The 57,377-nt window shown below is 60.3% G+C and carries 53 protein-coding genes (1 of these 53 running past the window's edge); 30 read left to right on the top strand and 23 right to left on the bottom strand.

Annotated features, from left to right (window positions below; genetic code table 11):
• The 3 genes in view from QZ534_RS11690 to QZ534_RS11680 are tightly spaced (each overlapping or abutting the next) and all read left to right on the top strand, a layout consistent with a single transcriptional unit that may run on beyond the window.
• A protein-coding gene (locus QZ534_RS11690; RefSeq protein WP_296934658.1) for a phosphotransferase crosses the window boundary here: on the top strand, nt 1–974 show its 3' portion. 73 nt of this gene lie to the left of the window's left edge; only the last 974 of its 1,047 coding nucleotides appear in the window; its start codon lies beyond the left edge, outside the window; its stop codon occupies nt 972–974.
• On the top strand, nt 971–1,669 hold the full coding sequence (murU, locus tag QZ534_RS11685; protein ID WP_296934657.1) for an N-acetylmuramate alpha-1-phosphate uridylyltransferase MurU: 699 nt from the start codon (nt 971–973) through the stop codon (nt 1,667–1,669). Before QZ534_RS11690 ends, murU begins: the two co-directional genes overlap by 4 nt.
• Nucleotides 1,656–2,414, top strand: a complete 759-nt coding sequence (locus QZ534_RS11680) for a DnaJ domain-containing protein (RefSeq protein WP_296934656.1) — start codon at nt 1,656–1,658, stop codon at nt 2,412–2,414. Before murU ends, QZ534_RS11680 begins: the two co-directional genes overlap by 14 nt.
• Here the strand turns inward: QZ534_RS11680 and QZ534_RS11675 are convergent.
• On the bottom strand, nt 2,411–3,376 hold the full coding sequence (locus QZ534_RS11675) for a DUF3530 family protein (protein WP_296934655.1): 966 nt from the start codon (nt 3,374–3,376) through the stop codon (nt 2,411–2,413). The genes QZ534_RS11680 and QZ534_RS11675 overlap by 4 nt on opposite strands.
• A gap of 117 nt (nt 3,377–3,493) precedes the next feature.
• Between QZ534_RS11675 and rpe the strand changes: the two genes are divergently transcribed.
• The 13 genes from rpe (at nt 3,494) to QZ534_RS11610 (ending at nt 17,764) form a co-directional block, all read left to right on the top strand.
• A complete protein-coding gene (rpe, locus tag QZ534_RS11670) occupies nt 3,494–4,180 on the top strand; it encodes a ribulose-phosphate 3-epimerase (RefSeq protein ID WP_296934654.1) in 687 nt (228 codons plus the stop codon).
• On the top strand, nt 4,177–4,866 hold the full coding sequence (locus QZ534_RS11665; protein ID WP_296934653.1) for a phosphoglycolate phosphatase: 690 nt from the start codon (nt 4,177–4,179) through the stop codon (nt 4,864–4,866). Before rpe ends, QZ534_RS11665 begins: the two co-directional genes overlap by 4 nt.
• A 232-nt stretch (nt 4,867–5,098) precedes the next feature.
• On the top strand, nt 5,099–6,586 hold the full coding sequence (gene trpE, locus QZ534_RS11660; protein ID WP_296934652.1) for an anthranilate synthase component I: 1,488 nt from the start codon (nt 5,099–5,101) through the stop codon (nt 6,584–6,586).
• A gap of 16 nt (nt 6,587–6,602) precedes the next feature.
• A complete protein-coding gene (locus QZ534_RS11655; RefSeq protein ID WP_296934651.1) occupies nt 6,603–7,184 on the top strand; it encodes an aminodeoxychorismate/anthranilate synthase component II in 582 nt (193 codons plus the stop codon).
• A gap of 11 nt (nt 7,185–7,195) precedes the next feature.
• On the top strand, nt 7,196–8,224 hold the full coding sequence (gene trpD, locus QZ534_RS11650; protein WP_296934650.1) for an anthranilate phosphoribosyltransferase: 1,029 nt from the start codon (nt 7,196–7,198) through the stop codon (nt 8,222–8,224).
• Nucleotides 8,225–8,387: 163 nt separating this feature from the next.
• Entirely contained in the window at nt 8,388–9,200 is an 813-nt protein-coding gene (gene trpC, locus QZ534_RS11645) for an indole-3-glycerol phosphate synthase TrpC (protein WP_296934649.1), read from the top strand.
• Between the two features lie 27 nt (nt 9,201–9,227).
• Nucleotides 9,228–10,601 carry an MATE family efflux transporter gene (locus QZ534_RS11640; protein WP_296934648.1) on the top strand — a complete coding sequence of 458 codons (1,374 nt, stop codon included), beginning with the start codon at nt 9,228–9,230 and terminating at the stop codon, nt 10,599–10,601.
• 74 nt (nt 10,602–10,675) lie between these two features.
• Nucleotides 10,676–12,508, top strand: a complete 1,833-nt coding sequence (locus QZ534_RS11635) for an IucA/IucC family protein (protein WP_296934647.1) — start codon at nt 10,676–10,678, stop codon at nt 12,506–12,508.
• Nucleotides 12,509–12,536: 28 nt separating this feature from the next.
• Nucleotides 12,537–14,330, top strand: a complete 1,794-nt coding sequence (locus tag QZ534_RS11630) for an IucA/IucC family protein (protein WP_296934646.1) — start codon at nt 12,537–12,539, stop codon at nt 14,328–14,330.
• Entirely contained in the window at nt 14,327–15,628 is a 1,302-nt protein-coding gene (locus QZ534_RS11625; RefSeq protein WP_296934645.1) for an AMP-binding protein, read from the top strand. Before QZ534_RS11630 ends, QZ534_RS11625 begins: the two co-directional genes overlap by 4 nt.
• Complete coding sequence (locus QZ534_RS11620) at nt 15,625–15,885, top strand: phosphopantetheine-binding protein (protein WP_296934644.1); 261 nt, start codon at nt 15,625–15,627, stop codon at nt 15,883–15,885. The genes QZ534_RS11625 and QZ534_RS11620 overlap by 4 nt, the downstream gene beginning before the upstream one ends.
• Nucleotides 15,882–16,898 carry a DUF6005 family protein gene (locus tag QZ534_RS11615; protein ID WP_296934643.1) on the top strand — a complete coding sequence of 339 codons (1,017 nt, stop codon included), beginning with the start codon at nt 15,882–15,884 and terminating at the stop codon, nt 16,896–16,898. Before QZ534_RS11620 ends, QZ534_RS11615 begins: the two co-directional genes overlap by 4 nt.
• Nucleotides 16,895–17,764 (top strand): sugar phosphate isomerase/epimerase, encoded by an 870-nt coding sequence (locus QZ534_RS11610; RefSeq protein WP_296934642.1) that lies wholly within the window; start codon nt 16,895–16,897, stop codon nt 17,762–17,764. Before QZ534_RS11615 ends, QZ534_RS11610 begins: the two co-directional genes overlap by 4 nt.
• Here the strand turns inward: QZ534_RS11610 and QZ534_RS11605 are convergent.
• From QZ534_RS11605 to QZ534_RS11555, 11 genes are all read right to left on the bottom strand, one after another.
• Nucleotides 17,740–18,030, bottom strand: a complete 291-nt coding sequence (locus QZ534_RS11605; RefSeq protein WP_296934641.1) for a DUF2218 domain-containing protein — start codon at nt 18,028–18,030, stop codon at nt 17,740–17,742. The genes QZ534_RS11610 and QZ534_RS11605 overlap by 25 nt on opposite strands.
• 31 nt (nt 18,031–18,061) lie before the next feature.
• On the bottom strand, nt 18,062–18,853 hold the full coding sequence (locus tag QZ534_RS11600; protein WP_296934640.1) for an ABC transporter ATP-binding protein: 792 nt from the start codon (nt 18,851–18,853) through the stop codon (nt 18,062–18,064).
• On the bottom strand, nt 18,850–19,947 hold the full coding sequence (locus tag QZ534_RS11595; protein ID WP_296934639.1) for an iron ABC transporter permease: 1,098 nt from the start codon (nt 19,945–19,947) through the stop codon (nt 18,850–18,852). Before QZ534_RS11595 ends, QZ534_RS11600 begins: the two co-directional genes overlap by 4 nt.
• On the bottom strand, nt 19,944–21,092 hold the full coding sequence (locus tag QZ534_RS11590) for an ABC transporter substrate-binding protein (protein ID WP_296934638.1): 1,149 nt from the start codon (nt 21,090–21,092) through the stop codon (nt 19,944–19,946). Before QZ534_RS11590 ends, QZ534_RS11595 begins: the two co-directional genes overlap by 4 nt.
• A 7-nt stretch (nt 21,093–21,099) precedes the next feature.
• Entirely contained in the window at nt 21,100–23,085 is a 1,986-nt protein-coding gene (locus tag QZ534_RS11585) for a TonB-dependent receptor (protein WP_296934637.1), read from the bottom strand.
• Nucleotides 23,086–23,181: 96 nt separating this feature from the next.
• Nucleotides 23,182–24,534: a cell wall metabolism sensor histidine kinase WalK gene (locus QZ534_RS11580; RefSeq protein ID WP_296934636.1), complete on the bottom strand. Its 1,353-nt coding sequence runs from the start codon at nt 24,532–24,534 to the stop codon at nt 23,182–23,184.
• Nucleotides 24,531–25,235, bottom strand: a complete 705-nt coding sequence (locus QZ534_RS11575) for a response regulator transcription factor (RefSeq protein ID WP_296934635.1) — start codon at nt 25,233–25,235, stop codon at nt 24,531–24,533. The genes QZ534_RS11580 and QZ534_RS11575 overlap by 4 nt, the downstream gene beginning before the upstream one ends.
• A gap of 117 nt (nt 25,236–25,352) precedes the next feature.
• The gene (locus tag QZ534_RS11570) at nt 25,353–25,967 is read right to left on the bottom strand and encodes a DUF4202 domain-containing protein (RefSeq protein WP_296934634.1); all 615 of its coding nucleotides are present in this window, start codon (nt 25,965–25,967) and stop codon (nt 25,353–25,355) included.
• Between the two features lie 36 nt (nt 25,968–26,003).
• Complete coding sequence (locus tag QZ534_RS11565) at nt 26,004–26,621, bottom strand: glutathione S-transferase family protein (RefSeq protein ID WP_296934633.1); 618 nt, start codon at nt 26,619–26,621, stop codon at nt 26,004–26,006.
• Nucleotides 26,622–26,623: 2 nt separating this feature from the next.
• A complete protein-coding gene (locus tag QZ534_RS11560; RefSeq protein WP_296934632.1) occupies nt 26,624–27,448 on the bottom strand; it encodes an alpha/beta hydrolase in 825 nt (274 codons plus the stop codon).
• Between the two features lie 41 nt (nt 27,449–27,489).
• Nucleotides 27,490–28,590, bottom strand: a complete 1,101-nt coding sequence (locus QZ534_RS11555) for a M14 family zinc carboxypeptidase (RefSeq protein ID WP_296934631.1) — start codon at nt 28,588–28,590, stop codon at nt 27,490–27,492.
• 299 nt (nt 28,591–28,889) lie between these two features.
• Here QZ534_RS11555 and QZ534_RS11550 point away from each other — a divergent pair, with 299 nt between their 5' ends.
• The 4 genes from QZ534_RS11550 (at nt 28,890) to QZ534_RS11535 (ending at nt 32,989) form a co-directional block, all read left to right on the top strand.
• Nucleotides 28,890–29,858, top strand: coding sequence for an ABC transporter substrate-binding protein (locus tag QZ534_RS11550; RefSeq protein WP_296934630.1), 969 nt, complete (start codon nt 28,890–28,892; stop codon nt 29,856–29,858).
• 96 nt (nt 29,859–29,954) lie between these two features.
• Nucleotides 29,955–30,989, top strand: coding sequence for a proline/glycine betaine ABC transporter permease (locus QZ534_RS11545; protein WP_296934629.1), 1,035 nt, complete (start codon nt 29,955–29,957; stop codon nt 30,987–30,989).
• An 11-nt stretch (nt 30,990–31,000) separates the two neighbouring features.
• Complete coding sequence (locus tag QZ534_RS11540) at nt 31,001–32,059, top strand: glycine betaine/L-proline ABC transporter ATP-binding protein (protein WP_296934628.1); 1,059 nt, start codon at nt 31,001–31,003, stop codon at nt 32,057–32,059.
• An 84-nt stretch (nt 32,060–32,143) separates the two neighbouring features.
• Complete coding sequence (locus tag QZ534_RS11535) at nt 32,144–32,989, top strand: transporter substrate-binding domain-containing protein (RefSeq protein ID WP_296934627.1); 846 nt, start codon at nt 32,144–32,146, stop codon at nt 32,987–32,989.
• On the opposite strand, the gene QZ534_RS11530 is transcribed toward QZ534_RS11535, so the two are convergent.
• Nucleotides 32,965–33,939: an META domain-containing protein gene (locus QZ534_RS11530; RefSeq protein ID WP_296934626.1), complete on the bottom strand. Its 975-nt coding sequence runs from the start codon at nt 33,937–33,939 to the stop codon at nt 32,965–32,967. The two genes, QZ534_RS11535 and QZ534_RS11530, sit on opposite strands and share 25 nt — an antisense overlap.
• 139 nt (nt 33,940–34,078) lie before the next feature.
• On the opposite strand from QZ534_RS11530, the gene QZ534_RS11525 reads away from it, so the two are divergent.
• The 6 genes from QZ534_RS11525 (at nt 34,079) to modC (ending at nt 39,398) form a co-directional block, all read left to right on the top strand.
• Nucleotides 34,079–34,825, top strand: coding sequence for a glutathione S-transferase family protein (locus tag QZ534_RS11525; RefSeq protein WP_296934625.1), 747 nt, complete (start codon nt 34,079–34,081; stop codon nt 34,823–34,825).
• A gap of 108 nt (nt 34,826–34,933) precedes the next feature.
• Nucleotides 34,934–35,920, top strand: coding sequence for a sterol desaturase family protein (locus tag QZ534_RS11520; protein ID WP_296934624.1), 987 nt, complete (start codon nt 34,934–34,936; stop codon nt 35,918–35,920).
• Nucleotides 35,886–36,848, top strand: coding sequence for an alpha/beta hydrolase (locus tag QZ534_RS11515; protein WP_296934623.1), 963 nt, complete (start codon nt 35,886–35,888; stop codon nt 36,846–36,848). Before QZ534_RS11520 ends, QZ534_RS11515 begins: the two co-directional genes overlap by 35 nt.
• 41 nt (nt 36,849–36,889) lie before the next feature.
• Nucleotides 36,890–37,639 (top strand): molybdate ABC transporter substrate-binding protein, encoded by a 750-nt coding sequence (gene modA / locus QZ534_RS11510; protein WP_296934674.1) that lies wholly within the window; start codon nt 36,890–36,892, stop codon nt 37,637–37,639.
• On the top strand, nt 37,639–38,319 hold the full coding sequence (gene modB / locus QZ534_RS11505; protein ID WP_296934622.1) for a molybdate ABC transporter permease subunit: 681 nt from the start codon (nt 37,639–37,641) through the stop codon (nt 38,317–38,319). Before modA ends, modB begins: the two co-directional genes overlap by 1 nt.
• Nucleotides 38,316–39,398 (top strand): molybdenum ABC transporter ATP-binding protein, encoded by a 1,083-nt coding sequence (gene modC / locus QZ534_RS11500; protein WP_296934621.1) that lies wholly within the window; start codon nt 38,316–38,318, stop codon nt 39,396–39,398. Before modB ends, modC begins: the two co-directional genes overlap by 4 nt.
• Before the next feature lie 92 nt (nt 39,399–39,490).
• Here the strand turns inward: modC and crp are convergent, their stop codons facing one another.
• Complete coding sequence (crp, locus tag QZ534_RS11495; RefSeq protein ID WP_007153756.1) at nt 39,491–40,132, bottom strand: cAMP-activated global transcriptional regulator CRP; 642 nt, start codon at nt 40,130–40,132, stop codon at nt 39,491–39,493.
• Between the two features lie 265 nt (nt 40,133–40,397).
• Between crp and QZ534_RS11490 the strand changes: the two genes are divergently transcribed.
• The 3 genes from QZ534_RS11490 to QZ534_RS11480 all read left to right on the top strand — a co-directional run bounded on the left by QZ534_RS11490 (nt 40,398) and on the right by QZ534_RS11480 (nt 42,845).
• The gene (locus tag QZ534_RS11490) at nt 40,398–40,832 is read left to right on the top strand and encodes an OsmC family protein (RefSeq protein ID WP_296934620.1); all 435 of its coding nucleotides are present in this window, start codon (nt 40,398–40,400) and stop codon (nt 40,830–40,832) included.
• 234 nt (nt 40,833–41,066) lie between these two features.
• Nucleotides 41,067–41,861 carry an adenosylmethionine decarboxylase gene (gene speD / locus QZ534_RS11485; protein ID WP_296934619.1) on the top strand — a complete coding sequence of 265 codons (795 nt, stop codon included), beginning with the start codon at nt 41,067–41,069 and terminating at the stop codon, nt 41,859–41,861.
• Nucleotides 41,862–41,996: 135 nt separating this feature from the next.
• A complete protein-coding gene (locus tag QZ534_RS11480; RefSeq protein WP_296934618.1) occupies nt 41,997–42,845 on the top strand; it encodes a pirin family protein in 849 nt (282 codons plus the stop codon).
• Between the two features lie 4 nt (nt 42,846–42,849).
• On the opposite strand, the gene QZ534_RS11475 is transcribed toward QZ534_RS11480, so the two are convergent.
• Nucleotides 42,850–43,716: a phosphoribulokinase gene (locus QZ534_RS11475; protein ID WP_296934617.1), complete on the bottom strand. Its 867-nt coding sequence runs from the start codon at nt 43,714–43,716 to the stop codon at nt 42,850–42,852.
• Between the two features lie 18 nt (nt 43,717–43,734).
• Complete coding sequence (locus QZ534_RS11470; protein WP_296934616.1) at nt 43,735–47,502, bottom strand: DUF1631 family protein; 3,768 nt, start codon at nt 47,500–47,502, stop codon at nt 43,735–43,737.
• 171 nt (nt 47,503–47,673) lie between these two features.
• On the opposite strand from QZ534_RS11470, the gene QZ534_RS11465 reads away from it, so the two are divergent.
• Entirely contained in the window at nt 47,674–48,744 is a 1,071-nt protein-coding gene (locus QZ534_RS11465) for an aminopeptidase (protein ID WP_296934615.1), read from the top strand.
• Here the strand turns inward: QZ534_RS11465 and argA are convergent.
• The 7 genes from argA to QZ534_RS11430 all read right to left on the bottom strand — a co-directional run.
• A complete protein-coding gene (gene argA, locus QZ534_RS11460; protein ID WP_296934614.1) occupies nt 48,718–50,025 on the bottom strand; it encodes an amino-acid N-acetyltransferase in 1,308 nt (435 codons plus the stop codon). The two genes, QZ534_RS11465 and argA, sit on opposite strands and share 27 nt — an antisense overlap.
• A 188-nt stretch (nt 50,026–50,213) precedes the next feature.
• Nucleotides 50,214–51,383 carry an acetylornithine deacetylase gene (gene argE / locus QZ534_RS11455; protein WP_296934613.1) on the bottom strand — a complete coding sequence of 390 codons (1,170 nt, stop codon included), beginning with the start codon at nt 51,381–51,383 and terminating at the stop codon, nt 50,214–50,216.
• 26 nt (nt 51,384–51,409) lie between these two features.
• Nucleotides 51,410–52,660, bottom strand: a complete 1,251-nt coding sequence (locus tag QZ534_RS11450; RefSeq protein WP_296934612.1) for an acetylornithine deacetylase — start codon at nt 52,658–52,660, stop codon at nt 51,410–51,412.
• Between the two features lie 24 nt (nt 52,661–52,684).
• Entirely contained in the window at nt 52,685–53,581 is an 897-nt protein-coding gene (gene argB / locus QZ534_RS11445) for an acetylglutamate kinase (RefSeq protein ID WP_296934611.1), read from the bottom strand.
• Between the two features lie 60 nt (nt 53,582–53,641).
• Nucleotides 53,642–56,284, bottom strand: a complete 2,643-nt coding sequence (locus tag QZ534_RS11440; protein WP_296934610.1) for a phosphomannomutase/phosphoglucomutase — start codon at nt 56,282–56,284, stop codon at nt 53,642–53,644.
• Between the two features lie 95 nt (nt 56,285–56,379).
• The gene (gene dut / locus QZ534_RS11435) at nt 56,380–56,841 is read right to left on the bottom strand and encodes a dUTP diphosphatase (RefSeq protein WP_296934609.1); all 462 of its coding nucleotides are present in this window, start codon (nt 56,839–56,841) and stop codon (nt 56,380–56,382) included.
• Nucleotides 56,842–56,883: 42 nt separating this feature from the next.
• Nucleotides 56,884–57,377, bottom strand: a 494-nt coding sequence (locus tag QZ534_RS11430) for a phosphopantothenoylcysteine decarboxylase (protein ID WP_296934608.1), incomplete at its 5' end; no start/stop codon positions are given.

Below are 57,377 nucleotides of genomic sequence, written 5' to 3'. Positions count from 1 at the left end.
CGGTTTCCGGCGACGCCAGTTTTCGCCGCTATTTTCGGGTCTGGCAGCACGCACGTCAGGCGACGCCCCCCTCTGACGGGGTGCCATTTATCGTCATGGATGCGCCCCCTGAGCATGAAGACTGCGAGCCTTTCGTGGCAATCGCCCGACACTGGCACCAGCAGGGCATTGCCGTGCCGGAAATCGTCCAGTCAGACCTGAAACAGGGCTTTCTGTTGCTGGAGGATTTTGGCGATCAGCTGATGCTCGGCCAACTGAACGACGAATCCGCTGACCAGCTGTACCGGAATGCCCTTGAGGAACTGACCCTCATTGCCCGACAGCCTTCCCCTGAGGATTACCCGTTGCCGCCCTACGATGCGACGCTGCTCGAACGGGAAATGGCCCTCTTCCCGGACTGGCTACTGGAGCAGCATCTGGGCATGAGCCTCGGAAACAGTGAGCGAGCCCTTCTGGACACCACGTTTTCCATGCTGAGAGAGAGCGCGCTGGCGCAACCGGAAGTGACAGTCCACCGGGACTACCACTCTCGCAACCTGTTGGTCCGCCACAACGAACCGCGCCCCGGCGTCATTGATTTCCAGGATGCCGTCATCGGCCCGGTCACCTACGACGTCGTGTCCCTGCTGAAAGATTGCTACATCCAGTGGCCGGAGGAGCGCATCTGCGAGTGGCTGGAGCTGTTTCGGCAGAGCAGCAGGGACGCGGGCCTGCACCGGGCTGATCCGGAAACCTTTCGCCAGTGGTTTGAACTGATGGGCATGCAGCGCCACCTGAAGGCCGCCGGGATTTTTGCCCGGCTATCAATCCGCGATGGCAAGCACGGGTATCTCAATGACATTCCCCGGACTGTGCAGTACCTGATTGTTGCCAGCGGTCGGCAGCCGGCCCTGCGCCATTTCCATGAATGGCTCAGCGACACGGTCATGCCCCGGATCGAGGCGAGCATTGGCAAGGAGCAGCCGCAGCCGTGAAAGCCATGATTCTCGCCGCCGGCAAAGGCGAACGCATGCGGCCACTGACCCTGGCCACACCGAAGCCCCTGCTCCGGGCCGCCGGCAAGCCTCTGATCAGCTACCACCTGGCCCATCTGCGCCGGGCGGGAATTCGTGAGGTGGTGATCAACCATGCCTGGCTGGGTGACCAGATTGAAGAAACCCTGGGCAATGGCGACCAGTTCGGACTGTCCATTCAGTACTCCCGGGAAGGCGAGCCCCTGGAAACCGCAGGTGGCATAGTGCGCGCCCTGCCCCTGCTTGCCGATGATGAGTCTGAGTGGTTCCTGGTGATCAATGGCGATATCTGGAGCGATTTCGACCTGTCACAACTGACACCGCCGGCTGACGCGGTCGCCCTGCTGGTTGTCACCGACAACCGGCCACACCATCCCGAAGGGGATTTTCACCTCACTGATCAGGGGTTGCTCGTTGGCGACGGGCCGGCCAAACTGACCTTCACCGGCATCAGCCTGCTGCATCGGCGCCTGTTCGAAGGCCTGACCGACCGCGCGGGGAAGCTGGGGCCGGTACTGCGCAACGCCATGAGCGAGGGCCGCGTGAGAGGCCTCTACCACGCAGGACAATGGGTAGATGTCGGCACCCCGGAACGGCTACAGGCGCTCGACAGGCAGCTTGGCAACAGGAAATCCGAGAGCCATGGCGGGCAATGACAGACAACCGGCGGTGCCGGCCCGGATGGAAGCCGAGTTCTCCAGCCTGATGCGGGAACTCTCGGCCTGCGGCCACCAGGCCCCGGCCCTGATCGAGCGCGCCCACCTGCCCCGCTGGTGCAGGCGCCCCCTGTTCTTTTTCCTGGGTTACATCGCCAAGTCCGAGGGACGCGTGACCGAGGCCGACATCGGGTATGCCGAATCCCTGATCAAGGCCATGAGGTTGTCCAGGCGCCAGCGACGGCGGGCCATTGGCTGGTTCCAGCAAGGAAAGTCAGCCGGGCAACTGCCCTTCGTCCGCGGCCTGGCCATGCGCCTGTCCCGCCGGCTGTGGCCAGCCCCGGCGCTGAAAACCGCCATTTGTCTTTGCCACGCAAGCCAGCTTAACGGCCGGCCCGGCAAGCCCAGACGCTACCGCTGCGAAGATGCCATTGACCAGATTGGTCTGCCGGTGAGCGTCAGTGAGGACATCTTCGACAGCTATGCCAGCAAGGTCTGGACCCGGCACAGCGAGAGCCTCTCCCGACCCACCAGTTATCAACAGGCCTGTGAGCTTTTAGGGGTTACCCGGCGGGATTCCTTGGAGGTGATCAAACGGGCTTACCGCAAAAAAGTATCCGAGTGCCATCCGGACAAACTGGCCCAACAGCAGGTCAGTGCACGCGACCAGAGCCTTGCCAAAGAACGCCTGCTTCACTATCAGCAGGCCTGGGAACTGATCAAACGCCACAATATTATCCGCTAGTTCTGGGGCTGGCGGGTCTCCAGCCAGGCGGCAACGCGGCTGGCAACCGCATCGCCAAGAGCGCCGGGCGCCGGGGTGAGCCAGGGAATCGGCTGTCGCTCGAAGCCGGCCATCCCGGCCCGGCGCAACCTCATCCCCATATCCCATTTCGTTTGATCATCAACGGCTCCGGAAGGATAGAGCTCCAGAAGTTCAGTGCTCAGCGACTCCAGACGTTCTGGCAGATCAGGACGGTCAACAGGGTAGAACTGGGGAGCCAGCCAGATAAGCGCGGCTGCGCCTGCACCCCCCAGCACCTGGTTGGTCACGTGTATGCTGGCTCGCCCGACCCCCAGAACAGCTGGTGTCTCATAGCCCCGCTCCACCAGAAGAGCAAGTGCGGCCTCGAGCATCTGGTTGATTCGACTTCTGTAGCGCGCCTCAAGATCATCGGCGCTCTCTGAGGCCATGACATCAATCATGACCGATTCTGATGTTTGCTGCTCCTCTGCATCCGCTTCAGCCGCCGGTTTCTCTACTACCGGCCGCATCAAGATCTCGCTCAATACCGGTGAAGGCGATTCCAGGCCAAGCGTGAGCACGGCCCAACCCCGGGAAGCCAAACCCGCTGCCAGCGCTCCGGTTACACCGGAAGCTGCGGTTTCGCCCTCGTCCGAAAGAACCAGCACCGCGCCGCGGGCCGGCAACCGGGCTTCCGGATAGAACAGCCCCAGCGCCCGGTCGCCCTCCTCAAGCTCGAGCCATACCGCTGCCTCGGGAAAGGTCTGGTTCAACCAGCGTTCGCCGGTGCCGGTCCAGACCAGGGCCCGACTTGCAGACTCGGTAGCTGGCGTTGGCGAGCCCGCAGCCTCGCCAGCCTGCTCGCCCTGTTCCTGGCCGAGGGTGATGGACGGCACGGCAAACATCAGTGCCAGGATGACAAACCGGAACACGCCCGGCCGGTAAATCTCGAATCTCTGCACAGATACTGATCCTTTGACTGCGAAAAAACGCCACTGAGCTGTTAGACTAGCAGCCATCCTGAATGTGCGGCAGGGACCGCTGACCACGCCATTATCCATTGTTGTGAGAGAGCCGTCATGAACCCTTACCTGATTGCCCCATCCATCCTGTCTGCCGATTTCGCCCGCCTTGGCGAGGAAGTCGACAACGTGCTGGCCGCCGGTGCCGACGTGGTGCACTTCGATGTGATGGACAATCACTACGTGCCCAACCTCACCATTGGCCCCATGGTCTGCGAGGCACTGCGCAAGCATGGCGTGACCGCCCCCATCGACGTACACCTGATGGTATCGCCGGTCGACGACCTCATCCGTATGTTTATCGACGCCGGGGCCAGTTACATTACCTTCCACCCGGAAGCGACCAACCATATTGATCGCTCACTGCAGCTCATCCGCGACGGCGGGTGCCAGGCCGGTCTGGTATTTAACCCGGCCACGCCACTGCATTACATGGATCATGTGATGGACAAGCTGGACATGGTGCTGATGATGTCGGTAAACCCCGGCTTTGGTGGCCAGAAGTTCATTCCGGGCACCCTGGACAAACTCCGGGAAGCCCGCAAACGTATCGATGCCAGCAACTACAATATCCGGCTGGAAATCGACGGTGGCGTGAAGACCGATAACATCCGGGAAATTGCTGAAGCCGGAGCCGACACCTTCGTGGCCGGGTCCGCCATCTTCAACACAGATGACTATAAAGCCACGATCGACGCCATGCGCGAAGAACTGGAGCAGGCCCGCAGGGTGATCAGCCAATGAGCCTGTCGGGGTTGTTCAATCCACGCTGGCCGGGCGTTGCCCTCTTCGATCTTGACGGTACCCTGGTAGACAGCGCGCCAGATCTGGCGGCCGCGGTAGATCAGATGCTCGAACACCTTGGCCGCTCCCCCGCCGGCATTGACCGGGTGCGGAATTGGGTTGGGAACGGCGCCGGCGTCCTGGTGCGTCGTGCGCTGGCTGGCCAGGTGGACTGGGAGCCTGCTAGGCCCAAAGACGACGCCCTTTTCAACGATGCCCTGGCAATTTTCTATCACGCCTATGGCACCATCAACGGGCAGCATTCGGTGGTCTATGCCGGCGTCGAGGCCTGCCTTACGCACCTGAAGAACCAGGGCTGCCGACTGGGCATTGTTACCAACAAGCCGGAACAGTTTGTGGCGCCACTGCTGGAGCAGATGGGACTGGACCACTGGTTCGACCTGACCGTGGGTGGTGACACGCTGCCGGTAAAGAAGCCTGACCCCGCGCCCCTGCTCCATGCCATGGAGACACTGGGGGGAACTCGCGGAACCACGGTGATGGTAGGCGACTCCGGGGCCGATATTAATGCTGCGCTGGCAGCAGGCATTCCCTGCGTGGCGGTCCGTTACGGATACAATTATGGGCCAGCCGTGGATACCCTTGGTGCCGATGCCGTTGTTGATTCGCTGGCCGAGCTTTTGTAATCTCACAAGGAACTTACATTGAGCACTTCTTTACGGGAGATTCCTGCCGTGCAGGGACTGAATCTGACTGCAGCGCGAGGCATCCTGACAACCCGCGCAACACGATGGTGGCGATGGCGCACCGGCTGAGCAAGCCCGGAGGCTGACCGACGTCTGTTGGTCGAGCCTGCACCACCTGATGGAGGCCCAGGCTTTCATCCACAATGCAGATCAGATTTCAGGAAACCGTACCATGACACCCGAGCAATTCACCGAGCTCGCCCAAGCCGGCTTTAACCGCATCCCTGTGTACCGGGAAGTACTTGCCGACCTCGACACGCCTCTGAGCACCTACCTCAAGCTCGCCAGCGGGCCCTACTCCTATCTGTTCGAGTCCGTTCAGGGCGGCGAAAAGTGGGGCCGATATTCGATCATCGGCCTGCCCAGCCACGAGGTGTTGAAGGTCTTTGACCACCGGGTGGAGATCAGCCGCGGCGGCGAGATTGTCGAAACCGAGGAAGTCGACGATCCGCTGGCCTTCGTCGAGGCCTACCAGAAGCGCTTCCACGCGCCGGATCTTGACGAATTGCCCCGCTTCAACGGTGGCCTGGTGGGCTACTTCGGCTACGACACGGTACGCTACATCGAGAAACGACTGCGCAAGAGCTGCCCGCCGGACAAGATCGGCACGCCGGACATTTTGCTGATGGTGTCCAACGAGATCGTGGTCTTCGACAACCTGCGCGGCAAGCTGCACCTGATCGTGCACGCCGATCCGGCCGCGGAAGATGCTTTTGCCAATGCCCAGGCCCGGATTGATGAGCTGGAAGGGCAACTGCACCGGCAAACCGCCGACGCGCCCCGCACACCTGAACACCTGCGCGGGAAAGCCGTGGACGAAAGCGATTTTGTCTCCGGCTTCAGCCAGGACAAATTCGAGGCCGCCGTCGACAAGATCAAGGGCTATGTGCTCGACGGCGACGTAATGCAGACGGTGATCTCCCAGCGCATGTCGATTCCATTCGAGGCGCCGCCGCTGAACCTTTATCGCTCTCTGCGGGTTCTGAACCCTTCGCCCTACATGTATTTCCTGGATCTCGGGGACTTCCACATTGTGGGCTCCTCCCCGGAAATCCTGGCCCGGGTGGAGGACGAAGAGGTCACCGTGCGGCCCATTGCCGGCACCCGCAAGCGCGGCGCCACCGACGCCGAGGACAAGGCCTTGGAAGCGGAGCTGCTGGCCGACCCGAAGGAAATCGCCGAACACCTGATGCTGATCGACCTGGGCCGCAACGACGCCGGCCGGGTTTCCGAGACCGGCACGGTCCGGCTCACCGACAAGATGATTGTGGAGCGCTATTCCCACGTGATGCACATTGTCTCCAACGTCACCGGCCGGCTGAAAGACAACACCAGCTGTCTGGACGTGCTTAGGGCGACTCTGCCCGCCGGCACCCTCAGTGGCGCGCCCAAGATCCGGGCCATGGAAATCATCGACGAGCTGGAGCCGGTCAAGCGCGGCGTCTACGGCGGCGCCGTAGGCTATCTGTCGTTCAACGGCAACATGGATACCGCTATTGCCATCCGCACCGCCGTGATCAAGGACAACACCCTGCATATCCAGGCAGGCGCCGGCGTGGTAGCCGATTCGGTACCCCGCCTCGAGTGGAAGGAAACCATGAACAAGGGCCGCGCGATTTTCCGCGCGGTGGCCATGACCTACAACGATTTCGACCACTGAGGCGGAGGGACAGATTATGTTGCTGATGATCGATAACTACGATTCCTTCACCTACAACGTGGTTCAGTACCTGGCGGAACTTGGTGCCGACGTGCAGGTGTACCGGAACGATGAAATCACCATCGAACAGATTGAAGAACTGAACCCGGAACGGCTGGTGATCTCCCCTGGCCCCTGCACCCCGAACGAGGCCGGCATCTCCATGGAGGCCATCCGGCACTTTGCCGGCAAGCTGCCGATCCTGGGCATTTGCCTGGGCCATCAAGCGATTGGCCAGGTCTACGGCGGTGACGTTATCCGGGCCGGCCGGGTCATGCACGGCAAGGTGTCCCCGGTATTCCACAAGGACACCGGCGTATTCCGGGGCCTGAGCAACCCGCTGCAGGCCACCCGCTACCACAGCCTGGTCATCGACAAGGCCACCCTGCCCGACTGCCTGGAAGTGACCGCCTGGACCCGCAACGACGACGGCTCCATCGAGGAAATCATGGGTGTTCGCCACAAGACGCTGCCCATCGAAGGCGTGCAGTTCCATCCGGAGTCTATTATGACGGAACAGGGCCACGAGCTGCTGCGCAACTTTCTAAGAACACAATAAGAGGCCGACACATGGACATGAAAGAAGCTCTCAACCGCATTGCCTCCAACCTGGACCTGTCCCGGGAGGAAATGAAGGACGTGATGCGCATCGTCATGAACGGCGAGGCCACAGACGCCCAGATCGGCGCGTTTCTCATGGGGTTGCGCCTGAAAAGCGAAACCATCGATGAAATAACCGGCGCCACCGAGGTGATGCGCGAACTGGCCACCAAGGTTACGGTCAAGGCCGAACCTCTGGTGGACATCGTCGGCACCGGCGGCGATGGCGCCAACCTGTTCAACGTGTCTTCGGCCGCTTCGTTTGTGGTGGCCGCTGCCGGCGGCTTTGTGGCCAAGCATGGTAACCGGGCGGTCTCGTCCAAGAGCGGTAGTGCCGACCTGCTGGAGAAGCTGGGCATCAACCTGAGCATGAAACCGGAAGAGGTGGCCCGCTGCGTTGAGGAAATCGGTGTCGGCTTCATGTTCGCCCCGGCCCATCACGGCGCCATGAAACACGCCATCGGCCCCCGCAAGGAGCTGGGCTGCCGGACCATTTTCAACATCCTGGGCCCGATGACCAATCCGGCGGGAGTGAAACGCCAACTGGTGGGCGTGTTCAACCGGGAACTGTGTCGCCCGATGGCGGAGGTGCTGCATCGCCTTGGGGCCGAGCACATCATGGTCGTTTGCTCTAAAGACGGCCTGGATGAGATCAGTCTGGCGAGCGCGACCCACGTGGCGGAGCTGAAAGACGGCGAAGTCACCGAGTACGACATCACCCCGGAGGATCTCGGCATCAAGAGCCAGGCTCTGGTGGGTCTGACTGTGGATACCGCAGAGGATTCCCTGAAGCTGATCCGCGCCGCTTTCGGTCGAGGCCACGATGAAATGGCCGAGAAGGCTCGGGACCTGATTGCCCTGAACGCCGGCGCAGCGATCTACGTCGCTGGTTTGGCCAAGACACCGAAAGAAGGTGTGGATATGGCCCTCGACGCCATGGGCTCTGGCCTCGCTGCCGGCAAGATGTCGGAGCTGGCTGACTTTTCTCAGTGCTTTTGATCCTGGCCTGCTGATTTGCAGCCGGACGAGCCTGAGGGGAGGAAGCTTCCAAAACACGCCCGTGAATACGTCCATGTAGGGCTTGGCTGCAGCCATCCATGGCTGCAGACAGTTTTGGAAGCTTCCTCCCCTCCGTCTCTCGCTAACTTTATACGGGCCTGATATGACTGAACGACATTTGGATAAGACGCCGACGATTCTTCGGAAAATTGTTGATCGGAAGTGGGAAGAGATTGACGATCGCAAACGCAAGGTTTCGGTTGCTGACCTTAAAGCCATGGCTGGGGATCAACCAGCAGCCAGGGGGTTTGCGAACGCTCTGCGCAGCCGAATTGAAAAGCAGACTCCTGCTGTTATCGCAGAAATCAAAAAAGCTTCGCCGAGCAAGGGCATTCTGCGTGATCCGTTCGAGCCAGCGGTCATTGCCGAGAGCTACGAGAACGGCGGCGCCGCCTGCCTTTCCGTGCTCACAGACAGGGATTTCTTCCAGGGCCACGAAGACTACCTGGTCGCCGCCCGCAACGCCTGCAGTCTGCCGGTGATCCGTAAGGATTTCATGGTCGCCCCCTATCAGGTCTACGAGAGCCGGGCCATTGGCGCCGACTGCATCCTTCTGATCGCTGCCTGTCTGACCAAAGACCAGATGCAGGAGCTGGAAGGTATTGCCCATGAGATCGGGCTGGATGTGTTGGTCGAAGTGCACGATGGCGAGGAACTGGATGATGCGTTGACGCTGAGCACGCCTCTGGTCGGCATCAACAACCGGAACCTGCATACCTTTGATGTGTCGCTGGACACCACGTTTGAACTGCATGAACGCATCTCACAGGGCCGGCTGACCATTACCGAGAGCGGCATCATGACCCGCGACGATGTCGAGGCCATGACCGGCCGCGGCATCTTCGGGTTTCTGGTGGGTGAGTCGTTCATGCGGGCGCCGGAGCCCGGGGAGAAACTCAGGGAACTGTTTTACTGATCCTGGGCGGCAACGGGCAGATTTTTCATGGATGAAGTCAGCAACAGGGAATCCGAAAATCCTATTCTGATCGGCCCCTACTGGCCGGTGTTTTTCCGGTATGCCCTGCCCTCGGTAGCCGGGCTGCTGGCGTTGACCACGGCCAATATCGTCGATGGCATCTTTATTGGCAATTTCGCCGGGGCGGAAGCCTTGGCAGCCCTGAATCTACTGATCCCCTGGTTTACCTTCCTGTTTGGTATTGCCCTGGCACTGGCCATTGGCGGCACGGTTCGGGCCGGTCGCTATCTTGGTGAAGGCCGGCCGGACGCTGCGTCGTCGATGTTCAGCAAATGTCTGATGGCAACCCTGGCCCTGTCGTTGACGGGTGCAGTCGCCGGGCTGCTTTTCCACGAGCCCATCTACCGGCTGCTGGGCGCTTCTGCCGATATCTATCCCCTGATGTCCGAGTATTTTCTGGTGATCATCTGGGTGCTGGTGCCCCAGCTGTTCACCATGGTGTTGTATTACTTTGTGCGGGTAGACGGCTTCCCGGGGCTGGCGACCACGGCATTGGTGGTTGGTGCCGGTGCGAACATCCTGTTGGATGCCTTGCTGGTGGGCTATCTGGATTACGGTCTGCGGGGTGCTGCCGTGGCCACGGGCCTGGCGCAGATACTGCAGTTCGCGGTTCTGGCCCGCTATTTCCGCAAAGCCGGCCGCAAGCTGATGTTCCAGTTCCGACAGACAAATTGGCGCGAAGTCCCCAGGGCCTTTGGCAATGGTGTCTCCGAGTGGATCAACGAGATGTCCGTCGGGCTGGTGATGCTGTTGATCAACTGGTTACTGATTACCACCCAGGGCGTGGCCGGTGTCGCCGCTTTCACCGTGGTGAACTACCTGATTTTTCTAAGCCTGATGATGTTCTACGGCATATCCGATGCCATGCACGTGCTGATCAGCCACAACCTGGGCGCGGGCAATGCCAGGCGGATCCGCGGATTTATGGGCCGTGGGGCCGCCATCATCCTGGCACTTGCGGTCAGCCTGGTGGTCACTGCCTGGCTGTTCGGAAACCAAGTAGTCCGGCTGTTTCTCGATACCTCCGCCGATCCGGCCACGGCCCGGCTGGCGGACCAGTTCCTCGAAATACTCTGGCCGCTGTTCCTGGTCAACGGTATGAATGTACTGCTCTCGGTCTACCTGACGGCCATGCACAAGGCGATGCCCTCGGCCCTGGTCGCCTTTTCGCGAAGCCTGGTGTTGCCTGCCCTGCTGCTGATCGCCATCGCCCGCTTTGCGCCTGACTGGCCACTCCTCGTGGCGCTGCCCCTGGGGGAATGGCTGACCTTTGGTCTGGCGGTGGCGCTGTTTTTGCGTTTTCGCCCCCATCGCGTCGTGGCCGCCAGCGCCCAAGTGTAAAAAATGTAAAACCCTTTCACATGCAGTCGATTCTCATTTAGATTTGACCCAAATTTCGGATTTGGAGAGAGGACATGGGACCGTCTGCCCGGGCGATTGCCGAACAGGCCAGTTTTCAGGCCTTCCTGCACTGTTACTTGCAAGAGGTGGATTTCGGGCAGTGGCAGGTGGCCAGCGCCCGAACCGGTGACGTGTCCGGGCGGTTCCTCGGCCCCTGGGTCTGTGAGCTTGTCCTTGGTAGCCAGCGCTCGCGACTGGCCATCGATGTTCTGTACCGGTCCGCCGTCGGCCGGCACCGGTATGGCCGGGTCCGGCAATGGCTGGAGGCACGCCACTGCTGGTCCGATATCGAGCCGTTCCAGGCCCTCTGCCTTCTGGTGCGGGAACTCTACTCACTCTCTGCCGGCATGGTGCCCGAGCTTCGGAAAAGCAGGGAGCTGGAGTTTCTCCATCGGCTCACCGACAGCTATGGCGTCATGATCCGCTGTGTCGAGCATCGCAGGGGCGACGCGGCACTGCGCGACAACCGGTTTATTGCCTCGGAACAGTCCCTGCTGTTTGGCCACGCCACCCACCCCACGCCGAAAAGCCGCCAGGGCATGGCCGCCTGGCAGCAGGATGCCTACGCACCGGAACTGGCCGGACGCTTCCGGTTGCATTACTTCTTGGTACACACCGCCTGCATTGAGGAGGATTCGGACGCGCCACTGCCCGCCCATACCATGGCGGAAACCCTGCTCAGCCTCGGCCAAGGCTCGCTCAATCTGCCAGAGGATCATTACCTGGTGCCCGCCCACCCTCTGCAGGCGGACTGGCTGCTGTTGCAGCCGGACGTCATGGCGGCGATGGATCAGGGGCTGATCCAGCCACTGGGCGCGCTGGGGCCGGAATTCTCCGCCACCTCCTCGGTCCGGACTGTTTACAACGAGCAGTCGGAATGGATGCTGAAATTCTCAATTCCGGTGAAGGTGACCAATTCGCTCCGGGTCAGCAAGCGCCATGAGCTCAAAGCCGGGGTGGCCATGAGCCGGCTGATCCGCAAAACCGGCTTTGCCAATACGGAGACAAAGTTCCGGATCATTGAGGATCCGGCCTACCTGACCGTCCAACTGCCGGGGCAGCGCGAAAGCGGCTTCGAAGTTATCTTCCGAAACAATCCCTTCCCACGGGGCCAGGATGCCGGCATCGTCAGCCTGGCAGCGCTGACCCAGGATCCGTTGCCGGGCAGGCACTCGCGCCTGTCCAGCCTGATTGAAGGGCTTGCACTGAATGAAAACCGCAGCATGAGTGCCGTGGCTCGCGACTGGTTTCAACACTACCTTGACTGTGCCATTGGCCCTGCCCTGAGACTGTATGACGACCACGGTATCGCCCTGGAGGCCCATCAACAGAACAGCTTGCTGGATATCAGCGGTGGCTACCCGCAACGCTGCTTTTACCGGGACAACCAGGGCTACTATCTGTCGCAAAGCCGGCGAGAGGAACTGCTGTCGCTGTGCCCCGATCTTAGGGAGACCCCGGAGCTGTTCTACCGGGATGCCATGATCCGGGATCGCTTCTGCTATTACCTGTTTGTGAACCAGCTGCTTTCAGTCGTTGCCCGACTGGGTGGCGACGGTTTTCTCCCCGAGATCCAGCTGCTTAAACACCTGCGGCATTTCCTGCGCTCGCAGCGCGCCACGCTCACCGGGCCGGCTCTCGCTCTAGTTACTATGGTGCTGGAAGACAGCCGCCTGCCCTACAAAGGCAATCTCCTTACCCGGGTGCACGATGTCGATGAACTGAATGCCGATCTGGAAATGGCGGTCTACACCAGCATCGCCAATCCACTGTATCGACTGGACCAGTCGAGCCAAACTTCAAGCAGGATGAACACAATGGCCGAGGTGGGTCACGATGTCGCCTGATGCCGACACCGCCGGACTGGGTCCAGTTATGGCCCTCAGCGAATCACCCGGGCAGCGGGTCATGCGCCAGTTGCTTGAGGCCCTGATGTTCGAGAGCGTGATCGGCTATGGCCTGACCAGGCCGGGCGCTGCTGGCTGGCAGTGGCTGAGTTTCACTCTGGGCGCCCTGGAGGGGCGGTGCCTGGGCCGTGTCCGCGGGTTTGGTCGCCTGCGTCTGGATCTGGACACGCTGATGCTGAGTGTGAATGGTCGAAGGGTGGCCACCGACCTGTCGACGCTGGTCAGTCAACTACCGACCACCCAGGCCCGCCGGGACCGGCTGCTCGACGAGCTGCTTGCAACCGTCGCGAACGCCCGGCGGCTCGATGCCATGCGTCACTCGTATTCGTCGGCCAATCGGCGACAGTTGCACGGCGAGGATCTGGATCGGGCTCTGCATGAAGGACATCCTTACCACCCCTGCTACAAAAGCCGCCTGGGGCTGCACGAACACGAAAACGATCTCCTTCGGTACAGCCCGGAGACCAGCGCAGGCTTCAGGCTTCACTGGCTGGCCCTGCCACGGGCCCGCCTGATCCGCCAACTGCCCGTGCCGGAGATGGCCTTCTGGCAGGCCGAGCTTGGTGCGGAGGGTGCCTACCTGTTGCGTGCAGCCTTTCATCGGGCGGGCCTGGATTGGCAACACTACGGCCCTTTGCCCGCCCACCCATGGCACTGGCAGGCGCTGAGCCAGAGTAACCTGGCGCCCATGCTGACGTCCCTGGATATCCATGGCCTGGGCCCCGTGGGTGATCGTTACCGGCCAAGCCAGTCGTTGCGATCACTGTTCAACATGAGTGATCCAACCCGGGCTTGCATCAAGCTTCCCCTGGGCATCCATAACACGTCCTCCCGCCGGCATTTGGAACCTCACTCGGTGCCCTCGGCGCCGGTGATCAGCCATTGGCTGCAGTCTGTGGTAGATGCCGACCCCCGTTTTGCCCGGGCCTACCCGCTAAGACTGTTGCCGGAGTATGCCAGCCTTGCCTTTTCCGCAGGGGAACCGTCCTCGCGGGCGGCGCTTGGCCTCGAAGGGGAACTGGCGGCCATCTGGCGTTCCACCATTGCCAAGCGCTTGGTCGAGGGCGAGCAGGCGATTCCGCTCAATGCCCTGGCGCAGTGGGAGCCTGATGGGATGCCCTTCATCCACCCCTGGGTTGAACTTCACGGGCTGCAACCCTGGCTGGAAGCGACACTGGCAACTGTGATTCTGCCAGTCTGGCACATGCTGGCAGCCCACGGCATCGGCCTTGAGGCCCACGGTCAGAACAGCCTGCTGGTGGTCCGCAACGGCTGGCCCCAGGCCCTGATGTTGCGGGATTTCCACGACAGTGTGGAATACGTCCGGGAATATCTGCCCTCCGACATTCCGGAACCTGACTTCGGCCCACGCCAGGGTCTCTACAGCCGGGCCCCGGACAACCAGTTCTACCGCATGTCGGGACCGGAAGCATTGCGGGAGCTGGTGATGGACACCCTGTTTATCTACAACCTCAGCGAGCTGGCGCTGGTTCTGCAAGAGGCCTATGGCTTCGATGAACGCCGGTTCTGGCGCCAGGTCCACCGCCTGCTTGCCAGCTATGGTGCGCAACAACCGGCATTGCGCCCCCGCCTGGCCAAGCTTGGCTGGGACAAGCCCTTGATCCGGACCGAATCACTGCTTCGGCGAAAGCTGGAAACCGACGCGGCGTCAACCAGCCACCAGGTGCCCAATGCGCTGACGGCTGAGGCGCCCTCAGCACTCAAACCCATCAACGATTACCATCAGGAGAGGTTATCGTGACCGCCACTTTGTTCCATGTCGACAATACTTCCTACAGCCAGACGGATTGTGAGCGGCTGGTCCAGCCGCTGACGACGTTGGATTCGTTTCGGGACACGTCGCGGATGCGACTGGCCGTCTGTCTGCAACGCACCGCCGACTGGCTGGCGCTCTGCCTTTGGCTGAAAGACCGGGGCGCAAGTGTGTTGCCGATCCACCCGGGCACGCCTCGCCACGCTGCACGGGCACTGGCCCTGGATACCGGATGCAACCTGCTGCTGTTCGGCGACGGCCTGGATAGCGCGTTGCCCGAGACGATAAACGACACCCCGGCACCCGGGGTGACCGGCGGCGAATTGATCCAGCTCAGCTCCGGCACCACCGGCAAACCCAAAACCATCGCCCGCTCCTGGCGGGACATAGACCTTGAGGTGAACGCCTACGTCACGCAGTTCATCGAGGCCCGGGGGTTGACCCCCGTGGTGGCCTGCCCGGTGACCCATTCCTACGGCCTGATCTGCGGTGTGTTGGCGTCCCTGGCGCGAGGAGCCCAGCCAAACGTAGTCACCAGCCTGAACCCCCGCTTCCTTCTGGCCCAACTGAAATCGGTCCCCGATCATCTACTCTACGCCTCTCCCACTCTGGTGAACCTGCTGATACAGATGCTGCCCGCGACCGAACGGCTGCACACTGTCATGCTCTCCGGGGCTCCGCTGCCAGAACCGGTGCTGCGCCAGGTTCAGGGCCGCTGCCAGCGTCTGTGCCAACAGTACGGATGCTCGGAAGCCGGGTGTGTTGCCCTTGCCCCGACGTTGAACGAACCCGGCCAGCTTGGCCAGCCCCTGCCTCATCTTGCAGTCCAGGCCGGGATTTCCGCCCAGTGCCCGGACGAGATCCGGATCACGGTGGAGGCCACCGGTCAGGAAATTCACAGCCGAGACCTGGGGTATTTCGATACCCGAGGCGACCTGCATTTCCTGGGCCGCGCCGACGACACCATCAACGTTGCCGGCATCAACGTCTACCCCGGTGCCGTGGAGGACGTGTTTCTGACTTACCCGGGCATCACCGACGCTGTGGCGTTCAAGCAGCCGGACAGCTTTGCCGGGGAGCGCGTGTGCCTGCGGTTCGTGGCGGAAGCAGAACTGGACATTGACCATCTTCGGCAATGGAGCCGGAACCGACTTTCGCCCCACCAGGTGCCCGCGTTGCTGGAACAGGTCGATGCCATCCCACGCCTTGCCAACGGCAAGGTCAGCCGCCGGTTGCTGAGCGTTGACGAGCCGACAGCAACGCGCAAGCAGGAGGTGCCGGCATGACGGCTGCCCGCGACGCCATCAAGATCGTCATCGAACAGCATTTGCCCAACGCCCGCCTGGCGGCGTTCAACGGCAGCGCCCGTCTGAACGCCGATCTGGCGCTGGATTCCATCATGCTGCTGCAGCTGATTGTGCATCTGGAGCTGGAACACGGGTTGTATCTGCCCGAAGAAGCCTTGCTGGCCAATCCGCCAGAGACGGTAGCAGACCTCGAGAACCTCCTGGCGGGCTGCCAGAGCGCGGAGGTGTCCCGATGATCAAAGTACACTGCTTCGTCAGTTGCGTTTGCGAGTTGATCAAGCGCACTCCGGGCGTGGACCATCGCCCCTTTTACTTTGGCGTATGGGATGCGGACTTTTCGGTCGACAGCCGGTTCGTGCTGTCCTACCACTCGCCTCATACACGCCACGACCAGTTCCGGGAATGGTACCGGCTGCTATACGGCGTGCGCATCGAGCCCTGGTACGACCATGACCAACCCAAGGAGGCCAACATCCGTCAGTTGGTGTCGCTGGTGGAGAACCGACCAGCAGATCGCCAGGTGATGGTCATGCTAGACCTTTACCGGCTTCCGGAACGGGAGAACAAGTTCCACCAGAATCCCTTCCCGCACTATGTTCTGCTGGAGTCCACTGACGACCCGGAACAGTGGTTCATGTCCGACCCCGACTTTCGCTGGGAAGGAACTCTGCCGAAGGACCGGATTCTGGATTCAGTGCGTTCACCGGCCGCGGCCGGCGGATTCTGGTTCGACGGTCTGGACATTCGCCACACGCCCGCGGAAACGGTGGCCGCCTATTTCGCCCAGTGCATGAAACCTGACACCAACCCGTTTACGGACGCGCTTCGCCAGATCTTCCGGGCCCATGCGGGAGCCCGGGCGGTCCAGCCTCTGGATCAACTGCCCGGTGCGTTTCGGGAGATACCGGTTATGGCCATTCGCAAGTACGCCTACGAACATGCCTTTGCCTGGCTGCTTGAGGATCAGGGACTAACCGCCGAGGGCGATCCCTGGTTCGAGACTATCTGTGAGGACATAGATCGGCTGGTGAAAACCTACACCCAGATCCAGTATCGGGCCCTAAAACTCGCCATGTCCGGGAACCCCTCAATCATCGCCAGCGTGGAGCAACTGCTGGACGAACAGGATGAACGCGAATTCGCCATCAAAGCTCAGTTACTGGCGCTGTTCCGTGACTGGCAGCAACACCCGCCCTCCGGAATCGACGCTGGCGCCGGGCAGGGAACCCTCGCAGGGGTATTGCCATGATCCGCTTTCACTTATGCACCATCTCCTTTCGCCATCATCTGGTGTCGCTACCGGAACTCGCCGGCTGGGCCGGCGCCCGGGGTTTCGACGGCATTGAGCTTTGGGGCGTCCATGCCCGCCACCTCGACGATCAGCCAGGCCTCGATGGCCATTGGCTTGGGTCACAGGCACTGACGGTACCCATGGTCAGTGACTACCTACCTCTGGAGGGCAGTGAAGCAGAGGCCATTGGAAAGGCCCGAGACCTGTGCCGGCTGGCCAGACGCTGGCGGGCCCCCAAAGTCCGGACCTTTGCCGGTCAACTTGGCAGCGCCGACGTGAGCCGAGACCGGCGTCAGGCGCAGACCCGTCGTCTGAGGACTCTGGCCCAATGTGTCGCCGAGGAAGGCCTTACTCTAATCCTGGAAACCCATCCGGGAACCCTGGCGGATACGGTAAGTTCCACGCTAGAGCTACTGGCCGAAGTTGACCATCCGGCCCTGGGCATTAACTTCGACGTGTTGCACGTCTGGGAATCGGGGTCCGACCCCTGCACCGCCCTCGACCAAATGGCGCCGTGGATTAAGCATTGCCACTTCAAGAACATCGGGCATTACAGCCAGCTGGGCGTGTTCGCACCAGCCAACGTCTACTCGCCGGCCGGGTGTCGCGAAGGCATGGTGCCGGTTCTCGACGGCGCCTGCGACTACCGGCCGCTGTTGGACGCGCTCGCAAACTGGCGGAAACCGGCCGAGTCCGATCCACTGGATATTTCCCTGGAGTGGTTCGGCCCCGACAGTTACCGGGTCGTGGAAAGCGACCTGCGCCAGTTGCGGTGCTTTCTTGAAGAGAGTCGCCAGTCTCAGGCCGTAGCCGTCTGCCAATGAACTTCGGCCACCTCATCCCCGGAAAAGCGGATGAGGTGCGAGGCCACCACCTGACCAAGCTCTTCCAGTTCTTTCTCCGTGTCGGACTGACATTCCAGGCGCAGCACGTTATCAACCGCCGTTAAGCGGCACACGCCAATGGAGAACGTCAGTACGCCGTCGGTTTCGGTCCACTGCGCCTCAATCTTGTGGCGGAAATGCTTGCCCAGGCGATTGATCAGGCGACCGGGATTGTCACTGGTGACACGGGCATTCATGGCTGGCATCGCGAACTCCTTGGCGTGCGTGGGTAGGGTGTCAACGGGATTGACGGGCGGCAGACAGCGGATTGTCTGCCAGAACAATGGGGTGGCCCCGGGAACAGCGTTCGATACGGGCTTCGATGCCGTAGGTGTCGGCCAGCAACCCCGGGGTCAGGACTTGCTCGGGCTCCCCGAGCTCCGCCCGGCCACCCGGCGACAGCACCAGTACCTGATCACAGAAGCGCAAAGCCAGATTCAGATCGTGGCTGGCCACGAGGGCTATAGCCCGGTCATTGGCGGTTGCCGCACGCACCGCGTTCAACACGTTGAGCTGCCAGTGCAGGTCCAGGGCGCTTGTTGGCTCGTCCAGTAACAACAGTGGCGTCTGGCGCACCAGCACCTGGGCCAACCCCACCATCTGGCGCTGGCCGCCCGACATCTCCGACAGGCGCTTTAGCGCCAGTTCGCGTATGCCCAGGGTGTCAAAGACTGCCTCGATGGCTCGCTCGGTTTCCCGCCGGTTCCAGTCACCCCGGGCCGACCGGCAGGCGCTGAATACGGTTTCGTAAGCCACGAGGGGAATGGCCTGGGGCAGCGGTTGCGGCAGGTAGCCAATCTGGCGGACCCGTTCGCCGGGGCTCTGGCGGTCGAGTTCCCGTCCGCCGAGGGCAATCGAACCGCGGGCCGGCAGAACGCCGGCCAGGGATTTGAGCAGGGTCGATTTGCCTACCGCGTTCGGTCCCACCACCGCAACCAGAGAGCCCGGCGCGATGGCCGGCAGCGAGAGCTCACAGAATACCGGGTGGCGGCGGTAGCCGGCGGTCACGTTTGTCAGTTTCAGGCTCACAGGGCAAGTCTCCGGCTGCGCCCGACAATCAGGGCAATGAACAGGGGAATACCCACAAGAGCGGTGACAATGCCCACCGGCAGTAACACGCCGGGTACCAGCAGCTTGCTGGCGATGGACGACAACGACAGCAGCAGCGCCCCGGCCAGGGCGCTGCCTGGCAACAGAAAACGGTGATCCTCTCCGAGCATCAGGCGGGCGATGTGGGGCGCCACCAGCCCGATGAAGCCGATTTCCCCCACAAACGCCATGGCCGCGGCGGTCAGCAGACTGACCCGCAGCAACACCAGCAGGCGCATCCGCTCCACCCGGATGCCCAGGCTGCGGGCCTGCTCCTCGCCGCTGCGCAGCAGGGTCATGGCCCAGGCGTTGCGCAGGGAAAACGGCAGGCAGGCGGCCAGAACAACGGCGACAATCATCACCTTGTCCAGGGACGCCCGGGCCAGGCTGCCCATGGTCCAGAACACAATTTGCTGCACCGATTCGGCATCGGCCACAAACTGGATCAGGCCCACGATGGCGTTAATCCCGAACAGCAGGGCAATACCGAACAGCACCACCGCGTGTACCGAGGCGCCCAGGGTTTTCGACAGCAAGAGAATCAGCAGCGAGGCGGCCGCGGCGAAGACAAACGCCGAGAGCGGTAGCAGGATGTGCGCGGCCAGGCCGAACAGTGAGAGATTGAACACGATCACCAGCGACGCCCCGAGAGTCGCCGCAGCGCCCACGCCCAGGGTGTAGGGACTGGCCAGCGGGTTGTTGAGGACTGTCTGCATTTCGGCGCCCGCCAGGCCCAGGCAGGCCCCGACCACCACCGCCATCAGGGCATAGGGAAGACGGATATCCTGGATAATCACCCGGGTACCGGCATCCAGTGTGTGAGGGTTCAGGAGGCCGTGGACAACATCCATCAATCCAAGCATGGCCGGCCCGGATGCCACATCCACCAGCAGCGCCACCAGGCAGGCGAGGGCCAGAGCGGCCAGACAGATCACCCGGCGCACCACAAAACGGCGATACTGGCCGGCGAGGGTCTCACCGGGTTCAACCGTCTTCGCGGTTGGCAGGTGTTCCGTTCTGGACGCCGGCGTCATGGCGCCTCTCCCTTGGCGGCCACCCAGTAGGTGCCGTTCAGCGGCACGGGCTGAAACTGCTCATAGAACGTCGCCAGGGTCTGCTCCGGTGCCAGGTGGCCCAGCTGTTCGGGATGGAACCAGCGCGCCAACGCCTGCACGGCCACCACATTCAGCGGTGTGTTGTAGAAGTGATGCCAGATCGCAAACGCCCGCTGCTCCTGCACCGCGTTAAGCGCCGACAGTCCCGGACGGTTGGTGATGCGTTGCAGCGACTGCCGGGCGGTGGTTTCCGACACGCCCGCACCCAACACCACGTAAGGTTGCTGCTGAATCGGCGTTGCCAGGCCTCCGGATCCGATGGCGGTCGCCACGTAGCGATCCGGCTGATCGGCGATCAGGTATTCCAGGTTCAGCACACCACTGACACCGGGGATCCGATCGGCGGCGACATTCCGGCCACCGGCGGCTTCGAGAAACAAGCCCATCATGCCGTGAACCATGGTTTCGCAGCAGCTGTCGTGCAGGCCCACGCGGCTGTGCAGGAACACCGTCGGCCACTGGTCCCGGGGAATCGTTTTCACCGCGTCGGTAACCAGCGCCAGCTCGCGTTGGTAGAAGGCGTTAAAGCGCCGTGCTTCAGCCTCCCGGCCCAGAATCTCACCCAGCACTCTCATGCTTTTGGGGGTATTCACCAGCGCGTCCTGACGAAAGTCCACGAACACCACCGCCACACCGGCCCGCTCCAGCCGGTCGATCAGCGCCCGGTTGTGAGCGCCGGGACCATGCCCCTCAACACTGAAAATGGCCAGATCCGCGCCCATGGCAAGGACACTCTCCAGACTGAAGCTGTCGGCCGAGGCATGCCCCACCCGTGGCACCTCGGCCAGGGCCGGAAAACGTTCCAGATACTGGGCATAGCCTGCCGGATCGGTTTTTTCAAAATCCGGGAGAAGGCCAGCCAGGCGACCCACCACCTGATCGCCCTCGAGAATCGCCAGCGCCGGTATGTATCGACTTTCTCCCAGCACCACCCGCTGAACCTGATCGGGCACGGTGACCGAGCGTCCGGCCAGGTCGGTCACCGTTCTCGCCGCCTGGGCCAGGGATGCAGACAACAGCAAAGCGCCGCCCAACAGGGCGGCATACAATGGATTCAGACGCATCGGGACCTCAGAGCCGCAGGGCCAGACCAAGCCGGATATCCCGGCCGGGTTCGGGCAGGCCAATCACGCCCTCGTAGCCGGGAATGCTTTCGTAGTCCGCGTTGCTGGCGTGGTCGATGTACTGCTTGTCGCCCACGTTCTTGACGGTCAGGGTCAGGCGCAGGTCTTCGTTGCCGGTGGGCAGCCAGTGCACGAACAGGTCGTGTACGCCATAACCGGGCTTGTCGATGGTGCCGACGGAGGTTTCTAGATCGTCGATACCCTGGACAAAGCGGCCCTGCCAGCCGAACTCCAGGTTGCGGTCCCAGCGGTAGGACAGATCCGCCACCCAGGTGTCGCCAATGCTGTTGCCCAGCAGATTGTGCACGTAGACGGTCAGCGGCTCGCCGTTGACCTCGGCCTCGTTGCTGTGGAGGCTCAGTCCGGCCTGCAGACCCTGCCAGTGATAGGTAGTGCCGATGCGGTAGCCATCGGATTCCAGGTCGCCGATGTTCTGGTAGATCACCGGCCCGAACAGCGGATCGGCAATGGCATCCTGGATTTCCGAGCGATAGACCTCACCGGAGAGCGTAAAGTTGCGGTAGATGTAATCAAAACCCACTTCCCGGTTCGTCGCCTTCTCGCCCTTCAGATCCGGATCGTTCTGGGCCCGATCGATCTTGAAGGTGTCGTGGGTGCTCGGGCCTCGGAAGGCTTCCGCGTAGCCGGCCTTCAGGGTCAGGCCATCGATCACTTCCCAGGCAACGTTGGCGTTGGGGCTGACGTCGTTTTCACTGAAACTCTGGTCGTTGTTGTCGTCGAGCTGGTAGTCGTCGTATCGCACACCGGCGCTCAGCAGAAGATGGTCAGTGACCCAGTAATCATCCTGCAGATAGACGCCGGTAACGGTTCCGCTCTCTTCCTCGGCCCGACGATCGGCGGCACCGCCAGCATTGACCCTGTCCTCGCGATAGTCCACCCCGTAGGTCAGAGTATGGCTGCCCAGCTCGGAGCTGTTGCGAAGATCCCCACCGATGCTGCGGGTAAAGCCAAAATAGCGCCCCCAGCGATTGACCACGTTCTGTTCCAGCTCGGACTCGGTGTAATACACGGTCAGGCCCAGGTCCACGAGCGGGTTGGCCGCCGGTGCAAAGCCATAGTTCACGGTGGTGGTGTCGCGGCGACCGTCCAGGTCATACAGCGGGTTGAACCCACTGATCTGCCACTGGGGGCGCTGCGGTCGCTCGCCCTCATCGGTACGAACCTCATGGCTCAGTTTCAGGGTCTGGTCGCCCGGGAGCTGCCCGACGACCTTGGCGAAGCCGAGCTGCTGACGGGCGTCGGTGCCCGGAATTTCATTACCGTCGCCGTCCTCGAAGCGCTCGTGATCACTCTGGTTAACTGACACCAGAGTGCTCCAGCGGTCATTCAGGCGACCAAACAGCGTGGTGCTGGCCCGGTAACCGTCGGTGTTCGAGAAGGAACCAAGCTTCACCAGGGCGCCCACCTGCTCGCCCGGGCGCAGCAGGTCTTCCGGATCCTTGGTGACAAACCGGATGGCACCCCCTAGAGCTCCGGCGCCGGAGGTGGCCCGGCCCGCGCCGGCTTCCACCTCAACCCGCTTGAGCAATTCCGGCTCCACTGCCAGACGGCCGGTGTGATGGAACAGGGCGCCGGCCTGGGTGGCACCGTCGATGGTGACGTTCAACAGCGGATCCTCGATACCCCGAACATAGACCTTCTGGGCGATGCCGACGGAGCCACCAACCGCTACCTCGGGCTGACCGGCAAATACATCCTCCAGATCGCTGGCCTGGTACCGCTCGATTCGCTCTTCGGTGACCACCGCATCACTATCCGACGTGCGGTCGGCGGTCACTTCGATCGGCTTGAGGGACTCGGCCTCACTCTGGGCCAGCGCCAGGGGGCTGGCCATCAGGGCAGCGATCGCCAGGCAGAGGGGCTTGCAGCGGACGTCGGGACGGGCCTTGGTCAGGGTTTTCTGGGTGCTCATGTGCGCTCCGTTTAATGCAGATAATGCGATTAATTCCTATTTGGCGCACATTCTTGTTTGAAGTTTTGGTAATGTGAAGAACTTTTACATTTGTTACTAATTCTCAATTCCATTCATCGGTAACCAAAGCCGCATCAGCAGCCCACCAGCGGCACGATTCTCGGCCCGGATCCAGCCGCCGGTGGCCTCAACCTGACGTCTTGCCAGCGAAAGGCCGAGACCGTGCCCGGACGGCCGATAGCCCCGCGCCTTCGCCGCACGGAAAAACGGTTTGAAAATGAGTTCCAGCTGGTCAGCGGACACACCGGGCCCCTGGTCTGCCACCTCCAGGGTGTAGCCTCGTTGGTCGGCCCGCAGAGTGATTCGGACTGTGCCGCCCACGGGCGTGTAATTGCAGGCGTTGCGGACCACGTTTTCTATGGCCTGGGCCAGGGCACGATGACTGCTGCCCCTGAGCTCGGCTTTGTCCGGCAGCTCGGCCACCAGGGTATGGTCCGGAAATTCGTATCGGGCATCGTCCAGGATGCTGTCCAGAAGGTCCGTCAGGTCCAGAGTCTCTTCACCCAGACTGGGTTTTTCGTTCTCCAGCCAGGCCAGCGTGAGGGTATCCTCAACCAGATTGCGCATGATGCCGCACTCCCGCTGGATACGCGGTAAGAGATGCTGGGTGTCGATGCCTTCCTGCACGCAACTCACCGCCATTTCGATCCGGGCAAGCGGTGTACGCAGCTCGTGGGAAAGATCGGCGATCAACCGTCGTTGGGTCAGAATCAGATTACCGGTACGCTCGGCCATGCGGTCGAAGGTCTCCGCCAACGCCGCGAGTTCATCATTGCGGTTGCCCAGCAGCGCCCTCACCCGCACGCCCAGGTTACCCTCGGTAAACTGGCGGGTGGCGATTTCAAGCTGGCGCAGGGGCGACATCAGGTGTCGATAGATCACCAGGCAAAGGATCACCAGCACCGCCAGCGGCAGGGCCACCTTGAGCATCAGCTTGACTTGCGGCAGGTAGGTGCCCGGACGCATCCGGTCCGGCAATAACACCAGGAAGTGGATGGCCGGGTCGGCGAAGGTCACTTCCATGATGGGGTTTTCGGAGAAGTAGAGGTGGATTTTCCACTCCACGCTCCGCCCCAGCCGGAACCCCTCCCGGAAGCGATCGGTCAGGCGGCTGCCGGCCAGGGGCCGGATATCCGAGCGAACCACCGCGGCCCAGGTCTGTTCCTGCGCCTGAAGTTCTTCCAGCCAACGCGCAAGCGCCTGTTCATCCCCGGACTGATAGAGCCGCTCGGCGGTCCGGCCCCAGGACTCAATGGTCTGCTGGTGCTCCTCGGCGATGAAACTCATCTTCTGTTCCGTCTCGGCGCCCAGGAACGAAATGGTCCAGACTAAAGCCAGGGTTCCCAGGGCAACCGTGGCGCAGAGCTTCCACAACAGGCGGCGATTCACTGGAAGCAGTATCCCTTGCCGTGCTGGGTTTGCAGGCGGTCAGGCTGCATTCCGGCTTCCACCAGCTTGCGCCGCACCCGGCTCAGATGCATGTCCAGGCTGCGATCGTACCGGCTGAATTCCCGCTCGAGCACCACCTGGTACAGATAGGGTTTGCTGAGGGTCTCACCCTGATGCCGGAGCAGGATCCACAGCAGGCGGAACTGGATCTGGGTGAGCGTCACCGGGGTCTGGCCAAAATGCACCGACAGTGCCGGGCGATTCAATGTTAACGGCCCAACGGTGAGGGTATCCGGGTCTGCGCGCTGATCCCTGCTGCCCATCGTGCGTTTGAGCAAGGCTTCGATTCGCAGCATCAGCTCGGTGAAGCTGAAGGGCTTGGGCATGTAGTCATCAGCACCGCTGCTGTAACCGAGAATACGCTCCTCTTCGGCGCCGCAGGCGGTCAACATGATCACCGGGGTCTGATGGGTTTTGCGCAGGCGATTGAGAACCTCGAAACCATCAATCCGGGGCAGAAGAACATCCAGCAGGATCAGATCGAAGCGCTGGCTGAGCGCCGACATCAGCCCGCCTTCGCCCTCGTAGCAGGAGTGGGCACTGTACCCTCTGGATACCAGGAGGCTGGTGATCTGGTGGTTGAGGGTGGGATCGTCTTCGACAATTAGAACCCGGGGTTTGTTTCGGTCACTGACGCGCATGGCACTGCTCTTTTCATATGAGAATCGTTATCATATGAAAAGAGTAATCATAACAGCAACCCCCGGTTATTCCCGGAAGGCCTGAAAAACGGCTCAGGCGGGCGAATCCGAGTCGTCCTAGCTGTCGCCGGCCAGAGCCTCCTGCAACAGGGCCAGCAAATGTGCGGGCATGCCTTCGGCCAATTTAAGCGCGGCTTCGTGGGCGCGGGTCGACATCTTGCCCCAGGTCCGGCGCACGATGCGCAGCCATTTATCCCGGTCGTAGTCGGCTTTCTCTTCGTAGAAATCCGCAAAGTACTTCTCCAGGAAGACCATGCAGGCCACGTCTTCCAGGAGCTGAGTGTCGGCATCCTTGCGCAATTCACGTTTGGTCAGGATGGTCTCCACCCTCTCGCACTCCGCCGGCGGATAGCCACAGTTCGCCATGATCTCGGCGGCCCGGCGGCCGTGCATCCGGCCACAGGCCTGGCGCCACTGGTAATAGGCTTTCCGGCCCTCCGGATAGTCCTTGCGGGGCATGGTCCAGCGCTCGATGTGCTGGGCGCGGCAGGCGATCTGCATGCGTTCGGAAGGGGCGGATTCAAGCTCGAACAGCCAGCGGGTCATGTGCAGGCTGTAGGCGTATTCCTTGGGCAGGCGTTCGTCGCCAAAAGGTTCCAGGTTGGGATCGGCCTGGTTCGCCGCGTCGATCGCCGCCAGCGCGCACTGGAGTCTTGAATCCGTTGTGGTCATTAATCTCTCTCTTGCGGTTACCGGATAGCCCCGGCCTCAGGCCTGGGCAGACGGACGGGCCTTGATGCGGTCGTACCAGGCCTGCAGGTTGGTCTGCTCGGGCTGGATGCGGATACCGACGACGCGGGCAAAGGCCACAGTGGTAAAGGCATTGATGTCGGCGGCCGTGAACCGGTCGCAGCAGATGTACTCTTTACCCTCGAGCTGCTTGTCGAGGAAATGCATGAACTTCTCGACGTTCTTGCCGCACTCCTCGCCCCATTCCTTGATCGGGTTCATGCGGTCCTTGAAATAGCCGGTGGTGTGCTGGAAACACATGCCGGTGGGCATGAAGAAGTAGTATTCAATCCAGCGCAGCCACTGCTCAAGCTGTGCTTTTTCCAGCGGGGTGTCACCCAGCAGGGTGGGCGTGTCCGGGTAGCTTTCTTCGAAATAACGGCAGATCGCCATGGTCTCGGCAATGCAGGTGCCGTCATCAAGCTCCATCACCGGAACCTTTTTCATCGGGTTCCGGGCTGTGTATTCCGGGGTCAGGTTCTCACCCTTCTGCAGGTCGATCTCGACGAATTCGGCCTTGTCCAGCAGACCTTTCTCGGCCATGAACATGCGCACGCGGCGTGGATTGGGGGCGGTTCTGGTTTCGAAGATTTTCATTATTATCGGCTCCGTTCCTTATTGAGAGGCAGCTTTGGCGGTTCAAAACGGAAAGACTGACCGGAAAGAACGGTTGCGTCAAGCAACCAGGGTTGCCGGGGCAGCCAGTTGCGTATCTGTTCGATGACCCACTCAGCGTCATCCAGTGGGAGATCATGGCCTGCATCCGGGTGCAGTTTCATGGTCCATTGCCAGCGTTCTTCCAACGCTGCACTGCAACGCCAATGGACAATACGGTCACCCCGGCTGGCCAGCAACAGGGCGTCTGGCATCGGACGCTTGTGGCGAGGCTTGTAGCGGGCTGCTGCGGTCAGCTGATTCAGGGCATTCCGCGGATGCACGGGGCGCTGTCGCTGAATGCTGTACCACTGTTTTGCCAGTGATAAGGGCACCTCACGATTAGAAGTGAGCCGGAGAATGTCCCGTTCGCGATCAAACAACTCCCGGCGACACAACAAGCGCAGCACCCTGGGCCAGACTCCCAGCCGCATGCGTTGCCAGGGTGCGCTGAAGCCGGAGCTGGTATTGATCAGGACGAGATTCTGGATCTGGCCTTCAAGCGCGTGCTGGGCCCAATCCAGTGCCACCATGCCGCCCATCGAGAGTGCCAGGATACTGAAAGGACCAGGAATATGACTGACCTGACCGGAAACCTGCTCCCGAATAGCCGCTATATTTGCGGGACTCTCATCCCGATAGCGCACGCCCGTGCCTGGCAGATCGACCACGTGGAACTGGTGATCCGGAAATACCTCCCGCAGGCGCTCCGGAAAGCTTCCCCAGTGCCCGTGTTCCCGCGTCAGCCCCCGTAACAGAATCCAGTGCATATGAGTGTTCCGTTTGATAAATGCCGGGACCCACTGAATCGCTAGTGAGAATCGCGATACCAGTGCATGATCGCGGCTTCCCTCAGCATGGACTCCTCTTCCCGCACCGGCAACCAGTTTTCGTGGCTGGCCGCGGCGTTAACCAGAAAGTCCATCCAGGCCAGATGGCTGCGCAAGACCCGCTTGTGGCGATGGGGAGCCTGGGGATTGAAAAAGCCGTCCAGCCGCAACAGCTGGCGTGGGCGCTTGCGGATCCACCGCCAGGAACCCATTTCCAGGGTGAGAGGCAGGAAAACACCGGCATTTTCACGATTGACCTGCTTGTAGAAGTAGTCCCACAAATCACCATGGGTCAGGTAGTGTCGGGACTGGGGCTCAAACCGGTAGTCGTGGTTAGGGTAGGCCTGCTCCCAGATCAGTTTCAGTGCCATTACCGAAGCAACTCGACGCATGGGTCGGCGTCGGTAAGCATAAGGGAACCAGATCTGATCCTGCATGCCAAAACCTGAGTGACAGTCCAGCGCGACACTGAATGGCCGCCCCGGCAGCAATTCCTCGATCACCGCCTCAAGTGCCTGGTTTTCAGCTTCCATACCCTGTTCGGGATCGCCGGTGTACCAGGGTAATCGGGGGGAAATCCGCTGCCCGCCAAGCAGGAACGCGCTACGGTCCTGGGCGGTAATCGGCGCGTTCCGCATCAAATCCACGCCATTGGGATTGCTGCGCTGGTTCAGGTACATGCCGCCGGGATTGAGAATAGGCAAAAGGGTAATCCGTACCTTCTGCAACAACCCCGCCAGATGCTCGTCCCAGCTCACTCGGGCGAGCAGAGACTTCAACCAGGCCATCACCACCTGGCTACCAATGCGCTCCAGCCCATGGACGCCGCCGACAATCAGAACCACCGGCACGTCGGGCCGGGATGAGCCGATATCAACCCGGTAGATAGGCAGCGACAGATCCCTCATGGCGACACGCTCAACCACTTGCGTGGTTACGAGTCCCGGCGCTTCTGCCAGCAGTCGCTCAAGGCCAACGAGTTCCGGAAGGAAGGTCCGCAAAAGCCTGCGCTGGCGACTATCACGACCGCTTTGCTCGTTTGTAATCGCGGTATGAGGCGTCAGGTCGCGCAGCTCTGTCATGGCAGTCTCCGGTATCAGATCCGCGGAGTGTAACTGCTGATTGCTACAACTTATTGACAGCTCTCAGGAAGCATAATGTGCCCATTTTATAGATACATTTGGAATACGCCCTTGTAACTGAGCTGAGGTTCGTTATCCTGATATTAGGTATTAACCGAGATGTACTGTTTTGTTCGACCATAACAGCGACCATAAAACGGCTGTTTTCCCGATCCGCCCGGATCGCGGCACCCCTGTATCGGCACTACCACCGACCACACCCTTCAAAAATCACCAACCCTGAACAAGGAGAAGTGACTATGCGAAAGCTAAAGTCTGCTGCACTGCTTTGCGCACTATCCGTACCCGTCGCCGCCCAGGCTGATTGCGGCGAAGTATCCATCACCGAAATGGGCTGGGCATCCAACACGGTCGTCACCAACGTGGCCACCTTTATCATGGAGCAGGGTTACGGCTGTGACGTCACCATCGTCCCATCCGATACCGTCCCGGCAGTAACCTCGGTTGCCGAGAACGGTGAGCCGGACATTGTTACCGAACTCTGGCTGAACTCCGCTGGCGAAGCCTATCTGCGCCTGGAAGAGCAGGGCAAGGTAGAGCGTCTCGGCAAGGTTCTGGATCCGGGTGGCGTCGAAGGCTGGTGGATCCCTACGTATCTCGCGGAAGAGCATCCGGAACTGACCACCATTGAAGGTGTGATGGCCAACCCGGAACTGGTCGGTGGCCGCTTCAACAACTGCCCCGACGGCTGGGGCTGCCGTGTGGTCAGTGACAACCTGATTCGCGCCCTGGATCTTGAGGATTCCGGTATCGAGGTCTTTAACCATGGGTCAGGCGAGACACTAGCGTCTTCCATGGCGTCGGCCGTGCAGAACGAGGAGCCCTGGTTTGGCTACTACTGGGGTCCCACCGTGCCGCTTGGCAAATATGATATGACCCGTGTCGACCTCGGCGAAATCAAGCCCGACGTGCACCAGAAGAACCAGACCCCTGATGTGGATAACCCGGGCGTCTCCGACTTTCCGGCAGCAACCATCCTCACGTCCGTCACGACGGACTTCAAGGATCGGCAGCCGGAGGTGGCCGAGATGCTGAGCAAGCTCACATTCAAGACATCCACCATGAGCTCCATCCTGGCCTGGATGGATTCCAACAACGCTTCCGGTGAAGAGGCCGCCGTTTACTACCTCACCAATAACAGTGACGAGTGGTCAACCTGGCTGAACGATTCAGCCCGTGAGCGCCTGGCAAGCGTTCTCAATAACTGATCGACCTGCCCGACCCGGGACACAGGCCATTGTGTCCCGGGCACCCTCTGCACAACTGAACTGAATCCAGACGAGCGCAGGAGAGACTGAACGCCCATGGCAACCTACGATTCCCTGTTTTCCACCCTGGGCCTGGAGGACTGGTGCTCTGAAGGCCAGAGCGACGGCCCCATGTCGATGGCCGACCTGCTGGCCAAAACCAAGGGTTCGGACGTTGAAGAGCCCTCAATCTGGGAACTGCCGTTTCCGTCCATGGACGCGCTGAACGAATCCTGCGCCGCCTTCCCTCAATCACGGGAACTGACCAAGGGTCTTGAGCAGGGCTTTCTGGCCGTGAAGGACAGCCTGAGCCTGGTACTCGACCCCCTGACCCAGCCATTAAGCTGGTTCCTGGATGGCGCCCTCTACGCCATTCTTAACACGCCCTGGTGGATCGTTATTCCGGTACTGCTGGCCGTCGTCTACCTGGTCTCGAAATCCGGGAAACTGGTGGCGTTTGTCGGAGCCAGTATTGCTCTGCTGGCGTTCATCGACCACTACGACTACGCCATGCAGACCCTGGCGATCATCTTTGTCTGCGCCTTCCTGTGCGTACTACTTGGTGTACCCATCGGTATTGCCATGGCCCGCAGCAATACACTCCAGCGCATGATCACACCGGTGCTGGACATGCTGCAGACATTGCCGCCCTTTGTTTACCTGATTCCGCTGATCTTCCTGTTCAGCGTGACCGAATCGAAACTCTACGGTATCGCCATCATCCTGTACGCGATTGTACCCGTCATCCGATTGACCAACCTCGGCATCCGGCTCGTGGACAAAGACGTTATCGAAGCCGCCGATGCCTTCGGGATGACACCACGACAGAAGCTCTACAAGGTCCAGATTCCCCTGGCGCTGCCTAACATCATGGCCGGGGTCAACCAGACCATCATGATGAGTCTCGCCATGGTGGTGATTGCCTCCCTGGTATCCGCGCCAGGCCTCGGGGTACTGGTGCTGCGGGGCATCCGTAATCTTGAACTGGGCGTTGGCCTGGTATCTGGCCTTGGCATCGTGATCCTGGCGGTCATCCTGGACCGGGTCACCAAGGCATCCCTGGCACGCATCAACGTTTCCCAGAAGCAGTAAGGAACCCGGTCATGGCAAAAGACATCAAGATTTCAATCCGGAACCTTTACAAGATTTTCGGTCCGAACCCGGAAGTTGCCCTGGAGTATGTTCGCCGGGGTATGGGCAAAGCCGAGCTGCTGGAACAGCAGAAGCATGTCCTTGGCCTCAGGGACATCAACGTGGATATACACGATGGCGAGATCACCGTGATCATGGGGCTGTCGGGTTCCGGGAAATCCACCCTGATCCGCCACCTGAACCGGCTGATCGACCCCACCGCCGGTGAGATCCATGTGGATGGTGAAGACGTCATGAGCTACACCGGGGAGCAACTGCGCCAGCTCCGGCGGGAACGTATGTCCATGGTGTTCCAGAAGTTTGCCCTGCTGCCTCACAAGACCGTGCTGGAAAACGCCGGCATGGCGAAGGACATCAGGGGCTACACCACGTCGGATTTCGAGGCGGATGCCCGAAAATGGCTGGCTCGGGTTGGTCTCGAGGGCAACGAGCACCAGTACCCCCATCAACTGTCCGGTGGTATGCAGCAGCGGGTGGGCATTGCCCGCGCTCTGGTGTCCGATGCCCCGATCATGCTGATGGACGAAGCCTTCTCGGCACTGGACCCGCTGATTCGGTCCGACATGCAGGACCTTCTGTTGGAACTTCAGGGGGAGCTGCAAAAGACCATCGTCTTCATCACCCACGACCTGGATGAGGCCCTGAAACTGGCGGATCATCTGGTGATCCTGAAAGACGGCGAAGTGGTTCAGCAGGGTGATCCCCAGGAAATCCTGCTCAATCCCGGCGATCCCTACATCGTCGACTTCATCAGCGATATCAATCGAGCAAGGGTGCTCAGAGTGCGCTCTGTGATGAGCCCGCCAGACGATGGCGACTCCGAGTTTGCCGGCGATATTTCGGAAAAGGACAACCTGGAATCCGTACTGCTGAAATCCGAGGGCGACATGTCCCTGAATTTCCGCGTGCTCCGGGACAACAAGCATGTGGGCACTCTGCACATGAAAGATCTGGCCAGAGCACTGGTGCCAACAGCCGCGTCAGCCGACAGGAGCAAAAACGCGGCCTAGCGTCCCGTCTGCGCCATTACAAAACGCCCGCCAGGGTCTATGCTTCAGATTAAGCCGACGTTTCGGTAAACCGGTTTTATCACCATGGCAAAAACCCTGGTTCTTTGCATCCTTCTTTTTCTCAGCGCCTGCTCACAGCAAGACGAGGAGCCACCACCACTGGTTCCCGAAACGGCAGCGAAGGCGACGACAACCGCGCCTGCTGCGCCGACTCCCACAGAGCCGCGCCGGAGCGTTGTCATTGCCGCAGACCCCTGGTGCCCTCACAATTGCGAGGCCGGTTCCGATCACGAAGGCTACATGATAGATATCGCCAGAGAAGCATTTGGCCTGGCCGGGATCGATGTGGAGTATGTCAACATGAGTTGGGCCCGGGCACTCCAGCAGGCCAGGGACGGGTATATTGATGCCGTTGTCGGGGCACTCCCTGGAGATGCACCGGACTTCGTGTTTCCTGAAGCCGCCATCGGCTATTCCACGATCGCGCTTTACACCCACCCGGATAACACCTGGCAGTATGGCGGCATAGACTCTCTTAGCCAGCTCACTCTGCTGGCGATCAATGGCTATGCCTATTCACCGGAACTCGACGACTACATTGCCAGGTATCAGGACAACCCGGAAAAGGTCTGGGTACTCTCGGGGCCGGCGCCACTCAGCCGGGCGATCGAACTCCTGCACCAGCAGCGCTCTGACGTATTCCCGGAAGATCAATATGTAATGCGGTGGCAACTGGAACAGGATGGCAGTGCCGAAAGCCTGAGAATGGCCGCAGTAATTCATGAGTCACCGATCTACATCGCATTTTCACCGCTCGGCCGTGACTCCCCCGAGCTGGCAAAATTACTGTCAGAGGGAGCCAAAGGCCTGCAAAGAAGCGGACGGGTAGCGGCGATACTTGCTCGCTACGGCGTGTCCTGGTCGGACTGAAACGCCCGCATCGTGTCTCCGTCCGGTGTCGACAGGAGCAACTCGCCCTGCTGCCCGATACGAACCGACGTTACCTGGGCCAGTAAACCGAGGAACTGCTCTTCCTGATTCATCAGCGCCGGCGCGCATGCCATCCGGGTCGATGCCATTGAACCCATTGCAATTCCCTCGCCCCGGAGCTGATAACTGCCGGTGTATCGGTTGCATGAAGCCCGACCGGCGATCCTGTTGCCCTCAAGAAACTCAACAGTGATCCGTGACCGGTCAATGATGCCTTTTCCCGCAAGATCCTCAACAACCCACACCGCGCCCCGCAAGAGGCGTTGACGATCGCCGCCACACCCGGCGTACTCGTCACTACCGACTTTCAGGCGGACCTGCGCCGGGTATTGCGCCCCGGACATACTGTCTTCGCAGAGCTGCCGGGCCACCGTGAGACCAATGGGGATATCATCAAGCGCAGCCACATATTCCCGGCCATGGCGGTTGGCTGTTTTCAGTTCAACGGGAACACGCTGGGTACCCTGCTCTTCGAACGGGCGCGTGATCAACAGCTCGCTTCCCTCAAGCGTTGCGTGCCAGAACGGCTCATTGCCACGGGCCTCAAAAGGCATTTCCAGCTCACCCGGCTGCAAACATTCCGGGTAGGTTTCCCCCCGAATTGTCAGAGTTGCTTTTTCACCCTTGCTCCAGAAACGGGTTTGGTCATCGCCGGGGGCAACATACAAGGCACCCGAGGCGCTCACCTGCGGCTTGAGCAGGACCCGCCGATCCAGGTAATCAACGCTGATCAAGTCACTGTTTTCGCTACGGGATACGGTAATATCAAGCTGCCCGCACGCATAGTTGCCGTGAACCGTCTGACCGGTTTCGGGGAGAGAAGAACAGGCGGCGACAGCCAGACCCGCCACCGTAACGACGGACAACATCAGAACTCGTCGTGAGTACATGGTCAGTTCCCTTGTAGGCATGTTTTCGGCCTACAGTTTAGAGCCCAACGACTGAGGAGGCCACCGTGAGTATTCCACAAGACTTCTTATACCGCCGCTCCAGCAGTATGCTGGAACGCTGAACCAAGGAGACAAGGCCATGGCGCTGAAACTTTACCAATTTGCCATTTCCCACTACTGCGAGAAAGTTCGCTGGGCCCTGGACTACAAGGGACTCAATTTTGAAACCGTGAACCTGCTACCCGGGCAGCACGTGAAAACCATCCGTAAGCTGACCGGCCATGCCTCTTCGGTTCCGGTACTGGAGCATGATGGTCAGGTGGTTCAAGGCTCTGCGGCCATCCTGGATTATCTGGATCAGACCTTTCCGGAACACCCTCTGACACCGGCGGACCCGGAAATCCGCGCGCAGGCAATAGCATGGGAACGGCGGCTGGACGAGGAAGCGGGTCCCGCCATTCGCTGCTACTCCTATCACCACTTCCTTCAGCGCCCCAAGATCGTGGTGCCTATGCTGGCTGCCGGCACACCGTTCTATAACCGTATTCTGCTCAGCCTGGCTTTCAGCCGGGTTGATGAGGTCATGCGCCAGTGGATGAAGATCAACGAGAAAACCTCGGAAAAATCCCGACAGGTCATGGAAGATCTGCTCACCGAGCTGGCAGCTATCTATGCGGAGCGCCCTTTCCTGGCTGGCGACCAGTTCACTCGCGCCGACCTGACCGCCGCCGCCCTGTTTGCGCCCATGTTTCAGCCGGCACAATACCCGGTACCCTGGCCGAAACCTGCCCGGATACCCAAAGATATCAAGAACTGGCTGGATCAATGGCAACCGCAGATCCAGACCCTTGAGAGAGTCTACACTGAAAATCGCCAGCCCCACTGAATCCGACCCTGTCGGAATTCGGCAGCCAATCTGGCGCGAATCGACATTCCGCCAAACGGGTTACGTGCCAGAATAACGCTGTAACAACTGGAACCCGGCAGGAATTCGATGGCTCTGACTGACATGATGCTGGCCGTGCTGGAAGAAAGCGGTCTGCTTGCGCTCTGGCAGGCCGTCGCGCCCTGGCTGGCGCTGGATGAGCGGCAACTGATCTTTGTGATTGCCACCCCCGTCTTTGTGGCCGTGACCCTTTGGGAATACCTGAAGATTCGCCACGACCCGCGGCTGATGGATACCCGTGAAGCGATCCGGAACTTTGCCCTGGGTGCCGGCTACCAGGTAACTGAGCTGCTCTTCGCCGGGCTGATTGCGTTTCCTGTCTACGCCCTGTGCTATCACTATCGGCTGTTTGACCTGGAACTGAACGGGCTCACCGTCATGCTGACCTTTCTCGGCGTGGATTTCTGTTTCTACTGGATGCACCGGGCCAGTCACAGGGTACGCTGGTTCTGGGCCGCACATGTGGTGCACCACTCCTCCGAGCGGATGAACTTCTCCACCGCAATGCGCCAGAATGCCACCAACATTTTCAACGGCATGTGGATTTTCTATCTGCCCCTGGCACTGTTGGGGCTCAATCCTGTCTGGATCGGCGTGGCCTACGCGCTGTCCCTCGTCTATCAGTTCTTTATACACACCACGCTGGTAGGAAAGCTTCCTGCCTGGGTCGAACTGGCTTTCAACACGCCCAGCCATCACCGGGTTCATCATGGCCGTAATCCCGGCTACATCGACCGCAATTACGGCGGTACGCTGATCGTGTGGGATCGCCTGTTCGGCACATTTGTTGATGAAGACGCCCAGGATCCACCCGAATACGGCATCACCCGGCCTGTCCGTTCCAACAACCTGATTGTCCTCTGGACCCACGAATACGTGGACCTGTTCCGCGACATGGCACAGCCTGGCGGATTATTGTCTCGCCTCACCCACCTATGGAAACCGCCGGAGTGGCAACGCCCGGCCACAGTGGAAAACAACAAGGAAGCGGGCCGCGACGATGAACGAACAACCCCTGACGCTGAACGTTGGTGATGGCTACACGATAACCGGAACAATCTATACCCCGGCGGCACCGACCGCCATTCTCGTTGTCAGCCATGGCATGGCCGAACACGGCGACCGATACCAACCACTGGCGCACTGGCTCGGTGAAAACGGCATCGCCGTTCTCACCTATCATCACCGGGGCCATGGCCCGAACTGCCCTCCAGCAAACCTGGGACACTATGCCGACCAGCATGGCTGGACCCGGGTGGTTGAAGATCTGCATCAGGTGATTCAACACGCACGTGCACGATTTCCCGGCCTGCCAGTCCATCTGCTGGGGCATAGCATGGGCTCATTCATTGCCCAGGCCTACGCCCAGAGCCATGGTGACAACCTGGACACCCTGATCCTCAGCGCCACGAACCGCACTGACCGGGCCCATCTGCTGGCATCCAGGACCCTGATAGGCCTGATTCGACTGGTTCGCGGCAAAAGGCACCGCAGCCGCCTGGTAGCCCGAATGACCTTTGAACAGTTCAACCGCAAGTTCCGCCCGAACCGAACCGATGCCGACTGGCTTAGCCGGGATCCCAAGCAGGTGGATGACTACATTGCCGACCCCCTGTGTGGCTTCGATTGCACGGTTGGCCTGTGGTGGGATTTTATTGGTGGTATGCTACGCCTTTCGCCGGCAGCCTTCCGGAAAGATCTGCCTGTGCATTTGTTTTCCGGCACGGCCGATGCAGTCGGTGAAATGGGCCGTGGCGTGCGCCGGCATTTCCAGGCGATCCGCGAAGCTGGCGCAGAAAACGTCACCCTGCGATTGTTTGAGGGCGGACGTCATGAGATGCTCAACGAAACCAACCGGGAGGAGGTCTGGGCTTACCTCCTGTCTCTGTGCCTGACCCCGGATTCACCGTTGAAATCAGAGCGTCCGGCGATGTCACCCCAGAGTCTTGCCATCAATGATTGAACAGATAAGGACGTTGTATGGGTTATCCTCGAGGCCGCAGGATGTTCCGTACCCTGGTACTGATACTGCTGTCTGGCTCCGCGCTGACCGGAGCTGTGGCGGGCGAGGTCAGCCTCGGCGTCGCCGCCAACTTTACGGACACCACACGGGAACTGGCCAAGCAGTTTGAAGCCCAAACCGGTCATACCGTCTCCGCCAGCTACGGCTCCACGGGCAAGCTGTACGCACAGATCAAAAACGGTGCCCCGTTCGACGTATTCATGGCGGCGGACGTTCGCAGGCCAGAGCTGATCGAGGAAGAACAGTCCGGCATTGGCGGCACTCGTTTCACTTACGCTCGCGGCAAACTGGCGCTATGGAGTCCTGCGGCCACAGCCTTTGAAAATGCCGAAAGCTATCTTGCCCAGCAGCCGTTTTCGAGGCTGGCCATTGCCAACCCGAAGACCGCTCCCTATGGTCTTGCCGCACAACAGGTTCTTGAGCACCTGAATCACTGGGAGGCCCTGCAACCCAAACTGGTCCGGGGGGACTCCATCGCCCAGACTTTCCAGTTTGTTGTCAGTCGCAACGCCCAGGCAGGTTTCGTGGCCCTGTCCCAGGTCAAGGCCTGGCGGGAAGATGATGGCACACTGTGGAACGTACCCCAGGCCTATTATCAGCCCATTGACCAACAGGCTATCCTGTTGAAAAACGGTGCAGACAAAGCCGCGGCCACGGCCTGGATGGATTTCCTGAAATCAGACACCGCGATCACCATTATCCAGAGCTACGGGTACGACACGGCCAACTGATGCTTGAAACCTACTGGGACCCGGTCTGGCTGACACTCAAACTGGCCACGACGACAACACTGCTGCTTTTGCTGATCGGCACGCCCATCGCCTGGTGGCTGGCCCGGACCAGGCACTGGCTTCGACAGCCAATCGCGGCCGTGGTGGCACTGCCTCTGGTTCTGCCGCCCACCGTGCTCGGCTTCTATCTGTTGCTGGTCATGGGTCCGGAAGGCTGGGTGGGCCAGATGACCCAGTCGCTGGGTATCGGGCTGCTGCCATTTACCTTCGAGGGTCTGGTGGTGGCCTCAATAATCTATTCCCTTCCCTTTACCGTGCAGCCACTGCAGAACGCATTCGAGGCAGTCGGGGAGGGCTTCCTGGAAGTGGCGTCCACCCTCCGCGCAGCGCCCTGGGACCGTTTCCTGTTCGTGGCGGTGCCCCTGGCCCGGAACGGTTTCCTGACAGCCGCCGTACTGACTTTTGCTCATACCATTGGCGAGTTTGGCGTGATTCTGATGATCGGCGGCAACATTCCGGGTGAAACCAAGGTACTGTCGATCGCCATCTACGACCATGTGGAATCGCTGGAATACACCGAAGCCCATTGGCTGTCCGCCGGCATGGTGGTGTTCTCGTTCGTGGTTCTGGTGACTCTCTACGCCCTGAACGGCAAAGCCCGCTCCGGAGCGCTCAGATGACCGCCTCCAGCACCATCCATGCCCGCTTCCAGTGTGCATTTCCCGGCTTCAGCCTTGACGTGGACATAACCCTGCCGGGATCCGGCATCACCGCCCTGTTCGGGCATTCGGGGTGTGGCAAAACCACACTACTGAGGTGCATGGCGGGCCTGCAGAATGCCCCGGGCACCATGACCGTTCTTGGTGAACCCTGGCAAACCGGGACCTTTATCCGGCCTGTCCACAAACGGCCTCTGGCCTATGTGTTCCAGGAAACCCACCTGTTCCCTCACCTGAACGTGCGCAAGAACCTGGAGTTCGGGTACCGGCGCATTCCGGTCGGTGATCGACAGATCGGATTCGAGGATGCGGTTCGTTGGCTTGGCCTTGAATCACACCTGGAGCGTATGCCGGCAGGCCTCTCTGGTGGTGAACGCCAGCGGGTGGCAATCGCACGGGCCCTGCTGACCAGTCCACGGCTGTTACTGATGGACGAGCCCTTATCGGCTCTGGACCTTAACAGCAAGCAGGACATCCTTCCCTATCTCGAAAGACTGCACGATACCCTGGCAATTCCGATCATCTACGTCTCCCATTCAACCGAAGAGGTTGCCCGGTTGGCGGATCACATTGTCATGCTGGAGGAAGGCCGTGTGGTTGCCCAGGGGCCGCTACGAGAAACCCTGGCCGGCACCGACAACCCTTTTCGCGAAGAAGACGACGCCGGAGCCCTGCTGGAGGGCCAGATTATCGATCTCGACGATTGCTGGCATCTGGCTCTGTTCCGGTTCGATGGCGGCCAGCTCTGGCTGCGATGTGACCACCGCATGCAACCGGGAGACCAGGTTCGGGTGAGAGTGTTGGCACGGGATGTCAGCCTGGCCCTGGCCGAAAATTCCGACCAGAGCATCCAGAACCTGGTGCCTGCAGTCATCGACCAGATTGATGCGGATGTGGCCCCCGGCATCAGCCTGGTGCGGCTTCTGGCCGGACCAACGCCAATGCTGTCGAGACTGACCTCCCGTGCCGTTGCCCAGCTCGATCTCAAACCGGGCATGAACGTCTGGATGCAGATCAAGTCCGTTGTGCTGGAGACCTGACACCCGGGGTGTCGAACCCGCTTACCCAGCCCCATAACGCAGAAGACCGCTGTTGAAAGCGGCCTTCTTGGAAACAGCGGGGGCGATAAGACTCAACGAGTGCCGTAGACCACCATGGTCTTGCCCTTGACCCGCACCAGCCCCTGATCTTCCAGCGTTTTCAGTACCCGGCCAACCATCTCCCGGGAGCAGCCAACGATCCGCCCGATTTCCTGCCGCGTGATCTTGATCTGCATACCATCGGGGTGAGTCATGGCATCCGGCTCCTTGCACAGGTCCAGAAGCGTACGGGCAACACGACCGGTGACATCGAGGAACGCCAGGTCACCGACCTTACGGGTGGTCTGGCGCAGGCGGGAGGCCATCTGTTCGCCGATGAAGTACAGAACCCTCGGGTCCTGTTGGGCAATTTCCCGGAACTTGGTGTAGCTGATTTCCGCCACTTCGCATTCGGTCTTGGCCTTCACCCAGGCGCTGCGGGAATCCATGTTGTCGAACAACCCCATCTCACCGAAGAAGTCGCCGGCGTTCAGATAGGCCATGATCATCTCACGGCCATCGTCATCCTCAATAATGACGGTTACCGATCCCTTGACGATGTAGAACAGCGAATCGCTCTTGTCACCAGCGTAGATAATCGTGCTCTTGGCTGGGTAACGGCGGCGATGGCACTGGGAAAGGAAATAATCGAGATGCTTGGTTTTCTGCTCAACCGGCTTGACGATAGTGGCCATAGTGCGAGTCGTGCCTCCTCAGAGTCTGGCGGGTCCCAATGTTTGTTATGCACCCGGCTTTCCTTGCGGGTTCGTTCTTTTTTAATGCAAAACTGCGCAACTTATAACAAGAAGGTCTGTTGCGGGCAACCGGAAAGAGTATACAACATGTATCCGGGATCAGCCTGCCTCGCGCAGCCGGTTGTGCTAGCATCCGGCCACAGGTCATCTTTACCCGGGCCATCACAACAGTTGGTTCCGCGTCATCACAACGGAGAGTCGTCCCATGAAAGCAACCATAGACTGGACTGGCAACGCCAGTTTCAAAGCCACCAGCGGCAGCGGCCACAGTGTGCAGCTTGATGGCCCGCCCGACCACGGTGGCGAGAACCTGGGCCCGCGCCCGATGGAAATGTTGCTGATGGGCCTGGGAGGCTGCTCTGCGTTTGATGTCATGAGCATCCTGAAGAAAAGCCGCCAGGACGTGACCGCCTGCCACGCGGAACTTGAGGCAGAGCGGGCCGATGCAATACCCGCTGTATTCACCCGTATTCACCTGCATTTTGTGGTAACCGGGCGCAACCTCAAGGAGAACCTGGTCAAGCGGGCCGTCAGCCTGTCGGCCGAAAAGTATTGTTCGGCATCCATCATGCTGGAACAGGCTGGCGTTGAGATCAGCCACACCCATGAGGTTCACGAGGCCGATCAGCAGGCCGGATAAACCGCGTGGGGCCTGACGTGAACCGAATCCAGGGCCCGGATGCAGCGGAAATCACGGATGCTAAAATGTCATTGCAAATACTATTCAACATCACTTGCGGTGTGCATAATACGCACCCTCTCCGCCGGTCTGCGCAAAAGGTGAACAACCCGGTCAGTAGTCGGTGGCGGCCTCGGCAGAGCGCAGCAATGCAGCTCTGCAGTCATTCATCTCCACGATCCGGAGGGGCTGAGCATGGAATCAAAACTCCAGCTGCATGGTTTCAACAACCTGACCAAATCCCTGAGCTTTAACATCTACGACATCTGTTATGCGCAGACCGAAGAGCAACGCAAGGCCTACATTGACTACATCGACGAGATGTACAACGCCGAGCGTCTTACCCAGATTCTGACCGACGTCGTCAAAATTATCGGCGCCAACGTCCTCAACATTGCGCGTCAGGATTACGAGCCACACGGTGCCTCGGTCACCATGCTGATCGCCGAACATGAACTGACCCACGGCGAAGAGCCGGACAACGAGGAATCCCCGGGGCCGCTGCCGGACGCCATCGTGGCACACCTGGACAAGAGCCACGTGACCGTGCACACCTATCCGGAGAGCCACCCCCATGATGGCGTAAGCACCTTCCGGGCTGACATCGATGTATCTACCTGTGGTCTGATTTCACCACTGAAAGTGCTGAATTACCTGATCCACAGCTTTGATTCCGATGTCGTCACCGTCGATTACCGTGTTCGCGGCTTTACCCGCGATGTGGACGGCACCAAGCATTACATCGATCACGACATCAACTCGATCCAGAACTATCTGACCGAAGATACCCAGAACGCGTATCAGATGATTGATGTGAACGTGTACCAGGAAAACCTGTTCCACACCAAGATGATGCTGAAGAACTTCAACCTCGATAACTATGTGTTCGGGGTGAATGCCGAAGATCTCGACCCTGCAGAAGCCCAGTCCATCGAGGATCGCCTGCGTCGGGAAATGCTGGAAATCTTCTATTCCCGCAACGTCGAATGATCGCCTTCTGTGACGCCCCGCCCGGGGCGTCACGGGTCCTTCAGTTTTTTTGATGTCACCCCCCAGATTTCTGCGTTTTATTCTCGCCTCCTATCCCGTTTAAATAGAGCCTAGAGCTAACGAGAGGAGGACACCATGACCCTGCGCTCCCTGAAACAGATTATTCCAGCCCTGGAAACCTCCGACGGTGCCGGCGTGCGCATCAAGCGTTCCATCGGTCAGCAGCAGAACATACGCCTCGATCCGTTCCTGATGCTGGACGAGTTCGGTTCCGCCGAAGCGGCCGACTACATCGCCGGATTCCCATGGCATCCCCACCGGGGTTTCGAAACCGTGACCTATATGATCGAGGGGCATATGCTCCATGAAGATCATCTCGGAAACCGGGGCGACCTGCGCAACGGCGGCGTACAGTGGATGACCGCCGGCCGCGGCATCATCCACTCGGAAATGCCCCAGCAGGAGGAAGGCGTGATGCGGGGTTTCCAGCTCTGGTTGAATCTGCCCGCGGCAGAGAAAATGACAGAAGCGGGCTACCGCGATATCCAGCCGGAGGAGATCCCGGAGATCGTCTTTGCAGGCGGGAAGGTGAAGCTCATCGCCGGCACTGTGGAGATCGACGGCCAGCTTCACGAGGGCTCAGTAGCGGATCGAAGCACCCAGCCAATTTACGCTGACATCCACCTCGAGTCGGCGGCAAGTGTGACCCTGCCGGTTCCGGAAAGTCACAATGCCATGCTGTACCTGTACGAGGGCACCGCCAGCCTGGCCGATCGCGCCCTTCAACGTAGCGCTGCCAATATTCTGGGAGCCAACGGTGACCAGATTGCTCTCACTGCTGGAGAATCCGGGGCGCGCCTGCTACTGATTGCCGGCAAGCCCATTGGTGAACCGGTAGTCCAGTACGGCCCATTCGTCATGAACACCCGGGAGGAGATTGAGCAAACGCTCCGGGATTACCGCGACGGCCGACTCACCGCCTGACAGATCAGGCGAAGGGCTTTCTTGCCATCAGCCGCTGCACCATGGGCCTGACGATCAGGTCCATGGCCAGCGGCATTTTTGTGCCCGGAATCACGAGGGTGTCGTGCCGGGAAAGGCTGCTGCCAGATATCACCTGCAACAGGTAGGGAAAGTCCACCTCCGACTGGTCCCGGAAACGGATCACCAGCATGCTCTCGTCTTCAGTAGGCACATCCCGGACAACGAAGGGATTGGAGGTGTCTACCAGAGGAATGCGCTGGAAATTGATGTGGGTATGGGAGAACTGGGGCACGATATCGTGAACATAGTCATCCATACGGTTGATAATGGTTTCCACCACCGCTTCCTGGCTATACCCCCGCTTGTGGGTGTCCCGGTGGATCTTCTGGATCCATTCAAGATTCACAATCGGAACCACACCGATCAACAGGTCCACATACTGGGCGATGTTGCAGGTTTCACTGACTACCCCACCGTGCAGCCCCTCGTAAAAAAGCAGATCCGTATCGGCCGGCAACGGGCCCCAGGGCGTGAAGGTTCCCGGCTTGTGTCCGGCTTCAACCAGCCTGCGATCCTCGTCGTGGACATATTGCCGGTACCGGCCGTTACCGGTGTGACCGTAATCGTAGAAAAGCGCTTCCAGCTTGTCGATGTGGTTGGCCGCCAAGGCAAAGTGGTTGCGCTCACCAAACTGGCCTTTGGCGGCCAGTCTTGCCATCTGTTCCCGGTTATACCGGTGAAAGCTGTCACCACTAACCACGGCAGCATTCAGCCCTTCACTGGCGAACATCCGGCTGAAAATCTGGCCGGTGGTGGTGGTTCCCGCGCCGGAGGAACCGGTTACCGCAATGATCGGATGGCGTTTTGACATAGGGGCAGACTGCCGGAATCAGGTGAGACTGTCGAGTAAACGGGGTTTCTCGACCACAAAGCCCTGGGCGTAGTCGACCCCCAGTTGCCGGAGCATGTCCAGGACGTCCCGGGACTCAACCTGGGACGCAATCACTTCCCGGTGCATGTAATGGGCCATATCCACCATGGAGCGGACCATCGCACGATCGGTTTCACTGGTTGCCAACTGACCGGTAAAGGCACTGTCGATCTTGATCAGATCCACCGGCAACGAGCGCATGAACTCGAACGAGCTGGGGCCACTGCCGAAATTGCCCAGACAGAACCGGCAGCCGAGTTCTTTCATCTCCATAATGAAGTCCGCAACCGACTGAACGTCGTTGATCGCCGAAGCTTCGGTCAGCTCGAACCAGAGCCGCTCAATGGGCGCATCCTTCTCACTCAGCTTCTCGTAGATGAATTCCAGCAGCGATTGATCGTTCATCGAATAGCCGGACAGATTGATGCAGACGCCACCAAAATGCCGTGGGTCCGGCGCCTGCTCCCTGAGCCAGTCCAGCATGTGGCCGACCACCCAGCGATCCACCGCCTGCATGCGGTCATAGCGCTCGGCCATGCGAACAAAGTCCCGACCGGTGATGAGGTTGCCGTCGTCATCGTACATGCTGATCAGCACCTCGTACTGCGCCGCCATGGAAGCCTTGGCGTGCAGAGGTATGATCTTCTGGCAGCGCAAAAGCATGCGCTCCTCATTGAGGTCACTGAGGCTGGCAACCTTGGCGGCAATCTGCTCCTGGCGGGCCTGATCCTCGGCCCCGAGGGCATATTCCGAAACCTTGCCGTGGCCCTGCTGCCGGGACGCTGCAAGCGCCTGCTCCGAGGCCCGTAACCAGCGTTCAGCGCTTACCAGTGCCGGCAAGGTGGGAACCACGCCGGCACTGGCAGAAAGCCGGTAATCCCGGCCACCGAAACTGAACTCGGCTGTTTCCACAGCCCGGATCAGCTCCCTGGCCGCATCGCTGGCACTCTCGGAGGGCACCAGCATGGCAAACTCGTTGCCTGCCAGCCTGGCCACCGGCATACCATCGCCGACGTGGCTGCGCAGAATATCCGCGACCCGTTTGAGAGTCTCATCACCGGCCTGATAGCCGGCGGTGTCATTCAGCAGCCGGAAACGGCGAAGATCCAGGCGCACCAGGGAGCGCTCGTCCTCCCTGCGGGCCAGCTGCTGATCCAGCATACGCTCGAATTCTCGCCGACCCAGAAGGCCGGTCAGCTCATCATGGGTGGAGGCCCAGGACAGCTGGTCGTAGACCTTGCGGACCATCCGGTCGATGCTTTCATCCACCAGGGGCCGCTCATACTGGCTGTCGGGAACGATGATCCCTTTGCGCATCTGCCGGGCCAGAGCCTCAAGCTCCAGCTCCACCACCCGCATGCCCTGATGATTCACAAACACGAAACGGCTGAACCCGCGGGCAATCCACACCAGACGGATATACTGGGGCTCTTTTGGGTTTTCCTGGTCCCGGAGCCAGTCACCGGTGCGCAGCTGCTGGGCACGGTTGATCCAGCGCTGCAGACTGCGCTGTTCCCGATCGGACAGTTTTTTCGTATCCGCCTCCGCCGGCTTGGCCGGCGGCACCTCAACCAGCTCGGGGCTCTTTTCCGGGCTGCGGACGAGGAACTGTTTGAGTTCGTCGCGGATTTGCGAAGAGGGCATATGGTTGCTGGAAATGGAAGCCAGGCCATCCTGGATAACCCGTAGCAATTCCGGCAGGTTGATAGAACTGTTGGGATCGTCGGCAAAAGACAGCAACGAATCGATCACCGCCAGGTAATCCTGCCAGAGCTGGCTGTCCGGCCCCTGCCGGATCCAGGTCAGCGAGAGCAGGTCCCGCCAACCGCCGTCCAACAGACTGAGCACGGCCTTGGGCACCTTGCGCCCGCCCAGCTTCTGGTCCAGCACGTCAGCCACCGCCTTCTTGGATTCGGCAACCTTCTGAGCGCCCTCCGCGGCCGCGGTTACCCGCTCGACATTCCTGCGATACACGAGATTCTGGCGGTCGATCAGGGTATCCAGCTCCTGGACCGTGCTCTCAAATACTCCGGTATCCTGCTCAAAGTCGGTGGTGATGCGCTGGATGAGCTCATCAACACGACGCTGTACCACCGGGTTGATCCGGCCACCTTTCAGACCCAGTTGCGCCAGCCGATTCATCACCCCCCGAACCGGACTGTCCTGATCGTCAAAGAACGCGGGATCCCTCATGACCACTTTCAGAACAGGCACTTCCAGCTGCCGCATGCGCTGCTGGGCATACTCACTGAGCTTCGGGCTTTCCACCACCGACTTGAAAAAGCGGTCGACCACATCAACCGTTTCCTGCTGCTCGTCATCCAGCCTGTTGTCACCGCTCGCCTTGACCCTCTCTACCACTCGTTCCTTCAAGGGCGCGAGCTCTTCACCGGCTTCAACGGTCTGCGACTGCAACTGCTGCAGCTCCCGATGGAACTCTCCCGGCGACAGCGGCCGGGCGTTTGGCTGAAACGGCATGGGCTCCGGATCGCCACGGGCGATACGGCTCGCGCTGAGGGTATTGAGCAGATTGCGGACGGTTGCGAATGCCGTCTGTGCAGCCTGTGCATAGCCGCGGAATTCGCCGCCCAACATTCCGGGTTTCCGGCGTGGCTGAGCCTGTCTGGCAGCGCCCTCATCCGCTTTTGGTCCGGCCTTGGACGTTGCAGATGCACTTTCCGCCGAAACCGGCTCTGGCTGAACCGGCTCCTTGCTTTCCTCCGACTTCACCCCGGCCTGCTCGCTCAGATACTTGCTGAGATCCAGATCTGGCAAAACTCCGTGGCGAATCAGGATATCGTTGAGTTCTTTGTAAAGGGGCCCCAGTTGCTGCAACACCGTCTGTTCAAAGACGCGCAGGCAGACTTTCTCCACCTCCCGGGAGGCCTTGAGCTGATTTAGACCATTGTGGAAGGCTTCGCAGACCAGAGATGGTCCGAGGGGGTTGTGGTGGCCCGTGGCGTTGGCAATTCCCAGTTTGTCCAGCCGAAGTTTGAGCTGCAGCAGATCTCCACGATACTGGGTATCCGCCTTGGTCACCATCACCCGGATAGTCAGCCAGTCCTCGAACTCACCCTTGTCTACCACCGACAGCTCGGAGCCGGGAAATCCCTTGGGGGCCGGCTTTAGTGGCGATTCCAGGCTTCGCGCCATCTGATGCCAGATCACCCGTTGCCGTGCCTGAATCTGGCCCGAGGCGTCCATGTATTCATTGGCCTGCTGGTCATTCGAGGCTTTCTGGGCCGCCTGTTTCAGGCCTTCCACCATCTGCACGAAACAGGCATCCATCAATGGCTCAATGAACTGGATGACTGCCTTGGCGGACTGGTGCAGGACAAACTGGACCCGATCGCTGGGCGCGCGGAGAGAAGACCGATCCTGGCCGCGGGAACCACCGCATTGCTGCAGCATGGCATCAACCGCTTCCGGGTTCGGGCGGCTGAAATTGACCCCCATTGCGCCATCAATACGCCGAACAATACTGACATGAAGCTCATGTCGACGGGCGCCATCGAGGCCGCGGAAACGAACCACCAGTTCCGGCGGCGTGCCGGAAGCAAACGCGCGGTCCAGTTTTTTCGAGGTTTCACTCGAATAGCGAACGAAAAGGCCCTCCGCACAAAAATCGGCGATCTGGCACGGCCACGCCTCACCGGTTCCCAGATCAATCTGGGCGGCAAGCTTGATAGGTTGGCGGGGGCTGCTACGACGTTCTCTCGGATCCATGAACTACCTGATATCTCGTAAAGCCGGACCAGTCACCCGACAAACTGTCCGGTACCGACTCACGTCCCTGAAACGATGGCGGATGCCACCGGCTGCTACTATAGAGACCATGACTGTACTATAGCGGCCTGGCCCCCACAGGCAAACCAATCCACTATAACATCCTGACCCATGAAACAGCTTAGTCAGATCTATCTACTTTTGCTACTGGTAACAATGCTTAACGGCTGTTCGACCATTGGCTACTATTCGCAAGCTGTCAGTGGGCATCTATCCCTGATGATGGCCGGGGAACCGGTGGAGAAGATCCTCGCAAACAATGAGACTCCACGGGAGCTGCGCGGAAAACTCTCGCTGGCACAACAGGCCAGGGACTTCGCCGCTCAACGACTGGCCCTGCCGGTGGGAGAAGCCTTCAGCGACTACGTGCAGCTCAACAGACCCTGGGTGGTGGTGAATCTGGTGGCCGTTCCGGAATTCTCTCTGGAGCCCCACCGCTGGTGCTATCCGATTCTCGGCTGCCAGGCCTACCGCGGATACTACAGCCTGGAGGATGCCCGTGCCGAAGAGGCGCAATTCGGCAACCAGGGCTTCGACACCTTTATCGGTGGCGTGACAGCCTATTCCACCCTCGGCTGGTTCGATGACCCGCTGCACACCGGTTTTACCCGGCTGGCGGAGGATCGCATGGTTGCCCTGATGTTCCACGAACTTGCCCACCGGGTGGTCTACATTGCCGACGACACGGCCTTTAACGAAAGCTTCGCCACCGCGGTGGAGTTGGAGGGGCTCAGACTCTGGTTATCAGAACAGGGCAAGCCCGGACAGTTCCAGGAGGCGCTGGGCCGTCTTGCTCGCCGAAACCAGACCCTGGCCCTGGTGGAGGACTTCAGCGCCCGACTGGAGGCACTGTACGCTCAGCAGGACAGCTTGCCAGATGACCAATTGCGAAACCGAAAGGCAGCCATTTTCGAGGATCTGGCGCTAGCCTATCAGGAGCTTTCCGCAGACTGGCCCGAACCTGGCCCTTTCGGACCGGCACCGGTCAGCCTGAACAATGCCAATGTTGCGCTGTTTCGCCAGTACAACCAGCACGTACCGGCATTCCGGCAGATGCTCCGGGACGCAGACTACGATTTCCCGGCTTTTTATCAGGCCGTCGAGGCACTGTCAGAAGAGCCTGAACCCGAGAGGTCCGACTACCTGGCTGCCCTTTCAGAGCGGTTTGAAGAACACCTTTGAATTACGCTGGGTGTTATAGGAGGCCAGCTTTGGCCCGGGCAAGGCCTGCACGGTAGAAGGCTGGAAACCCCGCTCCCGAAACCAGTGCTCAGTCTGGGTAGTCAGCACAAACAGCTTCTGGAGGCCATGCCCCCGGGCCAGCTTCTCGACCATCGCCAGAATTTCATCACCCCGCCCCGACCGGCGATAATTCGGATCCACGGCAAAACAGGACAGCTCGCCGGCGCCCTCCTCGGGATAACTGTAGAGAGCGGCACAGCCAACGATGGTGCCGTCACGCTCTGCCACAACAAACCGGTCAATCTCGGTTTCCAGCATCTCCCGGGAACGACGCACCAGAATGCCCTGTTCCTCCAGCGGCTGGATCAGCTCCAGAATCCCGCCGATATCCTCGACCCTGGCCTGCCGGAACTGCTCGTAGTGATCGCCACTGACCAGCGTGCCGGCACCGTCCCGAGTAAACAGTTCCTTCAGTAACGCCCCGTCGTCCACATAGCTGATGATGTGAGCACGCCGTACGCCCTTCACACAGGCATCACAGGCCGCCCGGAGCAAGTCGGCGTCGTGGCCGGTCACCGCCCCGGAAGCCAGACGCTCGGACGCCTGACGGGCTGACAGTTCCCTGATCAGGGTGCCGTCCTCTTCCTGCAGGCCGGGATCATCAATGAATACCATCAGCTTCTCGGCCTGCAACGCCGCCGCCACCTGACTGCCCACATCCTCGTAGGAGAGGTTGAAGGCATCCCCGGTGGGCGAATAGCCCATGGGCGGCAACAGCACAATGTGGCCAAGCTCCAGCAGCTTCTCGATGCCAGCCACATCCACCCGGCGCACCTTGCCGGTATGGCCAAAATCAATACCGTCGAGCACACCCACGGGCTTCGCAGCCACATAATTGCCACCACTCACCCGGATACGGGCATTGTGCATCGGGGAATTGACCAGCCCCATGGAAAGATGGCTTTCCAGGTAAGCTCTCAGGCCACCGACAGCCTCCATCACCATGCTGAGGTGCTCTTGCGGTGTAATCCGCAGACCTTTAGCAAACGACGATTCCACACCGGCAGCATCCAGCCGCGCCTGAATCTGCGCACGGGCACCAAAGGCAACGACCAGCCGCACACCAAGACTGCTCAGCAGCGCAATGTCATGAATGATGTTGATGAAATTCCCGTGCTCAATCGCATCCCCCGGAATGGTCAGCACCACCGTGCGCCCGCGGTGGGCGTTGATGTAGGGGGATGAATGGCGGAATCCATGCAGCCAGTCGTTTGATTTCAATTCGAATACTCCAAGCTTTTTTCTTTACGCGGCCGGCAATTCAGTCTAACGAACACTGTCGGGAGCCCTCTCCAAAACCGTGGAGCGCCAGGGATGGCGCGACCGAGCCCTACAGGGACGTATTTACGGGCGTGTTTTGGAGAGGGCTCCCGACAGTGTTCAGCCCCCTATTTGACCCGGACTCCGTCTTAAAGGCAAAACTGTCGGATCAGCCCTCGCAGAACTTTGACGGTTGGGTCAAGCTGGGACAGCTCTATAAATTCATCGGGCTGGTGCGCCTGATCGATGGACCCGGGGCCCATGACCAAGGTTTCCAGGCCGAGTTTCTGCAACCAGGGCGCTTCCGTGGCGAAGGCAACGGCATGGGCGGTATGGCCCGTCAGTTTCTCGCAAGCTTTGACCAGAGCGGCATCGGCCGGGGTTTCAAACGGTGGCACGCCGTCGAAGAGCGGTTCGAATTCCAGGGACAGTTCCCGGCGTTCTGCGATCAGCTGGACCTTGCTCAGGATGGTCTGGCGCAGGGTTTCCATGTTCATGCCGGGCAGCGGGCGCAGATCAAAGTGCAGTTCGCACTGGGCGCAGATGCGGTTGGGGTTGTCACCGCCGTGGATGCAACCAAGATTCAGGGTTGGAAACTGTACTTCGAAGTTCGGGTTCCGGTACTTTTCCTGCCAGTCTGAGCGGAGCGCCAGTAACTCGGTGAGCGCCTCGTGCATCCCTTCCATGGCGTTGCGGCCGAGGGCCGGATTGGAGGAGTGGCCGGACTGGCCCTCGAATTTCAACCGTTCCATCATGATGCCCTTGTGCATGCGCACCGGCTTAAGGCTGGTGGGCTCGCCGATGACCGCGTAGCGGGCCTTGGGCTTGCCTGCTTCGGCCAGGGCCCGGGCGCCGTCCATGGAACTCTCTTCGTCGGCCGTGGCCAATATGATCAGGGGCTGTTTGAGGTCTTCGCCCACAAAGGCTCTGGCCGCTTCGATGGCCAGCGGGAAAAAGCCTTTCATGTCGCAGGTGCCCAGCCCGTACCAGCGGTTATCCCGCTCGGTCAGGGTAAAGGGGTCGCTCTGCCAGCGTTTGTCATCAAAGGGCACCGTGTCGGTGTGGCCGGACAGCACCAGACCGCCCGGGCCGCTGCCCAGGGTTCCGATCAGGTTGAACTTCCCGGGCATCCCCGGCACTTCCAGGATTTCCACAGAAAACCCGAGAGCCTCGAGCCATTCCGCCAGGGTTCGCACCACGGGCTCATTGCTGTGATCCCACTTCGCCGACGCACTGCTGATGGAAGGCAGCGATATCAGACGGGCAAGCATGTCACGAATGCCCGGCACCGCTGTAGATTTGCTATCGGACTGCGACATAGTTTCCTCTCAGATTCCCTATGGAATCATTGTGCACGGCCGCGTCGCCAGACTTCAAAGTTGACGATGGCCCGGATCAACATCGGATAGGCGACTTCACCACCGGCAACCACGCGGGCCACTTCCAGCTCGCGTTCGCTGACGCTTACCAGACGCCCCTCCACGACATTGTCGTTGGACAGGGTTACCCGAACCTGCCGGTCAATCCATTGTTCGGCGTTCTCCAGTTCCGCCGGGTACCAGCTCTCGGTCTCCGGATCCTCCCTTGGCACCACCGGTTCAACCGAGACTTCCGGCGTTTCCTGGGCAACAGGCTCGGCCTCGGTCAGATAGACGTCTGGCACGCCGGCCCCATTATAACGAACCGGCCAGCTCAGACCCTCGCCATCGTCATCGGCTCCTCGAACGGGAACACCGAACAAAGGCTGATCTGGCTGCAAGCTCACTGTCAGTTCGCCACCTTCCAGCAGCCACTGTCGGTATAGCGCTTTCAACTGGTCACTGGCTGCAAGTCCGCGAGCTTGCAGCCCGGCAACCAGCGCTTCCATCGCCCGACCGGCCCATTCGCCGGTTTCAATGCCGGCTTCGCGGGCACAGTAGGCGGCAATACGCCGCATCAGGCCGCCATCGCGCAGGATAAGGCTCATCGGCTCGGCGCCCCTGGAAATGGTCAGCTCCGAATCCTGAATCCGGACTCTGGCATCAGGCCAGTCGAGCTCAAGACTGCCGGTGTTGGCGGTGTTCAACTCGGCATGGAGATTTCCGGGCGTCTGACGCACGAAACCGTCTCCGGCGAGGGCTGTGATGCCCATGCGGATCAGATCGCCGCTTCCCAGTTGCTGGCGGGGATCCGGCGCGCAGGAAAGGACAAACAGCGCCGGATCACCCTCGCTGTTGGCGCCTTCTGCGGTGACCCAGTTCCGGAGCATCGTCGGGTCCAGGGTCAGGCCCAGACCATCGAGCCGCAGGGTCCACTGGGCCGGTAGCCCCGTCGGATCCAGGAGGGCAGACAGCAAGCTGACGGGTGAGCCGGTATCAAGCTCCACCCTGGCTATCTCCAGCGGCTGGGTCAGCTCAAAATCCTGCCAGCTGGCATTGTTAAGAACCAGCCGGCCCTCAACACCGGAACTGATGCTGCCCCGATGAAGCACCCCATAGGGTTCCAGTGCCTGTCTTGCGTCGGCCATGCGCTGGTCTGCCAACCACCAGACACCCGCCTTGAACGCGGCAAAGCCGATCAGAACCAGTACCACCAGCGTCGCAAGCAGGCGCTTCATCCGGAGACTCCTTGTCGGGTGCCGTCAGTTACGGGAAATCAGGGTGCCGACACCCTCATCGGTGAAGATCTCCAGCAGACACGCGTGCGCGACCCTGCCGTCGATAATATGAGACGTGCGAACGCCGTTCTCCACCGCACTCAGGGCGCACCGGATCTTGGGCAGCATGCCGCCATGAATGGTGCCATCCTCGATAAGATCGTTGACCTGTTTGGCCGTGAGTCCGGTGAGCACTTTGTCTTCCTTGCTCTTCAACCCGGACACGTTGGTCAGCAGGATCAGCTTCTCGGCTTTCATGGCCTCGGCCACCTTGCCCGCCACCAGATCAGCGTTGATATTGTAGGAAGCGCCGTCCGGCCCTACACCAATGGGTGCGATCACGGGAATCAGGTTGCTGCGGGTGAGCATGTCAATCACATCCACGTTCACACTGGCCACTTCGCCAACGTGGCCGATATCGATGATTTCTGGCCGTTCCAGCTCGGGTGAACGGTTGACCACCTCCAGCTTGCGGGCCCGGATCAGGTTGGCATCTTTGCCGGTGAGCCCCACCGCCATGCCACCATGGGAATTGATCAGGGACACGATTTCCTTGTTCACCTGGCCACCAAGCACCATCTCCACCACATCCATGGTCTCGGAATCGGTCACCCGCATGCCGTTGACGAACCGGGACTGGATGTTCAGCCGTTCCAGCAGCTCTCCGATCTGGGGGCCACCGCCATGAACCACGATCGGGTTGATGCCCACCAGTTTCATCAACACGACATCGCGGGCAAAACTGCTCTTCAGCTCCTCGTTTTCCATGGCGTTACCGCCATATTTTATAACCACCGTTTTACCGGTAAATCTTTGAATATAAGGCAGACCCCGGCTCAGTACCGAGGCCACCTGCATTGCTGTTTCACGATCCAGCGCCATGTTTTTGCCTTGTTAATCCTGAGTTAATACGTGTCTGGAATTTGCCCACGGGCCCGGGGATCAGAATTCCGCCACCAGATCCGGCGCTACCTTCTGCAACTGCTGCCGGAACACAGACTTGATACGTTCCAGTGCCTCCTCGGTCTCCGCCTCAAAACGCAGAACCAGCACTGGTGTGGTGTTTGATGCCCGGCATAGCCCCCAGCCATCGGTGTAGTCCACTCGGATACCGTCAATGGTGCTGATGTTGCCGTCACCGAAGTCGCCGGCCTCCCCGAGACGTTTAATGATGTCGAACTTGGAGCTTTCGGTCACTTCGACATTCAGCTCCGGTGTGCTGATATCTTCTGGAAAATCCTCGAACACTTCATCACTGTGCCGGTCTTCAATGCCCAGAATTTCCAGCAGGCGGGCGGCGGAATAAAGACCATCATCAAAACCGAACCAGCGCTCGCCAAAGAAGATGTGACCGCTCATTTCCCCGGCCAGAAGGGCGCCGGTCTCTTTCATTTTTGCTTTCATCAATGAATGCCCGGTTTTCCACATGATGGGTCGGCCACCCGCTTCGGAAATCACACCAGCCAGCCTGCGGCTGCACTTCACGTCGTAGAGAACGTCAGCACCCGGATTCCGGGACACCACATCCCGGGCGAACAGCATCATCAGGCGATCCGGCCAGATGATCTTGCCGGAATTGGTCACAACGCCCAAGCGGTCACCGTCGCCATCGAAGGCCAGACCAATGTCGGCCCCTTCGGATTCAACCCGGGCAATCAGATCCGCAAGATTCGCGGGCTTTCCGGGATCGGGATGATGATTCGGGAAGTCACCGTCCACGTCGCAGTACAGCGGAATCACTTCGCAGCCCAACTCCTCGATCAGCATCGGCGCCAGCTCACCGGCAATGCCATTACCGGCATCAACCACGACTTTGAGTGGTGCCGCGACCGCAATATCGCCAACAATACGGTCCAGGTAGGCACGACGAACGTCTTCGGTGCTCTGGCTGCCCCGACCGCTGGCAAAATCCCCGGTCTGAATGCGCTGATACAGTTTCTGGATGGCCTCACCTGAAAGGGTTTCCCCGCCCAACATGATCTTAAGGCCGTTGTAGTTGGCCGGGTTGTGACTGCCGGTCACCATCACACCGGAGCCGGTCTGGAGTTCGTGAGTGGCAAAATACAGCACCGGCGTGGGCACGGCACCCACGTGAATCACGTTGCACCCGGCGGCCATCACACCGCGAGCCAGGGCATCCGCCAGATCAGGACTGGAGTGTCGCCCATCATAGCCAATGCAGAGGCTCTCAACCCCTCGTTCCAGGGCCTCGGAACCAATGGCCCGACCAATGACTTCCACGCCCTCGCCGGTCAGGGTTTCGCCGACAATACCCCGAATGTCATAGGCCCGGAAAATGTCCGGGGAAAGCTCCACCTGGGGCAGGGCTACCTCTTCTACCTCCGGGGTATCACCCGATCCGAAGACCGTATCGTCGCCGCTGCCAAAGCCGAGAACGTCCTCGTCGCCATCGAGCATGTCGATGTCTGGCATGTCCTTGTCCTGGAACAGCGGCTCATCGCTGCCCTTGGTAGCGCCGCCGCCAGCCTTTCCGGAGCCGGCCTGCCTGGGCTTTGCGGTTTCCGCGGCCTTGGCGACACGTTTATCAACCACCTGGGACAACCGGTACAGCACCTCACCGGTTGAAGCCACCATATCCCAGCGGAAGGCTGGCAGTTTTACCCGTTCGCCCCCGAAAACCTTGTGAGCCCACTGGATCAGGGCCGTCACGTCCTGACGCAATCCCTTCTGGGCACCGCCCAGCAGGACCCAGACGATGATGGCAGCGATCAGCGCCGGAACCCCGACCAGAAGGGCGATCATCACAATATCCACCGGTGCAGCGGATGATCTGGCAGGGGTGTAGGTCACCGTCCAGTCAGGGTTGGTCAGCGTTCGGGATTCGGCACTCCCGGAGCCATTGCCATTACTGATGACGGTGCGGGAGGAGCCGGACACCGTCTGCACCAGCGCAAGCTGACCTCCAAGACTGGAATTGACCACTTGCAACAGCGGCTGGATCTGGCCTGAGTCGAAAATGATCAGCAGGCTTCCGATAACCGCATTGCTCGTTGGATTACGAACCGGGGTCGCCATCTGGAAAAACCAGCGATTATCCCGGGGAAACGCATCAGGAAAGAGTCGCTGGCCGGTTTCAGCGCGCCGGGCCAGCTCAAGACCCGAGAAACCCAGCAGCCCTTCATTGCTTGAGGTACGGGGAATGTCTCGGTAAGGAAACAGATGGACCGCCTCAACGCCAGGCAGTGAATCCGCCAGTTGCACCTCGGTTGGCGGTATCTCGTTGGGGCTGTTCAGCGCCTCAATCACGTGCGGCTGGGTGGCCAGACCATTAACGCTTTTCTGGACCTGGTCAAAATACTGATTCAGTCGAAGCGCTGCGGCATCGGCCTCCAGGACTTTCAATGACTCGAAGCGTTCCTTTGCCGAGGGCTGGACCACCAGAAAATTAAGCAATGCAACGGCGATCACGCCCGCCAGGACCACGACCAGTGACTGGTTTACTGCCACGGAATTAAGCCTCTTGAGCTTGGGGCCCGAGGCGCTGTCCTTTTGCTTTTTTACCGCCTTCTTTGATGGCTTTTCATCAACGGACGTGTCGGCATCTTTCTTTCTACCCAGCTTCATAGTCCATCCTGCAGTTGTAATTTTATCGTCCTGGACAAGCAGTTACCCGCAAAGTATAGACGCCGGCACGCGGTTCTGCGTGACCGGCCTCCAGCTCACCGCGTACCAGTGGAACCAAAGCCACCGTCACCACGGGCACTGGCGTCAAATTCCGAAACCACTTCAAAATCAGCCTGGACGACGGGCACCAGCACCAACTGGGCCAGGCGTTCGCCCACGTCCACCGTGAAGGCGGTGCGCCCCCGGTTCCAGCAAGACACCATCAACTCGCCCTGGTAGTCCGAATCGATCAAACCCACCAGGTTGCCGAGTACGATGCCATGCTTGTGGCCGAGCCCGCTTCGGGGCAGGATCATGGCCGCCAGTGACGGATCTGCGATGTGAATCGACAAACCAGTACGGATCAGTTGAGTATCACCCGGCTCCAGGGTCAAAGGCTCGTCAAGGCATGCCCTGAGATCAAGGCCGGCAGAGCCTTCGGTGGCATATTCGGGAAAGGGAATCTGGTTACCGATACGGTCATCCAGAATACGTACCTGAAGGTTTTTCCTGCTCATGAGGGGTCCTGTCGATTGTGCTACCAGGCAGGCGTCGCTGACTCAGCGGGCGGCCTGACCAAGATGTTCGCTTATCATTGCCACAAGTTCTCGGGCAATGCTCGTTTTACTGTCCGGCCCGATGGACGTCTGGCCACCCGGCCAGAACACGGTGACCGCATTGTTGTCGCTGTTGAAACCCAGGCCCGCCACAGAAACGTCGTTGGCCACGATCATGTTCAGTTTCTTGCGTTGCATTTTGTCAGTGGCGTAGCTGGAAACGTCGGAGGTTTCCGCCGCGAAACCCACGGTAAAGGGCGCATCATCACGCCCGGCAATGGTTGCCAGGGTGTCCGGGTTGCGCACCAGCGAGAGCGCCATGGCCTCACTGGATTTCTTGATCTTGTCCCCGGCGCAGGTTTCCGGACGGTAATCCGCGACGGCCGCCGTTGCAATAAAAAGGTCGCAACCTTCATCCACGGCAGCCGAGGCTGCCCGCAACATATCCTCGGCCGTCAACACCTGGCGCACTTCGACACCCGTCGGCGGAGACAGAG

The sequence above is a fragment of the uncultured Marinobacter sp. genome, from assembly GCF_913055835.1.
Lineage (GTDB): Bacteria > Pseudomonadota > Gammaproteobacteria > Pseudomonadales > Oleiphilaceae > Marinobacter.
This window is presented reverse-complemented; position numbering and strand designations above follow the sequence as displayed.

Excerpts from the sequence above, each read along its gene's own strand:
- QZ534_RS11680 (WP_296934656.1), top strand. The coding sequence starts at position 1,656 with ATGGCGGGCAATGACAGACAACCGGCGGTGCCGGCCCGGATGGAAGCC.
- rpe (WP_296934654.1), top strand. The coding sequence starts at position 3,494 with ATGAACCCTTACCTGATTGCCCCATCCATCCTGTCTGCCGATTTCGCC.
- QZ534_RS11665 (WP_296934653.1), top strand. The coding sequence starts at position 4,177 with ATGAGCCTGTCGGGGTTGTTCAATCCACGCTGGCCGGGCGTTGCCCTC.
- trpE (WP_296934652.1), top strand. The coding sequence starts at position 5,099 with ATGACACCCGAGCAATTCACCGAGCTCGCCCAAGCCGGCTTTAACCGC.
- QZ534_RS11655 (WP_296934651.1), top strand. The coding sequence starts at position 6,603 with ATGTTGCTGATGATCGATAACTACGATTCCTTCACCTACAACGTGGTT.
- trpD (WP_296934650.1), top strand. The coding sequence starts at position 7,196 with ATGGACATGAAAGAAGCTCTCAACCGCATTGCCTCCAACCTGGACCTG.
- trpC (WP_296934649.1), top strand. The coding sequence starts at position 8,388 with ATGACTGAACGACATTTGGATAAGACGCCGACGATTCTTCGGAAAATT.
- QZ534_RS11640 (WP_296934648.1), top strand. The coding sequence starts at position 9,228 with ATGGATGAAGTCAGCAACAGGGAATCCGAAAATCCTATTCTGATCGGC.
- QZ534_RS11635 (WP_296934647.1), top strand. The coding sequence starts at position 10,676 with ATGGGACCGTCTGCCCGGGCGATTGCCGAACAGGCCAGTTTTCAGGCC.
- QZ534_RS11630 (WP_296934646.1), top strand. The coding sequence starts at position 12,537 with ATGGCCCTCAGCGAATCACCCGGGCAGCGGGTCATGCGCCAGTTGCTT.
- QZ534_RS11620 (WP_296934644.1), top strand. The coding sequence starts at position 15,625 with ATGACGGCTGCCCGCGACGCCATCAAGATCGTCATCGAACAGCATTTG.
- QZ534_RS11615 (WP_296934643.1), top strand. The coding sequence starts at position 15,882 with ATGATCAAAGTACACTGCTTCGTCAGTTGCGTTTGCGAGTTGATCAAG.
- QZ534_RS11610 (WP_296934642.1), top strand. The coding sequence starts at position 16,895 with ATGATCCGCTTTCACTTATGCACCATCTCCTTTCGCCATCATCTGGTG.
- QZ534_RS11605 (WP_296934641.1), bottom strand. The coding sequence starts at position 18,030 with ATGCCAGCCATGAATGCCCGTGTCACCAGTGACAATCCCGGTCGCCTG.
- QZ534_RS11595 (WP_296934639.1), bottom strand. The coding sequence starts at position 19,947 with ATGACGCCGGCGTCCAGAACGGAACACCTGCCAACCGCGAAGACGGTT.
- QZ534_RS11590 (WP_296934638.1), bottom strand. The coding sequence starts at position 21,092 with ATGCGTCTGAATCCATTGTATGCCGCCCTGTTGGGCGGCGCTTTGCTG.
- QZ534_RS11585 (WP_296934637.1), bottom strand. The coding sequence starts at position 23,085 with ATGAGCACCCAGAAAACCCTGACCAAGGCCCGTCCCGACGTCCGCTGC.
- QZ534_RS11575 (WP_296934635.1), bottom strand. The coding sequence starts at position 25,235 with ATGCGCGTCAGTGACCGAAACAAACCCCGGGTTCTAATTGTCGAAGAC.
- QZ534_RS11570 (WP_296934634.1), bottom strand. The coding sequence starts at position 25,967 with ATGACCACAACGGATTCAAGACTCCAGTGCGCGCTGGCGGCGATCGAC.
- QZ534_RS11565 (WP_296934633.1), bottom strand. The coding sequence starts at position 26,621 with ATGAAAATCTTCGAAACCAGAACCGCCCCCAATCCACGCCGCGTGCGC.
- QZ534_RS11560 (WP_296934632.1), bottom strand. The coding sequence starts at position 27,448 with ATGCACTGGATTCTGTTACGGGGGCTGACGCGGGAACACGGGCACTGG.
- QZ534_RS11555 (WP_296934631.1), bottom strand. The coding sequence starts at position 28,590 with ATGACAGAGCTGCGCGACCTGACGCCTCATACCGCGATTACAAACGAG.
- QZ534_RS11550 (WP_296934630.1), top strand. The coding sequence starts at position 28,890 with ATGCGAAAGCTAAAGTCTGCTGCACTGCTTTGCGCACTATCCGTACCC.
- QZ534_RS11545 (WP_296934629.1), top strand. The coding sequence starts at position 29,955 with ATGGCAACCTACGATTCCCTGTTTTCCACCCTGGGCCTGGAGGACTGG.
- QZ534_RS11540 (WP_296934628.1), top strand. The coding sequence starts at position 31,001 with ATGGCAAAAGACATCAAGATTTCAATCCGGAACCTTTACAAGATTTTC.
- QZ534_RS11535 (WP_296934627.1), top strand. The coding sequence starts at position 32,144 with ATGGCAAAAACCCTGGTTCTTTGCATCCTTCTTTTTCTCAGCGCCTGC.
- QZ534_RS11530 (WP_296934626.1), bottom strand. The coding sequence starts at position 33,939 with ATGTACTCACGACGAGTTCTGATGTTGTCCGTCGTTACGGTGGCGGGT.
- QZ534_RS11525 (WP_296934625.1), top strand. The coding sequence starts at position 34,079 with ATGGCGCTGAAACTTTACCAATTTGCCATTTCCCACTACTGCGAGAAA.
- QZ534_RS11520 (WP_296934624.1), top strand. The coding sequence starts at position 34,934 with ATGGCTCTGACTGACATGATGCTGGCCGTGCTGGAAGAAAGCGGTCTG.
- QZ534_RS11515 (WP_296934623.1), top strand. The coding sequence starts at position 35,886 with ATGAACGAACAACCCCTGACGCTGAACGTTGGTGATGGCTACACGATA.
- modA (WP_296934674.1), top strand. The coding sequence starts at position 36,890 with ATGTTCCGTACCCTGGTACTGATACTGCTGTCTGGCTCCGCGCTGACC.
- modB (WP_296934622.1), top strand. The coding sequence starts at position 37,639 with ATGCTTGAAACCTACTGGGACCCGGTCTGGCTGACACTCAAACTGGCC.
- modC (WP_296934621.1), top strand. The coding sequence starts at position 38,316 with ATGACCGCCTCCAGCACCATCCATGCCCGCTTCCAGTGTGCATTTCCC.
- crp (WP_007153756.1), bottom strand. The coding sequence starts at position 40,132 with ATGGCCACTATCGTCAAGCCGGTTGAGCAGAAAACCAAGCATCTCGAT.
- QZ534_RS11490 (WP_296934620.1), top strand. The coding sequence starts at position 40,398 with ATGAAAGCAACCATAGACTGGACTGGCAACGCCAGTTTCAAAGCCACC.
- speD (WP_296934619.1), top strand. The coding sequence starts at position 41,067 with ATGGAATCAAAACTCCAGCTGCATGGTTTCAACAACCTGACCAAATCC.
- QZ534_RS11480 (WP_296934618.1), top strand. The coding sequence starts at position 41,997 with ATGACCCTGCGCTCCCTGAAACAGATTATTCCAGCCCTGGAAACCTCC.
- QZ534_RS11475 (WP_296934617.1), bottom strand. The coding sequence starts at position 43,716 with ATGTCAAAACGCCATCCGATCATTGCGGTAACCGGTTCCTCCGGCGCG.
- QZ534_RS11470 (WP_296934616.1), bottom strand. The coding sequence starts at position 47,502 with ATGGATCCGAGAGAACGTCGTAGCAGCCCCCGCCAACCTATCAAGCTT.
- QZ534_RS11465 (WP_296934615.1), top strand. The coding sequence starts at position 47,674 with ATGAAACAGCTTAGTCAGATCTATCTACTTTTGCTACTGGTAACAATG.
- argE (WP_296934613.1), bottom strand. The coding sequence starts at position 51,383 with ATGTCGCAGTCCGATAGCAAATCTACAGCGGTGCCGGGCATTCGTGAC.
- QZ534_RS11450 (WP_296934612.1), bottom strand. The coding sequence starts at position 52,660 with ATGAAGCGCCTGCTTGCGACGCTGGTGGTACTGGTTCTGATCGGCTTT.
- argB (WP_296934611.1), bottom strand. The coding sequence starts at position 53,581 with ATGGCGCTGGATCGTGAAACAGCAATGCAGGTGGCCTCGGTACTGAGC.
- QZ534_RS11440 (WP_296934610.1), bottom strand. The coding sequence starts at position 56,284 with ATGAAGCTGGGTAGAAAGAAAGATGCCGACACGTCCGTTGATGAAAAG.
- dut (WP_296934609.1), bottom strand. The coding sequence starts at position 56,841 with ATGAGCAGGAAAAACCTTCAGGTACGTATTCTGGATGACCGTATCGGT.